General features: G+C 70.5%; 60 protein-coding genes and 2 tRNA genes (2 of these 62 cut by a window edge). 29 read left to right on the forward strand and 33 right to left on the reverse strand.

The features are described 5' to 3' along the window. Positions 1-88, reverse strand: partial view of an HNH endonuclease family protein gene (locus tag NDW01_RS17595; RefSeq protein WP_252821820.1) — the start only. The gene continues 542 nt to the left of window position 1, outside the view; the window shows 88 of its 630 coding nt (coding positions 1-88); it begins with the start codon at positions 86-88; its stop codon lies off the left edge, out of view. A 528-nt stretch (positions 89-616) separates the two neighbouring features. Between NDW01_RS17595 and NDW01_RS17600 the strand changes: the two genes are divergently transcribed. The 3 genes from NDW01_RS17600 to NDW01_RS17610 all read left to right on the forward strand — a co-directional run bounded on the left by NDW01_RS17600 (position 617) and on the right by NDW01_RS17610 (position 1,632). Next, positions 617-736: a DLW-39 family protein gene (locus NDW01_RS17600; protein ID WP_252785262.1), complete on the forward strand. Its 120-nt coding sequence runs from the start codon at positions 617-619 to the stop codon at positions 734-736. A 42-nt stretch (positions 737-778) separates the two neighbouring features. Further along, the gene (locus NDW01_RS17605; protein WP_252821822.1) at positions 779-1,510 is read left to right on the forward strand and encodes an HAD family hydrolase; all 732 of its coding nucleotides are present in this window, start codon (positions 779-781) and stop codon (positions 1,508-1,510) included. A gap of 46 nt (positions 1,511-1,556) precedes the next feature. Then, a tRNA-Ala gene (locus NDW01_RS17610) sits at positions 1,557-1,632 on the forward strand. Positions 1,633-2,053: 421 nt separating this feature from the next. Here the strand turns inward: NDW01_RS17610 and NDW01_RS17615 are convergent. Continuing rightward, the gene (locus NDW01_RS17615; RefSeq protein ID WP_252821824.1) at positions 2,054-2,641 is read right to left on the reverse strand and encodes a GNAT family N-acetyltransferase; all 588 of its coding nucleotides are present in this window, start codon (positions 2,639-2,641) and stop codon (positions 2,054-2,056) included. A gap of 402 nt (positions 2,642-3,043) precedes the next feature. Continuing rightward, a complete protein-coding gene (locus NDW01_RS17620; RefSeq protein WP_252821826.1) occupies positions 3,044-3,439 on the reverse strand; it encodes a hypothetical protein in 396 nt (131 codons plus the stop codon). 778 nt (positions 3,440-4,217) lie between these two features. On the opposite strand from NDW01_RS17620, the gene NDW01_RS17625 reads away from it, so the two are divergent. The 3 genes from NDW01_RS17625 to NDW01_RS17635 all read left to right on the forward strand — a co-directional run bounded on the left by NDW01_RS17625 (position 4,218) and on the right by NDW01_RS17635 (position 6,109). Then, the gene (locus tag NDW01_RS17625; RefSeq protein WP_252821828.1) at positions 4,218-4,685 is read left to right on the forward strand and encodes a hypothetical protein; all 468 of its coding nucleotides are present in this window, start codon (positions 4,218-4,220) and stop codon (positions 4,683-4,685) included. 218 nt (positions 4,686-4,903) lie between these two features. Next, positions 4,904-5,047 (forward strand): hypothetical protein, encoded by a 144-nt coding sequence (locus tag NDW01_RS17630; RefSeq protein WP_252821830.1) that lies wholly within the window; start codon positions 4,904-4,906, stop codon positions 5,045-5,047. A gap of 468 nt (positions 5,048-5,515) precedes the next feature. After that, the gene (locus tag NDW01_RS17635; RefSeq protein WP_252821832.1) at positions 5,516-6,109 is read left to right on the forward strand and encodes a hypothetical protein; all 594 of its coding nucleotides are present in this window, start codon (positions 5,516-5,518) and stop codon (positions 6,107-6,109) included. A 101-nt stretch (positions 6,110-6,210) separates the two neighbouring features. Here the strand turns inward: NDW01_RS17635 and NDW01_RS17640 are convergent, their stop codons facing one another. Both NDW01_RS17640 and NDW01_RS43845 read right to left on the reverse strand, forming a co-directional pair. After that, on the reverse strand, positions 6,211-7,005 hold the full coding sequence (locus NDW01_RS17640) for an alpha/beta fold hydrolase (RefSeq protein ID WP_252821834.1): 795 nt from the start codon (positions 7,003-7,005) through the stop codon (positions 6,211-6,213). 35 nt (positions 7,006-7,040) lie between these two features. After that, a complete protein-coding gene (locus NDW01_RS43845; RefSeq protein WP_252821837.1) occupies positions 7,041-7,535 on the reverse strand; it encodes a cell division protein SepF in 495 nt (164 codons plus the stop codon). Positions 7,536-7,884: 349 nt separating this feature from the next. Between NDW01_RS43845 and NDW01_RS17650 the strand changes: the two genes are divergently transcribed. From NDW01_RS17650 to NDW01_RS17670, 5 genes are read left to right on the forward strand one after another with little or no spacing between them, the layout of a single operon-like run. Next, on the forward strand, positions 7,885-8,364 hold the full coding sequence (locus NDW01_RS17650) for a hypothetical protein (RefSeq protein ID WP_252821839.1): 480 nt from the start codon (positions 7,885-7,887) through the stop codon (positions 8,362-8,364). Continuing rightward, positions 8,364-9,749 carry a hypothetical protein gene (locus NDW01_RS17655; RefSeq protein WP_252821841.1) on the forward strand — a complete coding sequence of 462 codons (1,386 nt, stop codon included), beginning with the start codon at positions 8,364-8,366 and terminating at the stop codon, positions 9,747-9,749. Before NDW01_RS17650 ends, NDW01_RS17655 begins: the two co-directional genes overlap by 1 nt. Continuing rightward, positions 9,746-11,155 (forward strand): vWA domain-containing protein, encoded by a 1,410-nt coding sequence (locus tag NDW01_RS17660; protein WP_252821844.1) that lies wholly within the window; start codon positions 9,746-9,748, stop codon positions 11,153-11,155. The genes NDW01_RS17655 and NDW01_RS17660 overlap by 4 nt, the downstream gene beginning before the upstream one ends. A 10-nt stretch (positions 11,156-11,165) precedes the next feature. Beyond that, on the forward strand, positions 11,166-12,284 hold the full coding sequence (locus tag NDW01_RS17665) for an ATP-binding protein (RefSeq protein WP_252821846.1): 1,119 nt from the start codon (positions 11,166-11,168) through the stop codon (positions 12,282-12,284). Continuing rightward, on the forward strand, positions 12,281-15,097 hold the full coding sequence (locus NDW01_RS17670) for a DUF5682 family protein (protein WP_252821847.1): 2,817 nt from the start codon (positions 12,281-12,283) through the stop codon (positions 15,095-15,097). The genes NDW01_RS17665 and NDW01_RS17670 overlap by 4 nt, the downstream gene beginning before the upstream one ends. Here NDW01_RS17670 and NDW01_RS17675 read toward each other — a convergent pair. The 3 genes from NDW01_RS17675 to NDW01_RS17685 form a co-directional block, all read right to left on the reverse strand. Next, entirely contained in the window at positions 15,064-15,825 is a 762-nt protein-coding gene (locus tag NDW01_RS17675) for a polysaccharide deacetylase family protein (protein ID WP_252821849.1), read from the reverse strand. The genes NDW01_RS17670 and NDW01_RS17675 overlap by 34 nt on opposite strands. Beyond that, complete coding sequence (locus tag NDW01_RS43850) at positions 15,822-16,988, reverse strand: MGDG synthase family glycosyltransferase (protein ID WP_252821852.1); 1,167 nt, start codon at positions 16,986-16,988, stop codon at positions 15,822-15,824. Before NDW01_RS43850 ends, NDW01_RS17675 begins: the two co-directional genes overlap by 4 nt. Before the next feature lie 192 nt (positions 16,989-17,180). Next, entirely contained in the window at positions 17,181-17,585 is a 405-nt protein-coding gene (locus NDW01_RS17685) for a hypothetical protein (RefSeq protein WP_252821853.1), read from the reverse strand. A gap of 194 nt (positions 17,586-17,779) precedes the next feature. Between NDW01_RS17685 and NDW01_RS17690 the strand changes: the two genes are divergently transcribed. Continuing rightward, the gene (locus NDW01_RS17690) at positions 17,780-18,376 is read left to right on the forward strand and encodes an HD domain-containing protein (RefSeq protein WP_252821855.1); all 597 of its coding nucleotides are present in this window, start codon (positions 17,780-17,782) and stop codon (positions 18,374-18,376) included. A gap of 100 nt (positions 18,377-18,476) precedes the next feature. On the opposite strand, the gene NDW01_RS17695 is transcribed toward NDW01_RS17690, so the two are convergent. The 3 genes from NDW01_RS17695 to NDW01_RS17705 form a co-directional block, all read right to left on the reverse strand. Then, positions 18,477-19,127, reverse strand: a complete 651-nt coding sequence (locus NDW01_RS17695) for a class I SAM-dependent methyltransferase (RefSeq protein ID WP_252821857.1) — start codon at positions 19,125-19,127, stop codon at positions 18,477-18,479. Between the two features lie 53 nt (positions 19,128-19,180). Next, positions 19,181-19,576, reverse strand: a complete 396-nt coding sequence (locus NDW01_RS17700) for a VOC family protein (RefSeq protein ID WP_252821859.1) — start codon at positions 19,574-19,576, stop codon at positions 19,181-19,183. Positions 19,577-19,664: 88 nt separating this feature from the next. Further along, positions 19,665-20,111: a nuclear transport factor 2 family protein gene (locus tag NDW01_RS17705; protein WP_252821861.1), complete on the reverse strand. Its 447-nt coding sequence runs from the start codon at positions 20,109-20,111 to the stop codon at positions 19,665-19,667. Between the two features lie 135 nt (positions 20,112-20,246). On the opposite strand from NDW01_RS17705, the gene NDW01_RS17710 reads away from it, so the two are divergent. Continuing rightward, positions 20,247-21,056, forward strand: coding sequence for a TetR/AcrR family transcriptional regulator (locus NDW01_RS17710; protein WP_252821863.1), 810 nt, complete (start codon positions 20,247-20,249; stop codon positions 21,054-21,056). A gap of 77 nt (positions 21,057-21,133) precedes the next feature. Here NDW01_RS17710 and NDW01_RS17715 read toward each other — a convergent pair whose 3' ends face one another. Continuing rightward, positions 21,134-21,397, reverse strand: a complete 264-nt coding sequence (locus NDW01_RS17715) for a hypothetical protein (RefSeq protein ID WP_252821865.1) — start codon at positions 21,395-21,397, stop codon at positions 21,134-21,136. A 199-nt stretch (positions 21,398-21,596) separates the two neighbouring features. Here NDW01_RS17715 and NDW01_RS17720 point away from each other — a divergent pair, with 199 nt between their 5' ends. From NDW01_RS17720 to NDW01_RS17730, 3 genes are all read left to right on the forward strand, one after another. Further along, positions 21,597-22,520 carry a DUF5919 domain-containing protein gene (locus NDW01_RS17720; RefSeq protein ID WP_252821867.1) on the forward strand — a complete coding sequence of 308 codons (924 nt, stop codon included), beginning with the start codon at positions 21,597-21,599 and terminating at the stop codon, positions 22,518-22,520. After that, a complete protein-coding gene (locus NDW01_RS17725; protein WP_252821869.1) occupies positions 22,517-23,329 on the forward strand; it encodes an inositol monophosphatase family protein in 813 nt (270 codons plus the stop codon). The genes NDW01_RS17720 and NDW01_RS17725 overlap by 4 nt, the downstream gene beginning before the upstream one ends. A 356-nt stretch (positions 23,330-23,685) precedes the next feature. Continuing rightward, positions 23,686-23,994 (forward strand): hypothetical protein, encoded by a 309-nt coding sequence (locus NDW01_RS17730; RefSeq protein WP_252821872.1) that lies wholly within the window; start codon positions 23,686-23,688, stop codon positions 23,992-23,994. A gap of 23 nt (positions 23,995-24,017) precedes the next feature. Here NDW01_RS17730 and NDW01_RS17735 read toward each other — a convergent pair whose 3' ends face one another. Further along, complete coding sequence (locus tag NDW01_RS17735; RefSeq protein WP_252821874.1) at positions 24,018-24,686, reverse strand: helix-turn-helix domain-containing protein; 669 nt, start codon at positions 24,684-24,686, stop codon at positions 24,018-24,020. A gap of 94 nt (positions 24,687-24,780) precedes the next feature. On the opposite strand from NDW01_RS17735, the gene NDW01_RS17740 reads away from it, so the two are divergent. Continuing rightward, on the forward strand, positions 24,781-25,665 hold the full coding sequence (locus NDW01_RS17740; RefSeq protein ID WP_252821876.1) for an aldo/keto reductase: 885 nt from the start codon (positions 24,781-24,783) through the stop codon (positions 25,663-25,665). A 65-nt stretch (positions 25,666-25,730) separates the two neighbouring features. Here the strand turns inward: NDW01_RS17740 and NDW01_RS17745 are convergent, their stop codons facing one another. Beyond that, positions 25,731-25,934 (reverse strand): aldo/keto reductase, encoded by a 204-nt coding sequence (locus NDW01_RS17745; protein ID WP_308211730.1) that lies wholly within the window; start codon positions 25,932-25,934, stop codon positions 25,731-25,733. Between the two features lie 14 nt (positions 25,935-25,948). Here NDW01_RS17745 and NDW01_RS17750 point away from each other — a divergent pair, with 14 nt between their 5' ends. Further along, positions 25,949-26,458, forward strand: a complete 510-nt coding sequence (locus tag NDW01_RS17750) for a hypothetical protein (protein WP_252821878.1) — start codon at positions 25,949-25,951, stop codon at positions 26,456-26,458. A 133-nt stretch (positions 26,459-26,591) separates the two neighbouring features. Here NDW01_RS17750 and NDW01_RS17755 read toward each other — a convergent pair whose 3' ends face one another. Then, positions 26,592-27,335 (reverse strand): SDR family oxidoreductase, encoded by a 744-nt coding sequence (locus tag NDW01_RS17755; protein ID WP_252821880.1) that lies wholly within the window; start codon positions 27,333-27,335, stop codon positions 26,592-26,594. Positions 27,336-27,406: 71 nt separating this feature from the next. On the opposite strand from NDW01_RS17755, the gene NDW01_RS17760 reads away from it, so the two are divergent. From NDW01_RS17760 to NDW01_RS17770, 3 genes are all read left to right on the forward strand, one after another. Then, entirely contained in the window at positions 27,407-28,297 is an 891-nt protein-coding gene (locus tag NDW01_RS17760) for a LysR family transcriptional regulator (protein ID WP_252821884.1), read from the forward strand. 477 nt (positions 28,298-28,774) lie between these two features. Beyond that, positions 28,775-29,188, forward strand: a complete 414-nt coding sequence (locus NDW01_RS17765; RefSeq protein ID WP_252821886.1) for a hypothetical protein — start codon at positions 28,775-28,777, stop codon at positions 29,186-29,188. Between the two features lie 152 nt (positions 29,189-29,340). Next, positions 29,341-30,231, forward strand: a complete 891-nt coding sequence (locus tag NDW01_RS17770; RefSeq protein ID WP_252821888.1) for a glycoside hydrolase family protein — start codon at positions 29,341-29,343, stop codon at positions 30,229-30,231. Here the strand turns inward: NDW01_RS17770 and NDW01_RS17775 are convergent. The 5 genes from NDW01_RS17775 to NDW01_RS17795 form a co-directional block, all read right to left on the reverse strand. After that, positions 30,218-31,132 (reverse strand): sulfotransferase family protein, encoded by a 915-nt coding sequence (locus NDW01_RS17775; protein WP_252821890.1) that lies wholly within the window; start codon positions 31,130-31,132, stop codon positions 30,218-30,220. The genes NDW01_RS17770 and NDW01_RS17775 overlap by 14 nt on opposite strands. Positions 31,133-31,255: 123 nt before the next feature. Beyond that, complete coding sequence (locus NDW01_RS17780; protein WP_252821892.1) at positions 31,256-32,008, reverse strand: sulfite exporter TauE/SafE family protein; 753 nt, start codon at positions 32,006-32,008, stop codon at positions 31,256-31,258. A 108-nt stretch (positions 32,009-32,116) separates the two neighbouring features. Further along, positions 32,117-32,818, reverse strand: a complete 702-nt coding sequence (locus NDW01_RS17785; RefSeq protein ID WP_252821894.1) for a GntR family transcriptional regulator — start codon at positions 32,816-32,818, stop codon at positions 32,117-32,119. Between the two features lie 161 nt (positions 32,819-32,979). After that, positions 32,980-33,807, reverse strand: coding sequence for a PfkB family carbohydrate kinase (locus NDW01_RS17790; protein ID WP_252821896.1), 828 nt, complete (start codon positions 33,805-33,807; stop codon positions 32,980-32,982). A gap of 19 nt (positions 33,808-33,826) precedes the next feature. Further along, positions 33,827-34,840 carry an SIS domain-containing protein gene (locus NDW01_RS17795; RefSeq protein ID WP_252821898.1) on the reverse strand — a complete coding sequence of 338 codons (1,014 nt, stop codon included), beginning with the start codon at positions 34,838-34,840 and terminating at the stop codon, positions 33,827-33,829. A gap of 529 nt (positions 34,841-35,369) precedes the next feature. Here NDW01_RS17795 and NDW01_RS17800 point away from each other — a divergent pair. Next, positions 35,370-36,866: an APC family permease gene (locus NDW01_RS17800; RefSeq protein WP_252821900.1), complete on the forward strand. Its 1,497-nt coding sequence runs from the start codon at positions 35,370-35,372 to the stop codon at positions 36,864-36,866. 141 nt (positions 36,867-37,007) lie between these two features. On the opposite strand, the gene NDW01_RS17805 is transcribed toward NDW01_RS17800, so the two are convergent. The 4 genes from NDW01_RS17805 to NDW01_RS17820 all read right to left on the reverse strand — a co-directional run bounded on the left by NDW01_RS17805 (position 37,008) and on the right by NDW01_RS17820 (position 39,521). Beyond that, complete coding sequence (locus NDW01_RS17805; RefSeq protein WP_252821902.1) at positions 37,008-37,388, reverse strand: group I truncated hemoglobin; 381 nt, start codon at positions 37,386-37,388, stop codon at positions 37,008-37,010. A 301-nt stretch (positions 37,389-37,689) separates the two neighbouring features. After that, complete coding sequence (locus NDW01_RS17810; protein WP_252785221.1) at positions 37,690-37,848, reverse strand: hydrophobic protein; 159 nt, start codon at positions 37,846-37,848, stop codon at positions 37,690-37,692. A gap of 150 nt (positions 37,849-37,998) precedes the next feature. Further along, entirely contained in the window at positions 37,999-38,727 is a 729-nt protein-coding gene (locus tag NDW01_RS17815) for an acyltransferase (protein ID WP_252821904.1), read from the reverse strand. A gap of 215 nt (positions 38,728-38,942) precedes the next feature. Further along, complete coding sequence (locus NDW01_RS17820; protein WP_252821905.1) at positions 38,943-39,521, reverse strand: hypothetical protein; 579 nt, start codon at positions 39,519-39,521, stop codon at positions 38,943-38,945. Between the two features lie 249 nt (positions 39,522-39,770). Here NDW01_RS17820 and NDW01_RS17825 point away from each other — a divergent pair, with 249 nt between their 5' ends. Beyond that, entirely contained in the window at positions 39,771-40,289 is a 519-nt protein-coding gene (locus NDW01_RS17825; RefSeq protein ID WP_252821908.1) for a peptidylprolyl isomerase, read from the forward strand. A gap of 32 nt (positions 40,290-40,321) precedes the next feature. After that, positions 40,322-41,203, forward strand: a complete 882-nt coding sequence (locus tag NDW01_RS17830) for a rhomboid family intramembrane serine protease (protein ID WP_252821909.1) — start codon at positions 40,322-40,324, stop codon at positions 41,201-41,203. 281 nt (positions 41,204-41,484) lie between these two features. Here the strand turns inward: NDW01_RS17830 and NDW01_RS17835 are convergent, their stop codons facing one another. Further along, positions 41,485-41,742 (reverse strand): cell division protein CrgA, encoded by a 258-nt coding sequence (locus tag NDW01_RS17835; protein WP_252821911.1) that lies wholly within the window; start codon positions 41,740-41,742, stop codon positions 41,485-41,487. A gap of 119 nt (positions 41,743-41,861) precedes the next feature. Here NDW01_RS17835 and NDW01_RS17840 point away from each other — a divergent pair, with 119 nt between their 5' ends. The 3 genes from NDW01_RS17840 to NDW01_RS17850 are packed head-to-tail and all read left to right on the forward strand — an operon-like array spanning position 41,862 to position 43,481. Then, the gene (locus NDW01_RS17840) at positions 41,862-42,641 is read left to right on the forward strand and encodes a DUF881 domain-containing protein (protein ID WP_252821914.1); all 780 of its coding nucleotides are present in this window, start codon (positions 41,862-41,864) and stop codon (positions 42,639-42,641) included. Beyond that, the gene (locus NDW01_RS17845) at positions 42,622-43,275 is read left to right on the forward strand and encodes a class E sortase (protein ID WP_252821917.1); all 654 of its coding nucleotides are present in this window, start codon (positions 42,622-42,624) and stop codon (positions 43,273-43,275) included. Before NDW01_RS17840 ends, NDW01_RS17845 begins: the two co-directional genes overlap by 20 nt. Then, positions 43,275-43,481 (forward strand): hypothetical protein, encoded by a 207-nt coding sequence (locus tag NDW01_RS17850; protein ID WP_252821919.1) that lies wholly within the window; start codon positions 43,275-43,277, stop codon positions 43,479-43,481. Before NDW01_RS17845 ends, NDW01_RS17850 begins: the two co-directional genes overlap by 1 nt. Before the next feature lie 235 nt (positions 43,482-43,716). Here the strand turns inward: NDW01_RS17850 and pknB are convergent, their stop codons facing one another. The 7 genes from pknB to NDW01_RS17885 are packed head-to-tail and all read right to left on the reverse strand — an operon-like array spanning position 43,717 to position 52,712. Continuing rightward, on the reverse strand, positions 43,717-45,504 hold the full coding sequence (pknB, locus tag NDW01_RS17855) for a Stk1 family PASTA domain-containing Ser/Thr kinase (protein ID WP_252821920.1): 1,788 nt from the start codon (positions 45,502-45,504) through the stop codon (positions 43,717-43,719). 42 nt (positions 45,505-45,546) lie between these two features. Then, complete coding sequence (locus NDW01_RS17860) at positions 45,547-46,968, reverse strand: serine/threonine-protein kinase (protein ID WP_252821923.1); 1,422 nt, start codon at positions 46,966-46,968, stop codon at positions 45,547-45,549. A gap of 2 nt (positions 46,969-46,970) precedes the next feature. After that, entirely contained in the window at positions 46,971-48,419 is a 1,449-nt protein-coding gene (locus tag NDW01_RS17865) for a peptidoglycan D,D-transpeptidase FtsI family protein (protein WP_252821925.1), read from the reverse strand. Continuing rightward, positions 48,416-49,915, reverse strand: a complete 1,500-nt coding sequence (locus tag NDW01_RS17870; protein WP_252821927.1) for an FtsW/RodA/SpoVE family cell cycle protein — start codon at positions 49,913-49,915, stop codon at positions 48,416-48,418. Before NDW01_RS17870 ends, NDW01_RS17865 begins: the two co-directional genes overlap by 4 nt. After that, the gene (locus NDW01_RS17875) at positions 49,915-51,477 is read right to left on the reverse strand and encodes a PP2C family protein-serine/threonine phosphatase (protein ID WP_252821929.1); all 1,563 of its coding nucleotides are present in this window, start codon (positions 51,475-51,477) and stop codon (positions 49,915-49,917) included. Before NDW01_RS17875 ends, NDW01_RS17870 begins: the two co-directional genes overlap by 1 nt. Beyond that, positions 51,474-51,959, reverse strand: a complete 486-nt coding sequence (locus NDW01_RS17880; protein ID WP_252785207.1) for an FHA domain-containing protein FhaB/FipA — start codon at positions 51,957-51,959, stop codon at positions 51,474-51,476. The genes NDW01_RS17875 and NDW01_RS17880 overlap by 4 nt, the downstream gene beginning before the upstream one ends. A gap of 12 nt (positions 51,960-51,971) precedes the next feature. Beyond that, positions 51,972-52,712: an FhaA domain-containing protein gene (locus NDW01_RS17885; protein ID WP_252785206.1), complete on the reverse strand. Its 741-nt coding sequence runs from the start codon at positions 52,710-52,712 to the stop codon at positions 51,972-51,974. Positions 52,713-52,819: 107 nt separating this feature from the next. Here NDW01_RS17885 and NDW01_RS17890 point away from each other — a divergent pair. Further along, positions 52,820-52,902: transfer RNA gene (locus NDW01_RS17890), tRNA-Leu, on the forward strand. A 663-nt stretch (positions 52,903-53,565) separates the two neighbouring features. Beyond that, positions 53,566-54,144, forward strand: a complete 579-nt coding sequence (locus NDW01_RS17895) for a DUF308 domain-containing protein (protein ID WP_252821931.1) — start codon at positions 53,566-53,568, stop codon at positions 54,142-54,144. Between the two features lie 11 nt (positions 54,145-54,155). Here NDW01_RS17895 and NDW01_RS17900 read toward each other — a convergent pair whose 3' ends face one another. Further along, on the reverse strand, positions 54,156-54,483 hold the 3' portion of the coding sequence (locus NDW01_RS17900) for a TetR/AcrR family transcriptional regulator (RefSeq protein WP_252821933.1). It continues 269 nt past the right edge of the window; the window shows 328 of its 597 coding nt (coding positions 270-597); its start codon lies off the right edge, out of view; its stop codon occupies positions 54,156-54,158.

Below are 54,483 nucleotides of genomic sequence, written 5' to 3' on the forward strand. Positions count from 1 at the left end.
GCGGCGCGGCGGAGGCGGGGGTCGCGAGTACGACGGTCAGGAGGGGCAGGGCGGGCAGGAGGGCGGTGACGGCGATCGCGCGTCTCACGGGCAATCTCCTCTCGGGGGGCTTCCCACGCGCGAGAGTCGCTCGCCCGGGCCACGCCGGAGCGATCACTGAGTGAATCGAGTATGGCGTTATGCCGGGGATGCGGTAACAAGGTGGCCTTACGCTGCTTTGCGCGCTCTGTCACCGTCCCGGCGTCCGGGCTCGGGCGGGAAGCGGGCGAGGTCGGCGGCTTGTCCACAGGGGGGTGTGGATAAGCCGGCGCCCAGGTGGTGGCACTGCCGTCTCGCAGCGGGCTGGAAGCGGCCGGTTATCCACAGGACGTGGAGAACCGGCGTCCGCCGCGGGCCCGTCACCCTCTGCGCTCAGAGCCGGAGACGCCGATGTTCTGCAGGTTGGAGGCCTCTACCGGGTATACGGGAATTCAGAGGCGAATGACCGCCTCGACGTTTGAAGAACCATGGATTCCAGATGTTCCGCGACCCACAGGGGGAAGCGGCACGGACGTACCTGGGTGGTTGCTAGGCTGCGGTAACGCAGTGCTAGTCGAGGTTTGAAGGGGTTCCCATCGTGAAGAAGCTCATCGTTCTCGCGCTGGTCGCCCTCGGTGGTTTCGCGGTTTGGCGCCGGCTTCAGCAGGACCGGGCCGAGCTGGACCTGTGGACCGAGGCGACGTCGTCCGACAGCTGAGAGATGTCTTGACCGTGCCGGCGAGGGCAGACGGGGGTGGGCGTGGACGACGAGGTTCGGATCACGCTCGCCTGTCTCGACCTCGCCGGTACGACCGTCGCCGATGACGGAATAGGCGAGCGCGCCTTCACCGAGGCTCTCGTCACCCAGGGCATCGTCTCCGGCACCGACACCTACGCCCGGGCCATGGGCCGCGTACACGCCGCCCGAGGCAGGTCCAAACTCGACATCTTCCGCGACGTCTTCGCCGACGAGGACCGCGCCCAGGCCGCCAACCACGCCTTCGAGCAGGCGTACGACTCCATCATCGACCGTGTCGGCCTCTCCCCGATCCCCGGAGCCGAGGCCGCCATCGACGCACTCGCCGCCTCCGGCGTGCGCATCTGCCTGATGACCGGATTCGGCAGCCGGACGCTCGGCCACATCATCGACACCCTCGGCTGGTGGAAACGTGCCGACCTGCTCCTCTGCCCCGCCGACGCGGGCGGTCGCGGCCGCCCGTACCCCGACATGATCCTCACCGCGGCCCTCCACGTGCAGGTCGACGACGTCCGCCACATCGCCGTGTGCGGCGACACCGAGAGCGACATGCACAGCGGCCGTCGTTCGGGCGCCTCCATCGTCGCGGGCACCCTCACCGGCGCCCACGACCGCAGCCGCCTCGAGGCCGCCGGCGCGACCCACATCCTCAGCAGCGTCACCGAACTCCCCACGCTCGTCCAGGGCCCCGACCGACCGTCCATCACGCCGTACGACGATCAACCGGCCCCGTGACGAGCGGACAGCCCCCATCCCCCGGTAGGCTGTAGGGCGATCTCCAGGGGCCATAGCTCAGTTGGCAGAGCGCCTGCTTTGCAAGCAGGAAGTCCGGGGTTCGAATCCCCGTGGCTCCACCAGCACAAACGCCCCCGCCTGAGCATCGGGCGGGGGCTTTCGGGCCATTAGCGGGCCATCGTCGTCACCCTTCCGTAGCTCCGCCTTGATCCGCGCGTCGAGCGCATCGGCGATCCGGTGGTCTCCGTGCCGTGGCGCATGCTGGTAGATCCGCAGCGCGGTCACTGTCCTGCCCCACCCGAGCCGTGGTCCGCCAGGCTCGCACCACTCTGCGCGGGAAGGGTGTTGCCCGTATGGCGCAGGTGATGGAAACGGACATTCGCAGGCCTGGCCCGCTTCCCCTGCGAGATGGGAGCGACGGCAGAGGGATGACCCGGCAGGCGCTGCTGTGGCGTCGACACCGACGTGTTCACTGATCCAGCCGCTGTTCCCCGCTTCAGTGGCTGGTCCAGGGGGAGGAGTAACCGAGGCCGCGTTCGACTCTCACCCAGGGGATGCGTCGCTCAGCCTTCGTTCCCAGAACACCTCGTCACGCCAGGACCCATTGATGTAGATGTGGGCACTGGCGATTCCCCACGGTGTGAACCCGTTACTCCTCAGCACCCGGTGCGATGACAGGTTCTCCATCTGGGTATGCGCCTCCGCCCGGTTCAATCCGAGGTCTTCGGTCATCACCCGCAGGGCCAGGCCGACCGCGCGGCTTGCGTGCCCTTGCCCCTGGAACCTGGACGCGACCCAGTAGCTGAGAAAGCCCTTCTGGATGGGGCCGCGCACGATGGTGCTGACCGTTACCTGTCCGATGACGACATCGTCGGCCATGATGACACCTGGCCACCTCTCGCCCTTGCGCTGGTCTTCGAGTAGCTGTTCGATGCGGTCGACCTGACCGGGCGTTGTGTGGAATCCATCCGGCCGGGCCGGTAGCCAACGGGCGAACTCATCGGCGTCGCGAGCAAGATGGTCTGCGATCACTGAGGCATCTGCTACGTCGATGAGTCGAATCGAGGTGGATGGCAGCGTCACTGGGAAGGCTCCTCGCTCAGGCAGACAATGGTCGAACTGATTGGTCAAGGTCAGGTGCACCTTCGGCCTGTGGTGCAGCACCGCCCTCCGGAACTGGTGCATCAGCGCCTGACAGCAACCGTGACGGCAACACCAGCGGACGACGCCAGATGATCACCATCACGGACGGGCTCGTAGACGTCGGTTCGAGCTTGATCACCCGGACCAGATGGCAGCCGCCGTATCGCTCGCTGCCGGCTCGCCAGGTCCGGCGTGACGGCCCAGGGCCCTCGTCGAGGGGCCGGGGCGTTCCGTCCGGAGACTCACCCCTGCCTGGGTCCGCCGAGGGTTTCGGCACCTGCGCCGCGACTGCCCTGCCCGGCCGGCGCATCGATCGGCAAGACCGACACCAGGAAGCGGCGGAAGAGAATCCATGATGCCACGCCCACGCCGGACGGATTGAAGATCAACCTAGTCCCCAGTGACTCCGAAGAAGGCGATCTCGTCCGGCATGTCTTCGCGGTAGAGAACCACGTAGCATCCGTAGCCACGATCCTCGATGACATCCCACTTCGCATCAGCCGCACGGTCATAGTCCGCGCGGGTCGGACGCTCCGACCCGAACACCTCGCGCGTGACCTCTGGACTCAGCGGGGCGGCCTGAAGAATATCCGGCTCCTCACCAGCCGGCGAGACACCGTTCATGTCCAGGACCGAGTGAGTCATCAACTCCTGAATGACAGGATCTTCCCAGAGTTGGTCCACCGACTTAGGCCGACGGCGCTCGGGAAAACCTCCCCTGCCGTCATAGGCCCAGTAGTATTCCCCTTTACGGAATGCCTCCGCCTGCGCCTTTCGCAGCGCCACTGAAGCATCCTCGTGGTAACGCGCCATGTAGTCCCATGCCGACCCGCCCAAAACGAACCTCCCGGATGCGCTCATCAACCAGCCCGAATCAAGCTAGCGGTAACGTGAGACACTTCGGCCTTCACGCCGAGGATGGTCTCCGGCGGGGGCACTTTCGACTCCGGGATGCGGGCACACCGGGCACAGGTTGATCGGTGGCTGGGGTGGAAGCCTGGTCATCCCGCCTGCCGTCGTCCCAGGACAAGCCCGCTCCCCGGAAGGGGAGGCGAAGGCGAACCGGATGACCAAGGCGGGAGATGACTGCGCGAGACGCGAAGGCGGGCCGTTTCGCTTCGCCCGTGGTACCGTGCCTCCCGAGCAGTCACAGGAAGTGATCAATGGATCGCCGATCGCCGGGCGTTGTACGCGCCCGGCTTCCCCGTCGATCGCGCAGGTATCCGTACACGATCCCCGGACTTTCTCCATCGGTCCACAGGCAGATCCAGGACATTGAACTAGACGCTGGTCTCGCCCTCGGCCAAACAGCGGAAGCATATCTGCGATTTAGGCGCTTTGTGCTTAGGCGGTGGCATCCTAGCTGGCACGATCTGCAAGCAGGAAGTCCGGGGTTCGGATCCCCGTGGCTCCACCAGCATCAACGCCCCCGCGACAGGCGTTCGCGTGGCAGACGAGGTCGCATCCGGCCGTGGCGTCGCCGCTGATCTTGCCCTGCGGTCACCGCTCACCGTTCGGATCGCTGTCTTCTGCGGTCCGGCGATCGATGTGATCCACTGTCGGCATGGGTGGTGCGCTCACGAGCCTGGTCGCGGTGGCCGGGACTTTGCTCGGCTCGGCTCTGACCTATGTCTTCCAGCGGCGAACGGCGGGACGTGCCGAGCAGTTCGCGCGAGATGAGCGCCTGCGACGAGATCGTGTGTCGGCGTACAGCGCGTTCGCCGAGGCGGTCATGGAATACCGGCACCAAGAGTTGCAGGTCTGGCTGCACCGTCGCGGGGAACTCACCCATCCTCTTCCCGAGCGTTTCGAGGTGGAGCAGGGACGCCTGCGCTCGCTGGCGTTGCGGGCGAGATATCGCGTCCAGCTCCTGGCCGAAGCCCCTCGGCTGGTCGAGCTGGCCGACCAGTCCCTCGACGCGGTGGCCGAGATTCACCGTGCCAAGGACGCCACCGAGCTGATGGAGCACGGTGAGCGCACAGAGCAACGAGTCGAACGCTTCGTACGAGAGGCGGCCGGCGAGGTTCGTTGAGCCGGTGGCGTTCTCGGCGCGAAGAACTCAGCCGCGGGCGGCGTGGCGGTTTCCGAACCATTGATAGCGCGTTTCCGCGGTTATCGTTGATCAAGCGGACTCGGGAAGGTGGAGACGTGTGGCGAGTGGGCAATCCTGTTCGGGCGCTGATCCGGCTCGACGATCGAGTCCTGGGACGTTGGCTCGACCGCCCGCGCCGGCCGCTGAGTCTCCGGACCATGATCGTCCTTACCGGCGTCTTTGCGGCCGTGGCGGTGCTCGGCGTTGTGATCACCGGGAACGTCGGCGGACCGATCGGCGTGTTGTTCGCCATCGCCGCAGGCTGGTACCAGCGGGCCCGTGACGTTCGCCGATCCCGGTGAGCTCAAGCGTCCGGTGCCGCGCGTCAGCTCCATCGCCGCGCCCGTCCACCTCGACGCCGCCTAGGTGCGCGGAAGCCGGGCAGTTCGCCATTCCGTCAGGCTGAAGGCGGAGTCCTGCGGTGGGGCCTCGGATTCGGCGATGACTCGGCCGCCGTCAATTGAGCTCTGCAATGGCGCGAGCGACCAGGGATAACTTCGGCATAACGGGTCTTGTGCCAGGTATCCGGTCAGCTTACGCTCTGGCCTGCAGAGGCCGTTGTCCGCCTAAGGGGAGGGGGCGGCCCGCGGATTCGCGGTGGCCTTGTTCGGTTTTCGGGCGGAAGAAGGGCGGGGGCCCCTTCTGCCTTCGTAATGACGCGCCGGAGGCGTCGGCGGACGACGCCCTGGTGTGGCACCACCACGGGGGAAAGGACACCACAGTATATGAATGTCATTCCAGCGCGCCGTGCCGCGGGTATCACGGTCGCCGTGAGTGCCGGCCTGGCTCTGGCGGCCTGCGGGTCGAACAACGACAAAGGACACGACAAGGACTCGACCGCACCGCAGAGCTCCAAGGCCGCGGCGCCCGCTCCGGCCTCGAGCGACAAGCTGGACCTCACGCTCGCCGGAACGGTGAACGACCACGTCACCCGCTACAACAACGCTCCCAAGTGCACGTGGGACTGGAACGACCTGTTCAACAAATGGGTCTACAACGTGTCCTTCCCCATCACCATCAAGGGGCAGGAGGGGACGTTCGGCGTGCTCGTCAACGACGCCGACCTCCAGGGCGGTAACTACGAGATCGCCAAGGAGAACGTCTCCGTCGACGGCCCCGACTCCAGCAAGCTGCACTGGGGCGGAGCCTTCGGCAGCAGCGGGTCGAGCGGCACCGTCACGATCAACCCGGACCACTCCGGCACCATCGACGGGGCCATCAAGGCCCGCACCGGGCCCAACCTCAAGGGCGACGGCACGCTCCTGCAGGTCAAGGGCTCGTGGAGTTGCGCGCAGTTCCACGACACATACGGCCACCCGCCCCTCACCGCTCCGCCGAGCCCGACCGCCACGCCCTCGTCCTGAATTCCGCCGTCATGCTCCCCGTCGTCCGCCGCAGGACGGCGGGAAGCATAACGGCCCTCCCCTAGGGCATTCGCCGAGCCGTCGGCGGTCCGGATGGCCGGTCAGGCTCCGAGCTCTCGCAGGAATTCCGTGATGGCGGCTCGCACCGGCTCCGGCTTCTCCAGATGGACGTCGTGACCGGCTCCCGGCACCGTGACCACGTGCGTACTCGGCCTGTCGCGTGCGATCTCCCGCGCGGCGCCGGCGGGGAACATGCCGGACTCGGCGAGGACGACGAGGGCCGGACACCTCACCATCCTCCATTCCGGCCAGAACGAACGCCGGGACAGTTCCGCCACGGACCGGACCATGAACCCGGGCTCGAAGCGCGGCCACCAGCCGTCCCGCCGTTCCGCGAGGCCGGCCGCCCAGCTCGTACCTACCGGGCCGCCGCCGAAGAACCCGACCGCCGCCTCTCGCGATCGGAACGGCACAGGCCAGGACGCGAGCCGGTTCTCGATGTCCTCCGGAAGGCCGGGTGCCGCGTCGCCGGGAGCGGCCTCGATCATCACCAGCGCACGGACGAGGTCGGGTCGGGCGGCGGCCGCGAGCATGGCGGTGTGACCGCCCAGCGACTGGCCCACCAGAAGGGCACGGCCCAGCCGCAGAGCATCGATGACGGCGACGACGTCGGAGACGTACGCAGCTCGGGACACGTCAGCGGGACACCGCTCGCTCGCGCCGTGCGCGCGCTGGTCGAAGACCACCACGCGGTGGGCCTCCCGGAGCCAGGCCGCGGTCTCGTCCCACTCACCGGAGTGGCCGGCCAGCCCGTGCAGCAGTACGACCGGCGTACCCGAACCGCCGTGATCACGGACCAGGAGACGGACCCCGTCGTTGACGGCCGTGCGTTCCACCGGATCCATCGGGGGCCTCGGTGACGGCACGGCGGTCAGGCGGGTTCGGGGGCCGTCTTCTCCTGCTGGAGCGCGGCCGCGCTCGGCCTGGCCAGTCCGGCGGGGACCAGCAGGAAGACCTTCGAGCCGAGGCGTTCCATGTCGCCGCCCCGTGCGCAGATGAGGCCGGCCGAGAAGTCCACGAGCTGCCTCGCCTCCTCGTCCGTCATCTCCGTGAGGTCCATGACGACCGGAACCCCCTCACGGAAGTAGTGCCCCACATGGAGCACCTCGTTGTAGTCGCGGGGCCGAAGCCTCTTCACGACGCCGGTCGTCGTGCCCGGCCCGGCGGGCACGGAGGGGATCAGGAGGAAGACCTTCGGGCCGAGGCGCTGCATGTCGCCGCCCCGCCCGCAGATGAGGCCGGCGGCGAAGTCGACGAGTTGCCTTCCCTCGTCGTCCGTCATCTCCGTGAGGTCCATCACCACCAGAACGCCCTGGCGGAAGTAGTGCCCCACGTACCGGACGTCGTTGTAGTCGCGAGGGCGCACTGTCTCGACTATCACGCCCCCAGTCTTCCGTAGCCGCCACGAACATCAAGGTTCCCGGGCGTACGCGCGGTCGTGGCGGAACGTGCGGATCGAGGATGCTCGCCCGGCATTCTGGCATCGGTCACCGACACTTCCGCAGCCGTCATCGAGGGTGCCGAGAAATGTCGGCGGGGTCGGTCATGCTCTCTCGCGGGTTCCCCGAGAAGAGAGGCTTCCCCATGTCGAACCCTGTCGCCGATGGGCGCGAAGGCGCACGTACGGGACGGTCCGCGGACTCGTTCAGCCGGTTCTGGGACGGGGCACCGGTCACCGATCGGCCGTGCCGGGCGCGGGGTGAAGGGCGCCGGTGATGACGGACTGGGAACGCCGGAGCGTGGTGCGGGTGGTCCCGCCCGTGCGGCCGCGGAAACTGGCGAAGGTCCCCTTCGTGGAGCTCGCGGAGGGGCGGCTGCAGGGCGTGGTGTCCAGCGGGTCGGACATCGCCCGGGTGTACGTCTCCTCCATCGCCGCGGGCACCCACACGTACAGCTGCGGTACGAACAACAACCGGCCCTGCGGCGGGCTGACCGGTTCTCCGTGCAAGCATCTGCAGGCCCTCGTCAGCGAGGCGGCGCTGCAGTACGGCCTCGACCGCGTCGCTCGCTACCTGCGGGTGGACGTCGGCGAGGGCGAGGATCTGATCAGCCGGCTGGACGGGGCGCCGGAGCGCGCGCCGGCGGCCGGGGTGTTCAGCCGGTTCCTTCGCCACCTGGCCTATCTGGAGCTTCCGGACACGACGGAGCCGATCGCCGAGATGCAGTGGTTCCCGGCCACGAGGGCGGTGCGGTGATGCTCGGAGTTCAGCTCGCGGCGCTGCTCGACGGCCCGGTCCCGGGTGTGGCGGAGACCCTCGACCTGGTGGACGGGTTCGACGACGTCCTGGTGCACGGCCTGGCCAGGGTGGCCGAAGAGCAGGCGGGACGGCTCACCGCCATGGCGGGGGCACTGCGCGACACACCGCTCGGCCCGGCTGTGGCCGAGGCGGTGGAGAAGGTCACGGCGGGGTCGATCGGGGACGCGGAGCTGGCGCTGCTCGCGGGCGCCCGTACGACGCTGCTCGGCGCGGTGCACGATGCCCGGCTCGGCCGGTTCGACGCCGCGCTCGGCCGGACGAGGACCCCGTGGGAGCCGCCACCGGCCGCGCCGCCGGTCGACGGTCCGCTCGGCGCGGGACGGTCATGGTTGCAGGAGCTGGCCATCACCGGGTGGCGGGGCGTCGACCACGACCTCGTCTCCTCCGCCGACCAGGCCGTCTCGGCGTTGCTGGGCGAGCCGCGCCTGCGCGGGGCCGCGGTGCTGCTCGACGGGCTGGCCGCGGAGCTACGGGCCTCGTTCCCGGTGGTGATGATGGACCGGGTGCCCGCCCGGCGCTGGGCCGATCTGTGGGCGCGGGCGCTGCTGCTCCTCCAGCCGGGTACGGGCGGGGCGGTGGCCGCCGGGGTCGTGTCCGGGCGGCTGCTCCCGCTCGGGGTGGACGTCCACGAGCACGGTACGGCGCTGCAGATTCAGGTGCACGGCGTGCTCGAACCCACCGACGGTTCGTCCGCCCGTCTCGTACGGGCGAGCGTGGCGGCGGCGAAGGTCGACACGATCGTCGGGCCGGCGCTGTGGCGGTTGCTGGACGCGCATCCGGTGCTGCTCAAGGCGCTGGCCGAGCACCGGAGCGTCGACCTGGCGGAGCTGCCCGTCACGGCGGGCGGCGACCTGATCTGGCGGGACGACCAGGTGACTCTGGGGGAGCCGGCGGACCCGTTCGCGACGGCGCGGCTCCGCCTCACCGACGCGCACGCTCCGGCGGTCCCTCCTCTGGAGCGCCATCCGGTGCGCATCGCCGAACCCGTCCTGGTGGAGGGGTACACGATCGACGGCGACGTCCTGACCCTCGATGGGCATGCTCTCGCGCTCGACCTGGAGCGGCTGCCCGACTGCGGGCCGCTGACGCCGGAGCTGGTGGCGGCCTCGTCGGCCTGCATCGGGCTGGTCCGGTGGGAGGCCGGCCGGTGGGCGCTGCAGCCGCTCGCCGTGCAGGCGACGGTCAAGCGCAAGCCGGTGGAGGCGCACGGTGGTGACTGGGCGCTCGGCCCGACCGATCCGAAGGTCATCAAGGCCGAGGCCCGGGCCGGTGACGCCGTGGCCGTGCTGCGCGAGCGCGCGGGAAGGCTGCTGCGGCGATGAGCGACCCCACGGCGGACCTGAGCGACCCCACGGCGGACACGAGTCACCCCACGGCGGACCTGAGCGATCCCAGGGCGGACACGAGTCACCCCACGGCGGACCTGAGCGATCCCAGGGCGGGCACGGCCGCCGCCGCCTCCGCAGCGGTGGAGGAGAACCGGCGGCAGGTGCTCTACTGGCGGCTGCTGGCGCGGATGTTCGACCACGACGAGCAGCCGGCCCTCGAGGCGGCGAGCGTGGCGATCGTCGAGGACATCGGGCTGCCGCCCGCGCTGCTCGACCCGTCCGTGTCGTTGGACAACCTCGTCCAGCGTTTCCCGGATCTGCGGGCGGAGCTGGACGGGCTGCTGACCCCCGGCGACGACGACCAGCGGGTACGCCGCGCCGCGCTGGTCTCCAAGCTGCTGCTCAACGTGCTGTCGACCGGGTCCGGCAGCGTCACCGCGACCCGGCTTGCCGACTGGCAGCGGGACGCGGGGTGGCTGAAGAGGGCGCTCGGCGCCGAGGGCGCGTGCGAGCTGGCCGGCGTGCTGTCGGCGCTCGAAGGCGACCTCGTGAGCCGGATGCGGTTGCGCGAGGTGCTGGCCGACCCGGCGCTGGCGCGGCAGCTCACGCCGAGCATGTCACTGATCGAGCAGCTCCTGCGCGACAAGGCGAACCTGTCGGGCGTCGCGCTGGCGAACGCCAAGGCGCTGATCCGCCGCTACGTCGATGAGGTCGCCGAGGTCCTGCGCACCCAGGTCCAGCAGACCAGCGCCGGGACGATCGACCGGTCGGTGCCGCCGAAGCGCGTGTTCCGCAACCTCGACCTCGACCGGACGATCTGGAAGAACCTCACCAACTGGGACCCGGAGGAAGAACGGCTGTACGTCGACCGGCTCTTCTACCGGCAGACCGCCAAGCGCACGACGCCCGCCCGCCTCATCGTGGTGGTCGACCAGTCCGGGTCGATGGTCGACTCGATGGTGAACTGCACGATCCTGGCGTCCATCTTCGCGGGCCTGCCGAAGGTCGACGTCCACCTGATCGCGTACGACACGCGGGCGCTCGACCTGACGCCCTGGGTGCACGACCCGTTCGAGGTGCTGCTGCGGACGCAGCTCGGCGGCGGCAACGACGGGCCGGTCGCGATGGCGATGGCCCGCCCCAAGATCACCGATCCGGCCAACACGGTGATGGTGTGGATCTCCGACTTCTACGAGTTCGACCGGTCACAGCCGCTGTTCGACGGCATTCAGGCGGTGCACCGGTCCGGGGTGAAGTTCATCCCGGTCGGCTCGGTGAACAGCTCCGGGCACCAGAGCGTGAACCCCTGGTTCCGGCAGCGCTTCAAGGATCTCGGCACGCCCGTGATCTCAGGCCACATCCGCAAGCTCGTCTTCGAGCTGAAGAACTTCCTGGACTAAGAGGAGAACGATGACCGACGAGATGCTGCGCGCCCCGGCCGAGGTCAAGTACGCCGAGGAGCTCGACTGGCTGGAGTCGATCGACGACGGACCCAAGCCGTTCTCCTGGCGGCTCAGCCCGCGGATGGTCCGGCTGTTCATCCTGGGCTCCGAGCGGGCCGACGGGCTGGACCGGGAGATCCCGCAGAAGTGGTTCGGCGACCGGAGTTTCGTCGAGCGGAGCATCGTGACGCTCGCCTCGGACCGCGGCCTGCTGCTGATCGGCGATCCCGGCACCGGGAAGAGCTGGCTCGCCGAGCTGCTGTCGGCGGCCATCTGCCGTAACTCGACGCTGGTCGTCCAGGGGACGGCGGGCACCACCGAGGACCACATCAAGTACTCGTGGAACGTCTCGATGGTGATCGCGAAGGGGCAGTCGCGCGAGTCGATGATCCCCTCTCCGATCATGACGGCGATGGAGCAGGGGATGATCGGGCGGTTCGAGGAGCTGACCCGGTCGACCAGCGACGTACAGGACGCCCTCATCTCGATCCTGTCCGAGAAGTACGTCTCCATCCCCGAGCTCGACGACGACAACATCGTCTTCGCTCAGCCCGGATTCTCGATCATCGCCACCGCCAACAGCCGCGACCGGGGCGTCAACGACCTGTCGTCCGCCCTCAAGCGGCGGTTCAACTTCGTCCGCATCCCGGTGGTGACGAACAAACGGAGCGAGGCCGAGATCGTGCGGTTCCGCACGGCCGAGCTGATGCGGCGGCACCGCATCGACCTGGAGGTGCCGCCCACGCTGCTGGACATCCTGCTGCAGAGCTTCGCCGACCTGCGCGCGGCGGCGGCCTCGGCCACCAGCGACGACGAGAAGCTGGAGTCGGCGCTGTCCACGGCGGAGCAGATCGGTGTGCTGGAGGACGCCGTCCTGCACAGCCAGTTCTTCGGCGACCGTACGCTCCGGGCGGAGACGCTCGCCGGTTCGCTGGTGGGCTCGCTCGCCCGCCGCAGCCCGGAGGACCTGGCGATCCTGAACAAGTTCTGGCACGGGGTGATCGAGCCGCGCAGCAAGCAGGACGACGGCGCGCCGTGGCAGGCGTTCCTGGAGGGCGGCCGGCAGGCCCTGGAAACGCTGTCATGACCGAGATCACGGAAGCGCTGCCAGGGCCGTTCGGGGCGCTCCGCTCGCAGTTGCTGGACGCGGCGGCGGCGTTCGCCGGGGCCGGAGAGGGCGCCGGCGGCGCGGATCCGGTGTCCGGCATCCTGGCCGGCATGGTCGACGACGTCGACCGGGCGCTGCGCGAGGAGCTGGAGATCTTCCCGGTCTGCCACCACTCGCCGGCGTCGGCGCTGGCCATGGCGCGGCGGCTGCGCGAGAAGCGGCCCGCCGTCATCTACCTCGAACTCTGCGAGGACCTGCGGCCGCTGCTCGACGAGCTGCGCAACTGCCGGCTGCCCGTCGCGCTGCAGGCGTTCGCCACCGAGCTGGAGGACTTCCCGGCGGAATGGTCGCCGCTCAGCGTGGTGGCGCCCGTCACCGAGGCGTCGGCCGAGTACCAGGCGATCGCGTACGCCCTCGACACGCCCGGCGTCGAGCTGGTGCTGGTCGACCGCTCGACGGACCACGTCTTCCAGTGGGAGCCCCGTACCCCGCCCGAGCCCGAGCCCGCGGCGGACGGCGGCGAGGGCGCGGCGCTGCACGGTGACGCGGTCGGCATCGAGATCGGCGACCTGCGGCCGAGGTTCGCCGAGCTCGAGGCGCACCTGCTGCACCACGGCAAGGTCCGGCACTGGTCCGAGTGGTGGGACCAGTACGTCGAGCAGCCGCTGGTGGGCGCCGACCATGACACGTACCGCCAGGTCATGGTGTTGATCGGCAGTCTCTTCCGGCGGCTGCGCCCGGAGCGGGACGCCCGGAACGACCGGGACGAGGACCGCGAACGCTACATGTGGACCCGCATGCGCGAGCACCTCGCCGCCTCCGGGGCCGACCCGGCGCGGTGCCTGTACGTCTGCGGCGCGTTCCACGCGGCCAGCCGCGTCGAGCAGTTCGGCCTGCGCGCCGACGCGCCGTACGAGATCACCCCGCGTACGGCGACCCGCTGGCAGTACGGCCTGATCCCCTCCAGCCACTCCGCCATCGAGGCGCAGTTCGGCCTGGCGCCCGGGTCGGTGTCGATCGCCGCGGCCACGTGGTCGAAGGCGCTGCAGGGCAGCGGCGTCACGCCGTACCGGCTGAAGGGGCAGGAGGGGGCGAAGCCGAAGGCCGTACGGGCCCGGCGGGCTCCCGATCCGGGCGGGCCGGTCGCGGACCGGCTGTCCGGGTTCCTGTCCCGGCCGCCCGCCCCGAACGGTCTGGACGAGGACGAGCTGCTGGGCTGGTGCGTCGACATCGTCCGGCTGGCCCGGCGCAACGGCTACCTCGCGAGCACGGCCGACGCGATCGCGGTGTACGAGACGTCGGTCCTGCTGGCGGGCCTGCGCGGCCGGGGCCGCCCCACGCCGTACGACTTCCAGGACGCGGCGGTCACCTGCATCGAGAAGGACACCGTTCCGGGCCGCCGGGACGTGCGCCGGCTGTGCGAGATCCTGCTCGGCGGCGACCGTGTCGGGCAGGTCGGCTACGAGTCGCTCCCGCCGCTGGCCCGTGACGTGCTCGACCGGCTGGAGCCGCTGGGGCTCGACCTCGCCAAGCGCACGATCCAGCGCGCCCTGCTCGACCTCGACGCGAACCCGGAGCTGCGGCCCTGCTCCGACCTGCTGTGGGTGCTGCGCCGCCTGCTGCCGGACAACGCCGTACGCCCCATCATGGGGTCGCGGCGGCTCGGCGAACGCCCCATCCAGGAGAGCTGGGACCTGGACCTCGGCCGCCACCAGCGGTCGATCGTCGAGCTCGGGTACGAAGGCGTCACGATCGAGCAGGTCCTCGAACACCGGCTGCGCCGGACGGTCGCGGATCCGAAGGCGACCGCCGCGGCGGCGCTGGCGGCCGTGGAGGACGCCATCCTCTATCTCGGCGGCGGCCGGATCGCCGACGACCTCGGGAACCGCGCGGTCGAGCTCCTCGCCGCCGAACGCACCGTGGACGACGCGCCCGACGTGCTGCGCCGGATCCGCCGGCTGCTCGCGTACTACCGCACCACCCGGGCCGACCTGCCGAAATGGTGTGAACGCTTCGTCACCGCCGGATACGCGCACTACTGCACGCTGCTGCCGACCGCGTTCCTGGACGAGGACACCGGCGTCCGGCAGGTGGCGGCCATGCTGGGCTTCCTGTTCAGCATGGAGAGCCTCGCGCTGTCGCTCGGCTGCGATCACTCCCAGCTCGAACTCGCCGTACGCCAGTCGCACCCGGAGGCGCCGGCCAGGATCGCGCTGCTGTGGGCGGCCCGGTCGCAGCTCGGGCTGCTGCCGGTGGCCGAGCTGCGCGCGCGGTACGACGAGCTGCTGGCCAACCCGCTCGTCGTCCCGTCGATCCCGCTGTACCTCAGCGGGTTCGTCCAGGCGCTCGAGCCGGTTCCGTCCCTGGCTCCCGTCGTCGTCGAGGTGATGTCGAAGGCGTTCGCCCGGTTGCCCGATCCCGTCCTGCTCCCCTGGCTCCCGAAGCTGATCACCACGCTGCGGGACGAGGCGGCCGAGCTGGTGCCGGTCCTCGTACGGGAGGCAGGCCGGATGCTCCCGGCCTCCCTGCCCGCCGTCGACGCCTGGGTTCCGCCGTGGTCGGCGCGGCGGCCGGCCGCGCCGGCATCGGCTCCGGTTCCGGCGTCGGCCCGTGCGGTGGCGGACCTCGTGGCCGCTCACCCGGCGGCGTGCGACGCCGTGGCCGGACTGCTCGGTCACGACGCCGGATGGCGGCCGGCCGCCGGCGGGGGCGGCGACGACCGGGTCACCGGCCTGCTGGCCGCCCACGGCGACACCGCTCACGCCGTGGCGGCGCTCCTCGGGAGAGCGTGATCGCGTAGCGGGCCCACCGCCAGGCCCTGCTCCCGTACCTCCTCCAGGAGCGGAGGCAGCGCGCCGAGCGTGTTCCGCCACGACTCCGGTGCCGACGTGCAGTCGGAGTCGTGGAGGAGCACGGTCGCTCCCCCGTCGAGATCGCGGGTGACGGTCGCGAGGACGGACGCCGGGGTGGCCGCCCGCGTCCAGTCGCGGCCCCAGTTCGTCCAGAGCACCGGCGTGAGGCCGAGCCGGCGCGCCGCCCGCAAGGCGGACGAGCTCAGCACCCCGTACGGCGGCCGGTACCAGCGCGGCAGCGTCCCCGTGACATCGACGATCGTCTCCACGGCCCTGGCCAGGTCGTCGTACGTGGCGGCGGGCCCGCGCAGCAGCATGCAGCGGTGCTCCCAGCCGTGCACCGCGATCTCGTGTCCGGCGTCGACCAGTTCCCTCCCCACGTCCGGCGCCTCGACGAGCATCCGGCCGAGGAGGAAGAACGTCGCCGTCACCTCGTACTCGCGCAACGCGGCGAGGAACGCCGGGGTCGAGCGCGGGTCCGGCCCGTCGTCGAACGTGAGCGCCACATGACCCGGGTCGCCGACGCCGGCCAGGTTCGGCAGCAGGCGGCGGCGCAGGGGACCGATCGACGTGATCGCCGGTGCCGCGTGCGCCGCGGCCAGGACTCCGGCCGCGGCCAGGGTGGCCCGCGGGCCCGGCAGGGCCCGGCGGAGACGGAGGACGCTCATCGGGACGCCTCCGCCGCCACGGTGAGCTCAGGCGCGCCCGCCGGCCCCCGGCCCGCGGCCACCGTCGCGCTCCGCCCGGCCGCGAGAGCGGTGACGATCGACGCCGGGTCCGCCGCGACCGCGCCGTCCACCGTCCGGGGGCCGGTCAGTGCCGTGAACAACGCCTCGGGGAGCCCGTCCGCGTGGCGTGCCCACGGTGCCCAGCCGGCCTCCTCCAGAACGGCGGCGTTCGCCCGGCCGTGGCCGGGGAGGCAGCGGTAACTGAGCACGGGCAGTCCGGACGCCAGCGCCTCGAGGGAGCTGAGACCACCGGCGTTCTGCACCACGACGTCACAGGCGCGCATCAACGCGGGCATGTCGTCCACCCAGCCCAGGGCGATGCCCGTCCCGGACCGGGTGAGCTTCTCGCGCAGCGCCGTGTTACGGCCGCACACCACCAGCGGAGTCACCAGCCCGGTCGCGGCGACGTCGGACACGGTGGCCGCGACGTCGCCGCTGCCCCAGGACCCTGCGGTGATCAGAGCCAGCCGTTCGCCGTCCGGCAGGCCGAAGTGCAGCCGCGCCATCTGTCGCTCGATGACGGACGATGGCGGCCTGAACCCGGGGCGGACGGCCGGCGCGCACACCCGTACGTCCGCGGCGCCGAGCCGATGGGCCTCGGCCGCCGTCAGCGGGTGCAGCGCGAGATGCACGTCCACCCCCTCGGCCACCCAGAGCGGGTGCACGGACAGGTCGGTGAGGTACGTGACGACCGGCGCCCGCAGCACGCCGCGCCTCCGCAACCGGCCCAGCGCCTGGCTCGCGAGCGGGTAGGTCGAGACGATGGCGGCCGATTCCGGAGCGGCCGTACGGGTGATGCGACGCGCGGCGAGGCCGCTCAGGGCCCGCACCGCCGCCGCGAGGTTCCGCCGCCGGTCGAGGGCGGTGAACAGCCGTTCCCAGCTCTCCGGCGCGGCGCGCAACTGCACGGCGTAGGTCTGCCGGAGCAGCCGTCCGAGCGAGGCGGGGAGCAGGTCCAGGAAGTCATGGCGGTCGACGGAGAACCCGGCCGCGCGGAGCCGCCGGGCCAGCTCGTCCGCCGCGCCGTCATGGCCGGCGCCGACACTCGCCGAAACGATCGTGACGTGGCGGCCGCCACCGGAGCGGATGAGGGAGGTGTTCACTGCGCGATGCCTGCCTATGTCGTGGTGGTGTCCCGGCCTCGCCGGCCGGATCTCAGGGGAGGGACGTCAGAGGCGCCGGGCGTACGACCGGCGGGGAGGGATGGTCAGGACCGCCGGGGAGGGGCGGTCAGGACCGGCGGGGAGAGGAGGTCAGGACCGGCGGGGGCGGTCAGGACCCGCGGGGAGAGGAGGTCAGGACCGGCGGCCGCCCCGGATGCGGAGGCGTCCGCACGCGTCGCCGCGGTGGCTGACGCGAACGGTCGTGAACCGGCCGTGCGCGACGGCCAGCCAGCAGAACCCGCCGACCAGGAGGACGTCGGCCGGGCACCGGCGCGTCCAGCCCGCGAACAGCACGTCGGGGAGGGCCGTGGCGGCCGGAAGCCGGCCCCAGGCGACGGCGCACGGGCCGCCCGGGGAGACGCCGCGCCGGGCGCCCCGCAGGGTCTCCGGCGCCACCGGCGTCTCGACGACGACGTCGACCAGCGTCTCCGCGTCGTACACCTCCAACGCGGGTCGTCCCGCCGAGCTCCGGCCGAGCCGGACCGTCCACGGGGTGCCGGTCAGCCGGCTGTCGACGGGCGTCGCGCTGGTGGCCATGGGGGTGGATCTCCTTCCGCGCCCGGTCCTCCGGGCACGGATCCAGCGTCGCGGCCGGAGCCCGCGAGGTCAGTAGCGCGACCACCCGATCATGGGTGGCACCAGTTGCACCCCCGCACCTCATGCCTGCTCCAGTCAGGCCCCTGACCTGGTCGAACGGAGGCGGCCGAGGCGTGCGTCGTTAGACTCTCGGCGTGATCATCCCGACGGACGAAGAGATCCGCGCGCTGCACGAGAGGCACGCGCCCACGGAGGCGGCCTTCGAACTCGTGTACACGCACTGCGAGATCGTGTGCGGGATCGCCGAGCAGCTCCTGGCCGATGGTGACCCCGGCGTCGACGCGGGCCTCGTACGCGCCGGCGCCCTGCTGCACGACATCGGCGTCTACCGCCTGTACGACGACGCGGGACGGATCGACCACGCGGACTACATCCGGCACGGTGTGCTCGGCCACGAGCTGCTGAGGGACGAAGGGTTCCCCGAGGTGCTGTGCCGCTTCTGCTCCTGCCACACCGGGGTGGGCATCACCCGGGACGACGTACGGAACCAGGGGCTCCCCCTCCCCGCCGCCGACTACGTGGCGGAGTCACGGGAGGAGGAGCTCGTCATGTACGCCGACAAGTTCCACACCAAGAGCGACCCGCCGGCCTTCCTCTCGGCCGCCTCCTACGCCGCCCGGCTCCGCCGGTTCGGGGAGGACAAGGTCGCGCGCTTCGAGGCGATGAGCGAGCGCTACGGAACGCCCGACCTCGCGCCGCTCACCGCCGCGTACGGGCACACCGCCGCGTGACGGGTCAGGGGGACCACGCCGCGTAACGAGGTCGCGCGCACGGCAGCGCGCCAGGCGGACGGCGCCCTCAGGGCGTCGGTGCGCTCGGGCGGCCGGGGCGTCAGGCGGGCTGCGCGGGTTTGCGGACGAGGAGGTGGCCCTGCAGGAACCTCTCGTTGTCGCGTGGCTCCCGGCGCATCCGGGCCAGCTCCACCAGCCCGGCCTCGCGCGCCAGGGCCGCGACGTGGTCGATGGACAGCCGGTAGGCCGTGGTCACCTTGTGGTCGAAGGGCACGGCCGGGTCCGGCGAGTCGTCGTCGGTCGTGAAGAACCCGAGCAGCAGGTGACCGCCCGGGGCCAGCACCCGGCCGAACTCCGCGAACACCGTGGGCAGCTCCTCCGGCCGCATGTGGATGACGGAGTACCAGGCGAGCACCCCGTCCACCGAGCCGTCCGCCAGGTCCAGGGCGGTCATCGACCCTTCCTCGAACCGCAGGCCGGGGTGGTCCCGGCGCGCCAGCTCGATCATCGTGGGCGAGAGATCGATTCCGAAGGCGGAGGCGCCGAGCGAGTGCAGGTGGGCGGTCAGCCGACCGGGGCCGCACCCGAGGTCCGCGACCTGCCCGCCGCCGGCCCGTACGAGCTCGGCGAAGGCTCCGATCATCGCGCGGTCCAGTGGAGAGTCGTCGAGGACGTTGCGGAAGGTATCGGCGTACAGGACGGCGACGGAGTCGTACGCCGTCCGGGTCGTGTCCAGGGAGGGTTCGATCATGGTGGACGACCCTAACCTCCGGCGGGCGCCCGTACGGCCGTATGGAGCGGTGGTCAGGATTCCGCGATGACGACGAGGTAGCCGTCGGGGTCGCGGAGCCAGATCTCGCGGTGGCCGGCGTTCGGATTGACGTGGACGTCCGTGACGACCTGTGCGTCCACGGCCCGGACGCGCCGGACCGCGGCGTCGAACTCGGCCGTGGCGAACCACAACGCGACGCCGTTGCCGACCGGCCGATCGGGGTCCGCGAGCGGGCCGTGGTGGTGCCCGACCTCGAGCCGGTGCAGCTGCATGACCAGGTGGCCGTCCACCAGCAACTGCTCGTACTCGGAGCCGCCGTGGCCGCTGGTCGCGCCGAGTACCCGGCCGTACCAGCGGCTGGAGCGCTCGACGTCCACCACGGAGATCATCGGCTGGGGTCGCATGCCCGTGATCGTCTGCTGCGTCATGATCCGACCATGCCGGTACGGCCGCGGTCCGGGCTTGGACGAATGGGAGAAGGCCGGGCGCCGCGGCGAGGGACTCGGCGCGCGGGTGCTACTCGGCGGGATTCCGGCTGAGGACCTCGGTGATCTCGTCACGGAACTCGGCGCCGGCGAGGTTGTCGCCGTAGTCGCGCGAGTGGACGATCAGGCCGTCCCTGACCCGGACCACCATGATGTACGAGAAGACGAACGACCGGCCTGAGCGGGTCATCGTCCCGTGCAGGTCGTACTCGGCGACGATCACCTCCGGGTCCTCGGTCTGCCGGAGCACGACCGAGTCGACCTTGGTGAAGCGGCGTGCCGGGGCGACCGCCTTGAACCGGGCTCGATGTCCCTCGCGGCCCTCGAACCGCTTCGGGACTCCCGGCGGCGCGAACGGCAGCTCGATGACGGAATCCGGCGCGTAGAGGTCGGCGAGGTCGTCCCAGGCGTTGTCGGCGGAGGCGCGGAGGAAGCGCTCGACGGTCTCTCGGGGCGTGGCGGTGGTCGCTGTGGGCACGGAAGACTCCTTCCTTCTTCGAGGAACGTCTAAAATCGGAGTGGTCGCTCCGATTGGAGACGTTACGGAACAGCTACTCCGGTTGTCAACGGGCGCGGCGCCGGGTGCCGACGCGTCGGCGGGAAGAGGTGGGGCATGTCGGGAGGCGGCGACCGTACGGCCGGTGAGCGGCGGGCGGATGCCCGGCGTAACCGCGCTCGCGTGCTGTCGGTCGCCGAGGAGTCCTTCGCGGCCGGCGGGCTCGCGGTGCCCCTCGGCGAGATCGCCCGGCGGGCCGGAGTCGGGCCCGGAACGGTCTACCGGCACTTCGCGAGCAAGGAGGCGTTGTTCGAGGCGGTGGTGAGCGACCGGATCGCCCGGCTCGTCGACGACACCTGCGCCCTCGCCGTCGGCGAAGAGCCCGGCACGGCGTTCTTCGCGGCGTTCGACATGATCGTCCGTCAGGTCGCGGTCAACAAGGCGCTCTGCGATGCGCTCACGGCCGGATCGGGACGGGTGATGACCGTGGCGCCGCACCTCGGGGAGCGGTTCCGCGCGGCCCTGGCCGCGCTGCTCGACCGGGCACAGCGGGCCGGCGCCGTCCGTGCCGACGTGACCGTGGACGACGTTCAGCGCCTGGTGCACGGCTGCGTGCGGATGGAGTCCGAAGGGCCGACGGGGCGGCCGACCGCGATCGTCTGCGACGGGCTCCGGCCCACGGCCTCCGATCGGCTCACCGGACTCCCGCCCGTAACGGAACACCCGGCCGATGCGCGTAACGAAACTCGACCGATGGCGTCCGTCGGGTCACGGCACGGTGCGACGGCGCCCCGGTGCGCCGAGTGCGGCGGGCCGATCGTGACCGCGCGCACCGGAAGGCCCGCGCGGTTCTGCGGGGCGGCCTGCCGGCAGAAGGCGCACCGCCGCCGCGCGCGGAACACCGACCGGCCGCCGCGGACCGGCTGAGCGGCTGCGGGCCGACGGATCCGCCGTGCCCGCCGGAACGGGCGTCGGCGGCGGACGCCATGGGACGTGGCACGGGCTCAGCCGGTATGCGCGCGGAGGCATCCCATGATGCGTTCGGCGGCGCGTTCCGGGCTGGCCGCCGGGAACCGATCTCCGGAGTTCGTGCACCATTCGAAGAATTCACCGCAGGGACTGACAGAGATCCACAATCGGGGATCGGCCGGGCCGCCGACCGAAAGGGCCGGTCGCGCGTCGCTCATCACGGACGGCAGTCCGAGCCTGGCCAGTTCCCGGCACAAGGCCACCAGAAGCCGCATTTTCTCGCTGTGATCGGCGCTCACCGCCGCTGCCCTCCAACGCCCCCGGGAACAGGTCCCTCACCCTCCGGCCATAGCATCCTTCGTGCGAGTGTTTCGTCTCGATACCATCAAAGGCGCTTTTTCGACACCAATGTCTTGCCTCTGTCTCGAATTCGTCTCGTCGTACGGATATAGGGTGGCTAACCTGGACCTGCACTGACGGCGGTGAAGGGGCGGAATCATGACGCGGCGACCGATCCTGCTCCACGTTCTCGTCCAGCAGCGGCAATTAATGCGATATGGCATGTTCCGTGCCGCCTACGAGAGTGCGGCGAAGAAAGTCGATCGCGAACTCGTCGGCACGGCTCCGAGCCGCGCCCAACTGCACCGCTGGATCTCCGGTGGGCTGAAACGCCTGCCGCACACCGATCACTGCCGCGTCCTGCAGAGGATGTTCCCGGGCTGGACGGCCGACCAGCTGTTCGCGCCGTGCCCGGAGGACCTCCTGCCCGTCGATCCGGCGCGTCCGGCGGACGGTCCGGCGGCCTCGATGTCCCCGGGGGTGCGGCGTGCGATCGCGCCGCCCGGCCGGGCACCGTTCGACACGCCGCACGCGCCCGGCCCGCCCCTGTCCGATGTCGCCGCCGTCTTCACGACCCGGGCGGAGTTCACCTGCGCCATGCCGCCGCAGGCGATGTTCGACGACGCGGAGGAGATCAGGGCGGCGGGGCTCTCGCTGAACCTCCTGTGCCAGCAGTACCCGGACCAGCGGCTGCGGCGGCTGGTGGCGAACGGCGCCCGGCTCGAGTGCCTCTTCCTCGACCCGGACGGTGACGCCATCAGGGCGCGTGAGCGGGAGGAGGGCTACACCGACCACTTCCTGTCCACGCTGACGAAGCTCAACATCGAGGTGCTGTCCCGCGTCCGCGACCACCTGCCGGCCGAGGCGCGGGACCGGTTGTCGCTCGCGGTGTACGACGAGACGATCCGATTCGGCATCGTCCTGATCGACGGCACGACCTGCGTGATGCAGCCGTATCTGCCGCAGGCGCGCGGCGTGGACTCGCCGACCTTCCTGCTCCGCCGTGACCCGGAAGGAGCGGGGTTGTATAACACTTTTGAGCAGATCTATCACGAATTGTCGGAACGGAGCCGCCCGGTATGACGACGTCCGTCGGAGCGCTGCTCCCCGTCGCTCTGGACGCCGTCGCGATCGCCACCGACCTGATCCGCTCCCGGGCGCCCGGCCTGCTCACCGCCAAGGGCGACCGGGACATGGCCACCGAGCTCGACTACGCCGTCGAGCGCGCCGTACGGGCGCACCTGCGCGAACGTACGCCCGGCGTGCCGATCCTGGGCGAAGAGGAAGGCGTGACCGGCGACGCCGGCGGGGAGCTGCTGTGGGCGCTCGACCCGATCGACGGCACGGCCAACTTCGTCCACGGGCTCCCGCTGTGCGGCGTCTCCCTCGGCCTGCTCCGCCGCGGTCGCGCGGTCCTCGGAGTGATCGAGCTGCCGTTCCTCGGCGCCCGCTATTCGGCCGTCGAACACGGCGGCGCCCATCTCGGCGAGCGGCGCATCACGGCGAGTTCGACCGGCAGGCTGCGAGACGCGATCGTCGCCGTCGGCGACTATGCCGTCGGGGCGGGCGCGGAGGAGAAGAACCGCCTGCGCCTGGCGCTGACCGCCGCGCTCGCCGCCGAGGTGCAGCGCGTACGGATGCTGGGCTCCTCGGCCATCGACCTGGCCTGGGTCGCCGAAGGCCGGCTGGACGTCAGCCTGAGCATGTCCAACAAACCGTGGGACACCGCGGCCGGGGTCGCCATCGCCCGGGAGGCCGGCGCCGTGGTGTTGGACAAGGACGGCGGCGAGCACACGGCCGACTCGGCGGCCACGATCGCGGCGGCACCGGGCGTCGCCGACCAGATCAGCGCGCTGATCGGACGCACTGTGGACGGCCTGGCACTCGCCTGACGGGTCCGGCCTGCGATCCGGGTCCGCGCCGCGGACGCGGGATTCGCCCCTCACTTCGCCACCGGGCCGGTACGGTCGGCGGCCCGCCGGTCGCCGGGAACGATCCCATTCCGTGGCGCGGGGGTCACGGTGTGAATTCGCCGGCCTATTAGGGAGTCGGGTTAGGGAACGGTTGCCTGACGGGAGGCGCCACGAAGCGATCGAAAGATCGCTACCCTGCTCCCGTGAGTGGTCGACATCGGGACAAAACGGGCATAAAAAATATCGTCACCGCTTGGCTACGGCGGGGTCCGAACCGCCGCGAACACGGTCGCAAGGCCCTGCTCGTCGGTGGAATCCTCATCGTCGGAGCCGCGGTGATCGTGATCGGCATGGTCACCTCCTCGCCCGGCAAGCGAGGAGACGACGAGGCGGCCGGTGGGCTCTCGCCCTCACCGTCCGCGTCACGCGGAACGCCGCGGGTCAGGTCCGCGCTCCGTGAGCAGACCCCGCCGCCGGCCCTGCGGCCGGTGCCGGCGCAGACCACCCCCTCGAACGGCGTCCGGCCGTCCCCAACGCGGATCGGCACCCCGACGTCACCCGCCGCCAGCCCGTCCATGTCTTCGAGCAACTGCCCGCCCGGGCTCCGCAAGTCACCGGAGAAGTGCAACCGCGTCCACCGCTGACCCGGCGCGTCACCCGCGTTCGGTCAGGACGTCAGGCCCAGCGCACCGGCCTGCACACCCGCCTGGAAGCGGGACTCCGCCTCGAGCAGCCGCATCAGCTCGGCCACCCGTCGCCGGTAGGTCCGCAGGGAGAGCCCCAGCCGCCGGGCGGCGACCTCGTCGGTGAGCCCCTCCCCGAGCGCCCGCAGTATTCTCCGGCCCTCCACGTCCACCTGCGGCGGTTCACGGCGGAGGTACGCGGTCAACTCCGCAGCCGCCTCCCACGTCGCCTCGAACAGCGCGTACACACCGTCGATCAAGGCCGGCGACGTCGTGACGGTGAACTCACGGTCGCCCGCGACCTCGGTGCCCGCGAGGATCATGACCCGCCGGTCGATGACGATCGTCTCGTGCCGCAACAGCCCGGTGCCGCAGATCCGGACCTGGGCACCCAGTGACCCGAGCTCCAGCAGATGGTTCCGCTGCTCCTCATCCGTCAGCGCGGCGGGGGTGTAGAGCTTGCGGATCACCGGGCCGACGGCTCGGTGGCGGATCCGGCCGGCCATGGCAGCTCGCGTCGCCGGCCGCGACCAGGTGTTCACGTCCGTGGCGGCACAGACGAACTCCGACTCCGCTCCTTCGAACAGGTGTCCGGCGCGCGCGGCGAGCTCCTGTTCACCGTGAATGGTGATGACCTGCTGGGGGGTGCTCACGCCATCCAGTCTGACCAGCCGCCCGCGCGGCGGCAAATGGCAGCTTGCTGCCAGCCGCTCGCGCGCCCGGCGCCTCCGGACCAGAGTCGAAGGCATGACGACGAACGTGACGGCCGCCGACGGCGGCGACTTCCTCCTCGGCGGCGACCTGCGGATCAACCGGCTCGGCTTCGGCGCGATGCGGCTGCCCGTGGGCACCTGGGACGGGCCCACGCGCAGTCCGGAGAACGGCATCGCGGTGCTGCGCCGCGCCGTGGAGCTCGGCGTGAACCACATCGACACGGCCGGTTTCTACGGACGCGACGACGTCCACGCCCACGAACTGATCCGCGAGGCCCTCTCCCCGTACGCCCCCGGCCTGGTGATCGCCACGAAGGTCGGGCCGCTGTGGGGTCCGGACGGTTACCCGAGCGGGGAGGCGACGCCCGACCAACTGCGCGGCCTGGTGGAGGACGACCTGCGGCGGCTCGGCCTCGACCGTCTCGTCCTGGTCTACCTGCGGGTCGGCGGCAGGGGCGGCCCCGGCGGGCAGTCGATCGCCGAGCGGTTCGCGGTCCTGGCCGGGTTGCGGGAGGAGGGGCTGATCCGGCACCTCGGCGTCAGCAACGTCGACGCGGCCCAACTGGCCGAGGCCCGCGCGATCGCCCCGGTCGCCGCGGTGCAGAACCACTTCCACGTGCAGTACGGCGACGACTCCGGGCTGCTCGCCCAGTGCGCGGACCTCGGCATCGCGTTCGTGCCTTTCTTCCCGCTCGGCGGCGGGAACCGACCGCTCGACCGGGACCGTCTCGCGACGGTCGGCGCCCGCCACCACGCCACGCCCGAGCAGGTCGCCCTCGCCTGGCTGCTGGCGTCCTCTCCCGTCATGCTCGCCATCCCCGGCACCGGCTCGCTGGACCATCTGGAGGACAACATCGCCGCCGCCCGCCTCCACCTCACCGAAGAGGACCTGGCAGACCTGACCCTCCGAACGGCGTAGCGACGGCCGAAACGCCGCCCCAGGTGTGCCGCCCGAGCGGCACACCTGAACGCGTCCGACCCGGCCTAGCCGATCTTGTCGAGATCGGCGAGATCATCGTCGGACAGCGAGAGTCCCGCGCCGGCGACGTTCTCGCGCAGGTGCGTCGTCGATGAGGTGCCGGGAATCAGCAGGATGTTCGGCGATTGGTGCAGCAACCAGGCCAGGGCGACCGACAACGGCGTCGCGTCCAGTCGGGAGGCCACGGCCGAGAGCGCCGAGGACTGCAGCGGGCTGGAAGCACGTGCGTTATTCGGTCCCGCCCGGGTTCGAGGGCCAGGCGGTGTGGGCCCGCGAGCACGGTGAGGCTCTGGTCATCACCGCCCAGACCGAGCACGGTCTGAGCGAGATCTGGCGGCACTTCCTGTCGCGGACGGGCCATCCGGTGATTCTGGACGAGCACTACCCCGACCACCCCGGCGGGGGGAACGAGCCCCGCCCGGCCCGCATCCGGCCCTGCGGCCAGGCCGAGGAGGCGTTCGTCGTGCTCGGGGAGGGGGCCAAGCGGTGGCTGGTGGAGGCCGCCGCGGCTGGGGTCCCCCGCATTACCGCCAAGATGGCCCGCGCGGTCGAGCCGGCGGATGCTTTCGGCGCCGACGTGGTCGACGAAGCCCTCGGGCTGGCGGCGATCTGGGGCCGGTTCGCTGAAGGCGACCTGACCGCCCTGTGCGACCAGTCCTTCCGGTTCACCGAGGCCAAGAACGGCGACGGCGTCACCCCACTGGGCGCCCCCGTCAACCAGACCGAGCAGTAGCTGCGATAACCGGCCCGCGCGCCAAACAGGCGACCAGGGGCTCATGCCGGTCGCGGTCGAAGTCCTTGGCGCGAGGGCGCGATAACCGATAATTGGATCGGTCAGCCGAATACGCGGGCCTGCATACGAGCGATCACCACGGCACCACGCCGTCGTCGTCGAAGAACCCTCCGGTCGGGCCGTCCGCGCCCAGGGTGGCCAGTCGCACCACGATCGCGGCGCCGTCGTCGGCCGAGCGGGTGACGGGGAGGCCGAGGTGCCGGGTGAAGTCCGTCGCGCAGGGACCAGGAGTACAGGCGTTGATCAGGATTCCCTGCTCCCGAAGGTCCTTGGCGTACTGCACGGTCAAGGAGTTGAGCGCCGTCTTCGAGGGCGGGTACGCCGCGTGCCCCGCCAACCGGGACATGTAGTGATCCGGATCGGTCATGTAGGCGAGGGACCCGATACCGCTGGACACGTTGACGATGCGGGCCGCCGCCGAGCGCGACAGCAGCGGCAGCATGGCGTTGGTCACCGCGATCACACCGAAGAAGTTGGTCTCGAACACCCGCCTGACCAGGTTGAGGTCGGCGGTCGCCGGCTCCGTCGGTCCGGGGCTGCCGGAGATTCCGGCGTTGTTGACCAGCACGTCGAGCCGGCCAAAGCGTTCGTCGATCTGTCTGGCAGCCGACTCGATCGTCGCCGCGTCGGTGACGTCGAGCATGAGGGCGCGTACATCACCGCCGCCGGACCTGAGCGCCTCGGCAGCCTCCTCGCCACGCTCAAGGTCCCTGGAGCCGAGAAGGACCGTCGCGCCGCGATCCGCGAGCTGGCGGGCGACGGCACGCCCAACTCCTCTGTTCGCTCCCGTGATCAGGGCGATCGTCTCGTCAGTCATGGGGATGACCTCACCACCGGGGGCCGCATCAGGACAATGCCCGGCTGAGTCTCAGCCGATACCCTCACGGTATGGATCGACTGCAGACCCGCGAACTCGCGTACTTCGTGGCGGTCGCCGAAGAACTGCACTTCGGCCGGGCGGCCGAGCGTCTCGGCATCGCGCAGCCGCCGCTGTCCCGGGCCATCAGCCGGCTCGAACGCCGGATGGGCGTGCCCCTGCTGGAACGCAACAGCCGAAAGGTCACGCTCACCCCGGCCGGCGAGGTGTTCCTCACCGAGAGCCGCCGGGCCCTGGATGCGGTCGACGCGGCCGTGAGACGCGCCCAGCGCGCGGGACGGCCCGCCTCGCGGCTGGTCCTGGTGATGAAACCCGGCGGTGACTGCGGCCTGCTGCCCGACATCCTGGCCGCCTACGAGACCGACCCGGACGCGGTCCCGGTCGACATCGTCCTGTGCTCGGCCCACGAGCGCGCCGGGATGATCCGCGACGGCCGCGCCGACGTCGGCCTGCTGCACCGCTCGAACACCGACCTGACCGGGCTCGACATCGAGGAACTCCTGACCGAGGACCAGGTCGTCGTCCTCCCCCACAGCCACCACCTGGCCGACCGGGTAAGCGTATGTCTTGCCGACCTGGCCGGCGAGACAATGCCCCACTGGTCGGCCGATCCCCCCAACACCCCGAACAGGCTGTCCGTACGAGACGTCGGCCAACTCATGCAGCTCATCGCACTCGGCCGCGCGATCGCCGTGGTGCCCGCATCCGTACGCGGCCAACTCCGCGACGACCTGGCCTGCGTACCCGTCACCGACGCCCAGCCCACCACCCTCATCCTCGCCTGGCCACAAGGACACCGAGCATCCGCACTCGCGGCATTCGTCCGCACCGCGACCACCGTCGCGGCCCACCGGCAGCAGACTCCCAGCCGGGTCGAGCGGAGGAGGCTTCACGCAACCTAGCCATCGACCTGAACCAGCGCAGCCATGCTGCCCTGGACACCACGGCCACCGAGTCGGCCGCCCAGCCCATCACCCGGGTCCCCGCGACACGGAACCGCCGTCCTGACCGAACCTGGACCGCACTTTCGCTGTCCGACCACCGCCACTTCCGTGACCGCCTACCTTCACAAGACAGACCGCCTACCACCACTTCTGGATGGCCGTCAGCACACGTCGAGGTCGCCCGTACGTATCACCAGAAATGCGACCACTCCGCGGCCCTCACGTGGCTGCGGCGTGCGTACGCGATCTGCAACGACTCGGTGCACTACTCGCCCGGTGCCCGGGAGATGATGTCCAACATCGTTGACAAGGGCGGCCCGATGATCGACCGCGAGGCGCGTTCATTCGCTCAGGTGCTCGGTCTTCCGGTGTGACCGAAGGGGTGCACAGTGCACCCCTCATCTCCGAGCACAGTGCGCACCTCCGCTCGTCGGGGTGCGCTGCGAGCGTGTGCCGCGTCCGGCCGCGCCGGCGCACCTGGCGGGCGCGGCGGATTCGACCACGACTCTGCACCCGGACGCGGTGGCCTTCGACGACTATGACGCGAGGTTCGCGGTCGGTGTGCGGGTACCCGACGTGGTGACGAGGTTCGAGGACGCCGGCGACGACTTCACTTTCTGGGCGTTCTCCGGCGAGTCCTGGGCCCGCGTCGACGTGGTCGACGGCCCGGTCCCGCATCGGGTCCGGCAACACGGTCCGCGTGCGCTGTGGACCGAGATCGAGGCCGCCTATCGTTGGTGGGAGGAGGCGGGGCGTCCGGAGACCGGCCGGTTCGGACTCGCCGTCACCGCCGACCGTCAGTACATCTATCTCGACTCGCCCGACGCCCCTGTGTGCTCCGGGAGGTAATTCGGGTTTCTCTACCCGGATACTCTGGTATCGAGAGGACGGGGCCGACCAAGGAGTGGGCTCCCATGCGTCGTCGAGGACGGTGTACGGATCATCGTCGCGTTCGCGCAGGTGCGGCCTCCGCGTCCGGTGCGGCCGTCAAGGAGGAGTCCATGGCGTTTCCCCTGCCGTCGTACGAGCGGTCCCGTGTCGTCGTTCCGCCGCCCGGGGACACTCCGGGTCACTGGGCGGGCGCGCCCAGCGCCTGCGTCGTGGACGGCGAGATCTACCTGGCGTACCGCCTGCGGCGCCCCGTCGGGGAGGGCCGGGGCTACGCCGTCGTGGTCGCCCACGCGGTCGACGGCGAGCGGCCGGAGACCCTGGCCGTCATCGACAGCGACCGGATGTCGGCCGAGTCGCTCGAACGCCCCGCCCTGGTCATGACCCCCGAGGGCACCTGGCGGCTGTACCTCAGCTGCGCGACGCCGGGGACCAAGCACTGGCGGGTCGAGGTGATCGAGGCGGCCGACCCGCGCTCCTTCGACCCGTCGACGGCCGAGGTGGTGCTGCCCGGCAGCGACGTCATCGGGGTGAAGGATCCGGTGATCCTCCGGCAGGGCGACAAGTGGCACCTGTGGGCGTCCTGCCACCCGCTCGCCGACCCGGACGAGGCCGACCGGATGGTGACCGACTACGCGACCAGCGCCGACGGCCTGGACTGGACCTGGCACGGCACGGTCCTGACGGGCCGTCCCGGGCGGTGGGACGCGCGCGGCGTACGGATCTCGTCCGTGGTGACGGACGGCGGCAGGACCGTCGCCTGCTACGACGGCCGGGCCAGCGCCGCGGAGAACTATGAGGAGCGCACCGGCATCGCCACCGGTGACGGGTTCGGCATGTTCGAGCAGCAGGGCACCGGTCCGGCCGCCGTCTCGCCGCACGCCGGCGGGGGCCTGCGCTATCTGACGGCTCTCCCCCTCGGCCGCGGGGAGTGGCGGCTCTACTACGAGGCGACCCGCGCGGACGGCGCGCACGAACTGCGCACCGAGCTCATCGCGGCTTGAGCCAGTCCCCGTAGTCCTCGCCCGTCACCTCTTCGAGCAGCCGGATGTCCTCGGCGAAGCACGGGATCAGCCGCCGGCGGTCGTCCCAGGTCAGCGGCTGCCGGGGGCGTCGTTCGCGGTGCAGCGCGGCGAGCAGCGGGCCGCGGGCCAGGCGGCGTACGGGCAGGGGCAGGTCCCGGCCGATGCGGGCGCCGGCGCGCAGCACCTGCCGCAGGGCACGGGTGACCGGGGAGTCGGCCACGTGGTTGGTGACGTTCTCGCGGGGGATCGAATCGATCACCCCGGTCCGTACGCCGAGGAACGCGCAGATCCGGTCGAGGGTCGCCGCGGGCTCCTCGTGGATCCGCCGGTACCTCACGACCAGCACCTGCTCGCGCGGGAACAGCTTGTACAGGTGCTGGAACTGCTCGCCGTAGCGCCCCAGGTCGACGTATCGCCAGAACGCCGCCCAGCCCGCCGCGATCCGCTCGGGCTCGGCGGCGCACGCGTCGACGACGTTCCCGATCGGTTCGAGGCCCGCCGACCACAGGTGCGTCCAGTTGGAGTGCGCGCGCTCCACCGGGTCCCGCAGGACGGCGACCATCTTCACGTCGGGGATCAGCGCGCGGATGCGGAGCTGCGCGTCCCGGTCGTGGAGGTAGAACGGCGTGCTCTCGCCGCACAGTGTCCCCTCCGGGGCGGGGTCGAACAGCGCCTCATAGTCCGCTCGGCGCCAGACGTGCTCCCGGTAGGTCTGGGCGTCACCGGGGCCACCGCGGGTGGGCGGCGGTCCGTCCGTGAGGAAGAACTTCGGCTCCTTGACCGGGGACATGAACAGCTCGGGGTGGCGCGCCAGCGCGGCGTGCAGGGCCGTGGTGCCGGCCTTCGGAGCACCGATCAGCAGAAAGTCCGGAAGGGCCATCCATCCTCCCCAGCCAGGTGTCCAGCGGTGGACTTATCATTCCATACCTACCTAAAAAGCAGGGAAACACCTGTTATCGGGGCCGTCGCGGTTCTGGAAGGGAATGCGCGATCGTCGGCGCGGTCAGCCGTAGCTGTCGATGCCGAGTTTGACGGCGACGGCCACGCCGCAGACCGCAACGATGACGCGCAACGCCTCGCCGGGGAGCCGGCGTACGAACGCGGGGCCGATCCAGCCGCCGACGAGGAAACCCACCGCCAGGGGAAGGACGGCGTCCCACCGTACGGGGCCGAACAGCGCGAATCCGACGGCGGCGACGCCGTTGGCCAGGCCCGCCAGGACGTTCTTCACCGCGTTGATCCGGACCAAGGGCAGGTCGATCATCGCGGACAGCACGGCCAGCGTGAGGATGCCGCCGGCCGCGCCGAAGTACCCGGTGTAGACCGCGACCGTGAACAGCGCCACGCGGAGCAGCCGGCTGCCCTCACCCGTGGAACGTTCCGCGAGCCGCCGGGCCCTCGGCTGCAGGAGCAGGATGAGGGACGCCCCCGCGATCAGCCACGGTGCGATCAGCTCGAACGTTCCCGACGGCGTCACCAGCAGCAGCACCGCCCCGGTCGCGCCGCCCAGCGCGGTCAGCAGGCCCAGCCGCAGGACACGGGAGCGCTGGCCGGTGAGCTCTCGCTGCGAACCGGCCGCCGCGCCCAACGCCGTGAAGACGAGCGCGACCGTGTTGGTCACGTTCGCGCTGAGAGCGGGCAGCCCGAGAGCCAGGAGTGCCGGGTAGGACACCACCGACGCGAGACTCACCACGGTGCTGACCACCCCGGCCAGAACACCGACTCCGAAGAGGACCGGGAGGTGGGCCGTGATCATCCCCTACCAGTAGCACACCGGGATTCACCGGACGAGCCGGGCATCCGGCCAGGGCGCTCGACGCCGCCGACCGGCCCGCGGACTCACATGCCGGTGTGCTTCCACCCTTCAACGGCGGAGCACGTTGAAGGCGAAGGCGTCGCCTCGGTGGTAGTCCTGGGCGTACAGCACGGGACGGCCCGACGTGGTGATCACGGTCTCGGAGATCAGCAGCCACGGGCCGACGCCGCCGAGGGAGTAGCGCTCGCACACGTCCGGAGGCAGGTCGACCGCCTGGAGCCGGGCCACCGACGACACCGGCGGGTACCCCTGGGCGGCGAGCAGGTCGTTCAGCGAGCCGGTCCAGTTGACGTGCCTGATCGGACCGGGGATGTACTCGCGCGGCACCGTGTCGACGCTGTAGATGAGAGGGTCGTCGCCGGTGAACCGGAGCCGTTCGAGCCGGATCACGGTCTCCCCGGCCGAGAGCTCGAGCGCCTCCGCCTCCGCCTCGCTCGGCTCGTTCTCGGTGACCGACAGGACGACGCTGCGGGTGTCGTACCCCATCGCTTCGAGCATCGTGCTCACCGACTCGAAGCGGGTGATCGGCCGCTCCACGGACAGAGCGCTCAGCGACGACAGGAAGCGGCCGCGCCCGCGCTCGACGACGATCAGTCCTTCCTGCTCGAGGAGCTTCAGCGCCTCGCGGGCGGTGCTCCGGCCGACGTCGCAGAGCTCCGCGATCTCCGACTCGGTGGGCAGCCGGTCGCCGGGGCGCAGGTTCCGTGACCGGAACAGGTCCACGAGCCGATCACGCACCTGAACCGACATCGGCCGTTTGTCCGGCATGTGGCTTGTTCCTGTTCAACGAAGAGTTCCGGAGGGCCAAGAGTCTAGGCGGGTGACCCGGCCGGGGTCGCGGTCACCGGCCGGGGTCGCGGTCACCGGCCGATCTCCCGGCCCTCCGGCTGCGGAGGTCGATCGGCGCCGGGTCAGCCGACCGGTGCCGCGTCCTGGGGCCAGGCGCCCACGTGGGCGCACGTGCGCGCGGCGGTACGGGCACCGGCCCGCATGGCCTGCGCCACGTCGGCGCCGGTCGCCCGCGCCGCGAGGAATCCGGCGATGTAGCTGTCACCCGCGCCGGTCGTGTCGACCACGGTGACGGGCTCGGCCGGCGTCCGCCACCAGTCACGGCCGTCGTAGGCGAGGCTGCCGGCCGCACCGCAGGTGACCACCGCGAGGCGGGCGCCGCCGCGGACGGCCTCCTCGGCGTACGCACGGGCGCGCCCTTCGTCCTCGCCCGCCGAGCAGAAGGCGACGTCCAGGTGGTCGAACCCCGGGCTGACCGCGCAATCCTGGCTCACGATGGGACCGCTGCCGTACAGCCGGCGGCGGACCTCACCCGCGGCGGGCAGCATCCCGATGTGCACCACGGCACAGCGCGCGAGCGCGGCGAGCTCCCGTTCGTCGGGGACGTAGTCGGCGGTCACCGCGAAGTCCTCGAACTCGAAGGTCCGGTCGCCCGTCGCGTCCACGCGGATCCGGGACACCGAGGTGTGCCCCGGCAGCGTGACCAGTCCGTCGGTCCGTACGCCCTGGGCCTCCAGGGCCGTCCGCACCCGCGCCCCCGCCGTGTCGGCGCCGATGGCACCGGAGTACCGGCAGGCGTGGCCGAGGCGCCGCAGCTGTACGGCCACGTTGAGGGCGTTGCCGCCCACGTAGCTGCGCGACTCCGCGCCGACGTACTCGTCGATGGTGTTGTCGCCGACCGCGGCGAACAACGGCGGCCCGTCCGCCGGGGTGTCGTCCTGTCCGGACACGCCCGTCACCTCGGCCGTCTCAGTACGACACGCGCCGGTAGTAGCGGCGGGTCGTCAGCGGGTGGTCGCGCTTGACCTCCAGGTGGGCGCTCACGCGCTCGAAGATCGTCGCCAGGATCACCGGCGAGATCAGGGCGCGGACCCGCGGGGAGATGCCGGGCAGCGCGAACTCGGCCGTGTCGAACACCGAGAGCTTGTCAGTGTACTGGGGGACGAAGGCCTCGACCCGCTCGGCGAGGGGCCGGGTCTCGTCCTCCCCCTTGAACACGATGACGCTCACGCCCTGCTCGACCAGTTCGAGCGTGCCGTGGAAGAAGTCGGAGGCGTGTACGGGACGGGTGCGGATCCACTGCATCTCCTCCAGGATGCACATCCCGTAGTAGAAGGCCTCCGGCCAGGTCGCCCCGGAGCCGGTGATGATGTGGTACGGCTCGTCCTGGATCTGGGCGGCGAACCTCTCGGCGCGCTCTTCGAAGCCGCGCTTGACCTCCAGCAGCAGCTCGGGCAGCCGCTTCAGCTCTCCGACGACCTCGGCGTAGTCGTCGATCTCACCGCGTTCCCCCATCACCGCCAGCGCGATGATCAGCGACTGGAGGTAGAAGGACTCACACGAGGTGTCGTCCTCGGCGAAGTTCGTGAAGGTGTGGTCGGCGCGCTCGGCGAGGGGGCTGTCGGCGTGTCCGGTCAGCGTGATGACCGTGGCGCCCCGCTCCTGGCAGTAGGCCAGGGCCTCGATGCTCTCCTTGGTCGTCCCGGACAGAGACGGGATGACGACGATCGAGTCGCGTCCCAGGTGCGGAGAGCCGGTGACGACGAGCTCGGCGGGCATCTCCACGTACACCGGGAAGGTCGAGCGCGTCTGCAGCAGGCGGGCGGCCGGGAGCATCAGGATGCCGGCGCCGCCGGAGCCGGCGAAGAACAGGTTGCGGGCGCCCTTGTTGAGGCACTCGGCGATGGTGCGGTGGAGGTCGTCGGCGAGGGCTACCGCGCCGGACTGAATGCGGAGGAACCGCTCTTCGTCGAAGTTCAGCATGGAGGCTCCTTTGCGGACCGGGGGCGGTCGCACGGCGGACGCCGCTGCCCCGAGGCGTTGTCTGATCTGTACAGCACTTGTCTGACGACTACGGACTATGTCTGATCGGTCTGGGGATGTCAACGCTCTCACTGTCGGGAACCGCGTCCCCTGGGCGTCCTCCGTCAGAGAAGCTGCGCTCGATCTCTGCGGAGCGATCGGGTGGGTGCCTGGTGAACTGCTGGAAAGTGCCTCTTGACGATGGCGGAGGACTCCGGCCACAGTAAGGCGGCAGACATCAGATCGATGTTGTCAGACATCAGTCTTGGTAGGGGTCATCGGCCGCGATGGCGCACACTGTGAGCCGGTGCCTCTACGGACTGAGCAATGCGCGGCCGAGGACCGGACATCGGGTGGCCGTGCGTGGCGGATTCGGGGGGTTCGCCCGCACGGTGCTCCAGGTGCTCGCCGCCCCCACGTCCCACCGGCCGCGGGGAGCGAGGGTTCTTCGGCTCGTCGTCCCCCGATCTCAGTCAAGAAGGTGCCAACGATGACCACGGAGCAGTCCGGCGCCAGACACACGCCGACGGCGCACCAGACCGGTACCCCGCCCGCCCGGGGACTCCGCCGGAACCTCAGCCTCTGGCAGGTCCTCGGCGTCTCGATCGGCGTCATGGGCCTGACCCTGTCGGCCAACATCAACCCGCAGGGCGCGGAACCCGCCGCCGGCCGCGCCATCCCGCTCACCTTCGCGATCGCCACGGTCGGCGTTCTGCTGCTGTCGCACAGCTTCGTCCGGCTGAGCCAGCACTTCAACACGTCCGGATCGGTCTTCGGGTTCGTCGGCGCGACCCTCGGCGCCCGCGTGGGCACCATCGCGGGCTGGTGCCTGCTCGGCACCTACCTGCTCTTCGGGACGAGCAGCGCCTACTCGGCCGCCATCTTCTCCTCGTCGCTCCTGAAGTCCCTGGGCCTGGCCACCGAGCCGCCGGGCCGGCTGCCCTACCTCGTCGCCCTGATCGTCGTGGTCGTCGCCGCGGCCGTCGCCATCACCCCGGCCAAGCGGGGTGCGGATCTGCTTCTGGTGTTCGAACTCGCCACCGTCGTGCTGATCGTCATCGTCAGCGTGGTCGTGCTGTTCAAGATCAGCAGCGGGGGCGGTCCCCAGGGGCAGACGTTCACCCTGTCGGTCTTCCAGCCGGCGAAGGGAACGGGCGGCTCGTCGCTGTTCCTCGGTGCGGTGTTCGGCTTCCTCGCCTTCGCCGGGTTCGAAGGAGCGGCCACCCTCGGTGAGGAGGCCCGCGAGCCGCGCCGCAGCATCCCCCGGGCCATCCTCGGCACCGTGCTCATCGGCGGCGTCTTCTACGTGTTCACCAGCGCCGTCGAGGTCATGGGCTTCGGCACCCGGCCGGCCGACCTCGACCGTTTCCACGCCAGCGGCTCGCTCTTCGGGGACCTGGGCGGCACCTACCTGGCCTCCTGGGTCGGTGACCTGGTCACGGTGGGGACCATGGTCTCGGCGTTCGGCGGTGCGCTCGGCTGCGTCGTCGGCGCGGCGCGGCTGTCGTTCTCCCTGGCCCGGTCGGCGACGGCCAAGACGGGCTTCATGACCCGGATCTCCCCGCGCTTCGGCACGCCGGTCGGAGCCACGATCACGGTGTCGGCCGTGATGGTCGCGTCCGTGGTGGTCTTCGGCTGGATCCTCCGGCAGCCCGTGCAGTCGGTGTGGGGCTGGATCGGCACCGTCGGCACGTTCATCGTCCTGGTCGTCTACCTGCTGGCCACGGTCGGCGCGGCGCGGATGCTGTCCCGGACCTCGACCGTGTCCCGGTGGGAGATCGTGATTCCGATCGCCGCGATCGTCGTGCTCGGCTACACGCTCTACCGGAACGTCGTGCCCTACCCCTCCGGAGCCGCGCGCTGGCTGCCCGTGGCCAGCGGTGTCTGGATCCTCATCGCGCTGGTCGCCGTGGTCTGCTTCCCGGCCGTGATGCGGCGCATCGGGGAACGCCTCACCGCCGACGAGGGCCTCGACACCCGGGGATAGCACGTCTCGGCCGGATACGGGCGCTCGGCCGGATACGGGCGCTCGGCCGGCACGGATCGCCCGGGACCCCGCCACCTCGTGCGGCAGGGCCCCGGGCGATCGAGAGGGCCGGCGGTCGCCGATCCGTACCGGGATGCGGCCTCAGCTCGTGACCTTGGCGGAGACGATGTCCGGGGCGAGGGTGGCGACCACTCCGATGATCTGCTCGACCAGTGGGGTCGGCACTCCGGCGCCGGTCAACGCGTCCGTCAGGTGCCCGGCGACCAGGTCGAAGTGCTCCTGCTCGATGCCGCGTCCCTGGTGCACCTGCCGCATGGGCGCGCCCGCGTAGACCTGCGGCCCGCCCAGGGCCGCCCCGAAGAACTCCACCTGGCGGCCCTTGAGCCGGGGCATGGAGACGCCTGCGAAGAAGCCGGTCAGCTTCGGATCCGCCAGCACCCGTACGTAGAAGTCGTCGACCACGGCGACGAGCGCCTCCTCGCCGCCGATCCTGTCGTAGATGGTCTGCTCCGTGGTGCTCATCGCGCCGCCTTCCTGGCCCGTCCGTCGGAATCGAGGAGAAGGCCAGCGTCGGATCCGCCCATTACGATCGGCGCCGCGGGCGGTAACCAAGAGGTGACGCTCGGCGCACCGGCGCGCGGCGCGACTGTGAAACCGGGCGGCGCGGCTGTGAGAGCGGGCGGCGCGGCTGTGAGAGCGGGCGGCGCGGCTGTGAAACCGGACGGTGAGAGCGGGCGGAGCGGCTGTGAGGTCGATGGATCACGTTCTGAGTCGCGGTCGCCCCGCCCCCCGCAGGCCGGTGACGGCCGTCACCGGCCACCGGTCACCAGCGGTACCAGCGCCGGCCCTCTCCCGCGCGGAACAGGAAACCGAGCAGCCAGAGGACCAGAACGACGAGGGCGATCCACCAGAGGACGTGGACGGCGAATCCCAACCCGCCGAGGAGAAGGGCGAGTACGAGCACCACCAGGAGCAGCGCCATGGTGGCCACCACCTTCCGGGACCTTTTACGGCTTCTAACCGGCTCCATTCCCGATAAGAGCGCTTGACCCTGCTTTGACGCGGTAATAAGGACCAGCCCCTCAGGCGGCATCATGGTGTCCGCCCCGGTCGGGGCGGCGGTCAGCGGCGGTCAGCTCGCCAGTTCGCCCGGTCCCGAGATCGGTGGCAACTCGGCCAGCGCCGCGAGGGTGGCCTCGTCCAGCGGCGTCTCCGGGAACGGCGGCCGCCAGCCGGTCTCCGGGTCGTAGCGCCGTACCACTTTGGCGGGCACGCCCGCGATGACGCTGTGGTCGGGGAACTCCCCGCGCACCACCGCCCCACCGGCGACGACGACGTTCCGTCCCAGGCGGGTGCCGGGCAGGATGATGGCACCGGCGCCGAGCCAGCACCCGTCGCCGATGATGACCGGGTCGTTGACCGGCCACTGCCGGCCGACCGGGACGTCGGGGTCGGCGTAGCCGTGGTTCTGGTCGGTGATGTAGACGTACGGGCCGGTGAAGACGTCGTTGCCGATCTCGATCGACTGGTGACCGACGATGTGGCTGCCGCGGCCGATCGAACAGGCCTTCCCGATCGTGACGATGGGATCGGGGCCCAGATCCAGGCCGGGGACGAAGCCGGCCGAGATCGTGACGTGTACCCCGACGAGCGTGTCGTCGCCGATGTGGATCCAGGGTTCGCCGAACAGCGCCCCGGTGGGGAATCCGATGCAGACGCCTTTTCCCAGATGGCCGAATCGCCGTCCGGCCGGGGTGCTCGGTGTTATCTCGCCATGCCGGCGGACCCACTCCCAGCCCCGGTGCAGAGCCACCGCCACCACCCTGCGGGTCGCGGAACCGATCGACGACCTTAGCGACATGCCGGAAACGGTACGGCATGGGATGTCCGTTTGATCCCTTGATATGGCATCCGCTGTCGGCCAGACCGCGTCGCGTCCCGTCAGAATGGCCGTACCGGCCGAAAAGAATGGCCGGGCCATGCCGCACCGAATGACCGCCTCTTCCGGGTGCCGAGACCGGGGTGCGGAACGGGGGGGGGCCCGGCCATCTGGCGGGGCCCACCGCCGATCGAACGTCAGGACGTGCGAGCACGGTCGCTGCCGCTGTCGCTGTCCGACACCGAGGAGAGGCGCTCGGACGGCGCGGACGTCGGCTCCTCGGCCTGCCTGCGCGCGACGTTGCGGCGGGTCGCGATCGCTCCGGCGGCACCGAGGGCGCCGCCGGCCAGGAGCAGCGTGGTGGCCATGCCACGGCGCCGCCGAGGCTGCGGCGGCTCCAGCCGCTTGGCCGTCCGGCGCATCATCGCGCCGACCCGGGGGGCGAGCTCCTTCTCGATGTACGCGCCGGCGCGGTCCAGCCGCGGCGCGCCCCAGACGCGGGCGTGGTACACGCCCGTGGAGGCCATGTCGCGGGCCTGACCCGCCGTGGGGCCGAGCCGGTCCGCGGTCCGCTGGGCCGCCGTCTGGGCGGTCTGCGCCGCGGTCTGCGCACCCTGTGCGGTCCGCTGAGCGGTCCGCTGAGCCGACATCATGGCGCGCTTCTGCGCCCGGCTGAGCTCGGAGAGGCGCAGCTGCCGCGCGCTGCGCATCGCGCGCTTCTGCGCCCGGGTCAGCTGTGAGCCGCTCAGCTTGACCTGCGGCTTCTTACTGGTCATCGATCGTAGGGACATCTATACCCCTCCGTTATGTGCGGTCTCGACCAACCTCTTCCCCCGGTAGGCGATGTCAATCACCGGACCGGTGAGGGCACCGTTCGTCCGTTCGGCGACGGACTGTTCGGACGTTCGGTGACGGTACGGGCGGGGCGTTCGGGGAACACGTCGAGGCCAGTAGCGTTGGCTACCTCAGTGACGTATCCGAACACGCCCGACACGGGCACACTCCGAAACGAGGAGGCGGTCTTCATGGCCGGAGAACTCATCGCGACCCTCAACACCAATCTGGGGCCCATCGTCATCCGTCTGTTCCCGGACAAGGCGCCCAAGACCGTCGAGAACTTCGTCGGTCTCGCCGAGGGGACGATCGAGTGGAGGCACCCTGCGACCGGTCAGCGGTCGAGGACCCCGCTCTACAACGGCACGATCTTCCACCGGGTCATCGACGGCTTCATGATCCAGGGCGGGGACCCGCTCGGCCAGGGCATCGGCGGCCCGGGTTACGAGTTCGAGGACGAGATCGACCCGCAGCTGCGTTTCGACCGGCCGTACCTCCTGGCGATGGCCAACGCCGGGCCCGGCACGAACGGCTCGCAGTTCTTCGTGACGGTCGTCCCCACGCCGCACCTGAACGGCCGCCACACGATCTTCGGCGAGGTCGTGCAGGGCAGCGAGGTCGTCGACGCGATCGCCAAGACCGAGACCGGCCGCAATGACCGCCCGGTCAAGGACGTCGTCCTGGAATCGGTGACGATCGAGCGTCGTTAGACGGATAACCGGCCACAGACGAGAAGGCGACGATGAGCACCGATCCGGCGCAGGCCCCGGCCCCCGAGGCCTCGATGTGCTACCGGCATCCGGGCCGGGAGACCTACGTCCGGTGTACGCGGTGCGACCGGCCGATCTGCCCGGACTGCATGCGCGTGGCCTCGGTCGGGCACCAGTGCCCCGAGTGCGTCCACGACGGCAACCGGACGGTGCGCGAGCCGCGTACGGTGTTCGGCGGCCGGGTGCGCGGCCGCCCGGCGGTCACGCTGACGCTCATCGGCCTGAACGTCCTCGCCTACCTGGGGGAGCTGGTCTCGCCGACGTTCGTCGACCGGTTCGAGATGCTGGGCGGCATGCCCGCGCGCGGCCGGCTCCCCGGGATCGGTGTCGCCGACGGCGAGTGGTATCGCCTGATCACCGGCGCGTTCCTGCATGTGCCGATGAACGCGGGCGGGCTCGGCATCACCCACATCCTGTTCAACATGTGGGCGCTGTGGGTGCTCGGCCCGCAGTTGGAGCAGGTGCTGGGCCGCGTGCGGTTCACCGTGCTCTATGTTCTGTCGGCGATCGGCGGGAACGTCCTGCTCTACCTGGTGGCCCCGCTGCAGCCGGCCGTGGGGGCCTCCGGGGCGATCTTCGGGCTGTTCGCGGCGTTCTTCGTCGTCGGCCGCCGGCTCGGCGTCGACACGCGCGGCATCGTCTTCCTCATCGTGATCAACCTGGTCTTCACGTTCACCTTCTCCGGGATCTCCTGGGAAGGGCACGTCGGCGGGCTGGTCACCGGTGCGGTGCTCGCGGTCGCGTTCGCCTACGCTCCGCGTCGTCGGCAGAAGGCCGTCCAGGTCGCCGCGTCGGCGGTCGTCGCGGCCCTGCTCGTCGTCCTCACCGCCGTGGCCACCGCGCTCGCGTCCTGACACGTCCACGCGACGCCGCGCACGTCCGCGATGCCGACCCGCGGCGCACCGCCCCGGCCGGCATCGCCGACGGCCGGAAGCACCGCCTTGCCGGCGTCAGCGAGAGCCGGGAGCACGGTTTCGCCGGCGTCAGTGACAGCCGGGCGCACCGCTCCGCCGGTGACGCGCGGGCGGCCACGGACGTGTCCGCCCGCGGAGCGCGGCACGAGAGAAGGCTGGGGACGGCTCCTGTGGATAACCCCCAGCGCGGTCCACAGGCTGTGGATAACCGTGTGGGGAAGTCAACGCCAGCGCGTCGACAGCACCACGCCGATCACGATCACGCCGAAACCGATGAGGAGGTTCCAGTTGCTCAGCGTGGTGATCAGCGGCACCGTGGCGCCGACGCTCGCCGTGATGTAGTAGACGGCGATCCAGGCCAGGCCGACCAGCCAGCAGCCCACCATCGTCGGCACCAGCCACCGCGGGCTGACCGAGACCTTCTGCGAGCGCTGCGGCGGAGTGTAGACGGCCTTCTTGCGTACCTTCGACTTGGGCACGGGGTCTCTCCTCGGGCGGAACGCGGCCGCACGCCGGGTCCGCGCATGGGTCAATTTGTCAGTTAGCGTAGTCGCTGGTGAGCAGCGTACGACCTTATTGGGGGCGGTGGGGTGTCGCGATGCGGGCAAAACCCGGCAATGGCGGGATGAGCGGCGCCCGCCGGCCGTGGCGGTACGCGATCCCGGCTCTCACGATCTTCGCCGGCACCCTGTTCGCCGCCAGCGCGAGCACCGCTCACGGTACGGACCTGCGCGGCGGCGGCCGTACGAAGGTCACCGAGCTCATCGCCCAGGAACAGCGGCAGTACCAGGGCTCGCAGGCGGACTACCGCCACCTGCGGCGGCAGGTCGAGGGTCTCGTACGGGCGGCCGCGCAGCGCGACGCACGCGTCAAGGCCGCGCAGGAGGCCGCCGACCGCCTCGCGACCCGTGCGGGGCTCGCCCAGCTGACCGGACGTGGCCTGCGCGTCACCCTCGACGACGCGCCCACCGGGCGGCGGATCCCCGGCGACCCCGGCCCGGACGACCTCGTCGTTCACCAGCAGGACGTCCAGGCCGTCGTCAACGCACTGTGGACCGGCGGTGCAACGGGCGTGCAAATCATGGACCAACGCTTGATCTCCACCAGCGCCGTACGTTGTGTCGGCAATACGCTCATCCTCCAGGGCGTCGTCTACTCGCCGCCGTTCCGGATCACCGCGACCGGAGATCCGGGCCGGCTGCGAGCGGCGCTGGACGCCTCGCCGGACATTCAGGTCTACCGGCAGTACGTCGCCGAATACGGACTCGGGTACACCGTGAGAACCCTCAAGAAGACGACCTTGCCCGCCTACACGGGCAACGTGCAGCCCAAGTACGCCACCGCGCTGGAGCCCGACGGTGCGAACACTCATCCGTAGCCTCGGCGAGCTGTGCATCACCGCCGGAGTCGTCCTGCTGCTGTTCGTCGCGTACGAGCTGTGGGGCACGGGCGCGTACACCCAGGCCGAGCAGCACAAGCTCAGTGGCGAGCTCACCCACGACTGGGCCGCCCCACCGCCGCGGAAGGCCACGGGTGCCGTGACCACCGAGCGCGTCCGGCTCGGCCACGGCCTCGCGCTGATCCGGATCCCCCGGCTGGGCAAGGGGTTCCACTACGTGATCATCGAGGGCGTGTCCGTCGCGGACCTGCGCAAGGGACCCGGCCACTACCCCGGCACCGCGATGCCGGGCGAGATCGGCAACTTCGTCGTCTCCGGGCACCGGACGACGTACCTGGCGCCGTTCAACCGCCTCAACGAACTGCACGCCGGCGACAAGATCCTCATCGACACCCGGACCCGGCAGTACACCTACAAGGTCACCGGCAAGAAGGTCGTGTCGCCCACCGACGTCAGCGTCGTGGCCCCGGTGCCGGAACACCCGACCAAGGACCCCACCGATCGGCTGATCACGCTCACCACCTGCCATCCGAAGTACTCCGCCGCCGAGCGGCTCATCGTGTTCGGGCGGATGGTCGGCTCGATCCCCCGGGTGAACGGAGCGACCTCCTGATGTACTCCTGGCTGTGGCGGCACCTGCCCGGTGACACGGTGACGCGCGTCTACATCGCCGTCGTGGGCCTGCTCGTGGTCGGCGTCCTGCTCTGGTACGTCGTCTTCCCCTGGTTCGAGCCCCAGGTGCAGTTCGATCACGGAACGGTGGACGACGGCGGCACGTCGGCTACGGCACCCCCCACCCCGGCCGCAAAACATCGGTAAAAAGTTTCTGGGCGAAGCGTGTAACGCCCTGGGGGGTCAATACGGATCAACGAGTGAGGGCTTCCGCCGTTGCCCCCGAGCGGCGGAAGCCCTCCCTCATGTCCGCACCCCCTCCGGTGCGCCACGCCCCCCGGCCCGGTTCCCGCGAAGAGCGCCCCCGCGTAGGACGAGGCCTCCCACGAACGACGAGGCCTCCTCGCCCGGGGAAGGGCGAGGAGGCCTCGGTCGGTTCGCGTCAGAAGCCCGGCCAGCCACCTTTACCGGGCTGCGACGGACTCGTGCTCGGCTGGTCGGGTGGCGGCTGCTGCGTCTGCTGCCTGGTGACCATCAGGGTCACCGTGCTCCCGCGGTTCGCCGTCTCGCCCTGACCGGGGTTCTGGTCGACGACCGTGCCGGGCGCCTCGCCGTTCTGGGCGTCGACGTAGGTCACCCGGACGCCGAAGCCGTTGCTGCGCAGGTCGGCCTTTGCGTCGGAGACCTGCTTGCCGACCTCCGAGGGCACCGTCGTCTTGCCCGGGCCGTCGGAGATGGTCAGGTTGATCTCGGTGCCCTCCGCCACCTTCGAGCCGGAGTCCGGATCGGAGTTGATCACGTATCCCTTGGGCACGGACGAGCTGTTCTGCTTGTCCGTGTTGCCGACCTTGAGGTTGGCGTTCTCGATGGCGTTCTTGGCGTCGTCCTCGCTCAGCCCCCGGACCCTGGGCACCGTGACCTTCGGCTTTCCGGTCGAGACGACCAGGGTGACCTCGGTGGTGGCCACCTGTGCCTTGTCGATCTTGGTGTTCTCGGTCGGGGAGACGCTGATGACCTTGCCGCTGTCGACGCTGTCACTCGACTTCTTCTTCGTCGTGATCTTTGTGAAGCCGAGATCCGTCAGCTGCTGTTTCGCGGAGTCCTGGTCGTTGCCGACGATGCCGGTCGGGATCGCGACGGTGTTGGGGTCCTTCGAGGCCCCGCCGCCCTTGAACATGAAGAACAGCGCCGTCACCGCGCCCACGGCGAGCAGCGCGACCACGACGCCCAGTGCGATCTTCTTTCCGCGGCCCTCGGGCTCCTCCGGCTCGGCGTAGTGCACCGGCGGCAGGTCGTAGCCCATCGTCGCGGGCCGGGTCCCCTGAGTCGGCGGCCCGCCCTGCATGACCTGCGTGCCGCCGTTCATCGCCATGGTCGGGGCGGCGACCGGCATGCCCTGCAGCGCGCGCTGGATGTCGGCGCGCATCTCCGCGGCGCTCTGGTACCGGTAGTTGGGGTCCTTCGTCAGCGCCTTCAGGACGATCGCGTCGGCCCAGCGCGGGATCGACGGATCGATCTGCGACGGCGCCGGCGGCTCCTCCCGCACGTGCTGGTAGGCGATGGCCACCGGAGAGTCGCCCTGGAACGGCGGACGGCCGGTGAGCAGCTCGAACAGCACGCAGCCGGTGGAGTACAGGTCGCTGCGGGCGTCGACCCGCTCGCCCCGCGCCTGCTCCGGCGAGAGGTACTGCGCGGTGCCGATAACCTGGGCGGTCGCGGTCATCGTGGCGGCGGAGTCGGCCAGCGCACGGGCGATGCCGAAGTCCATCACCTTGACCTCGCCGCCGGTGGTCAGCATCACGTTCGCGGGCTTGATGTCCCGGTGCACGATCCCGCCGCGGTGGCTGTAGTCCAGCGCGCGCAGGATTCCGTCGGTCATCTCCATCGCCCGCTCGGGCGACAGCCTGTGCTCGTCGCGCAGGACGTCGCGGAGCGTGCGCCCCTCGACGTACTCCATGACGATGTAGGGGATCGGGCTGCCGTCGATGAGGTCCTCGCCGGTGTCGTACACCGCGATCACCGACGGGTGGTTCAGCGAGGCGGCGGATTGCGCCTCCCGGCGGAACCGCGCCTGGAACGTCGGGTCACGGGCCAGGTCGGCCCGCAGCGTCTTGATCGCGACTATTCGATCAAGCCTGAGATCCCGAGCTCGGTAGACCTCGGCCATGCCACCACGCCCGATGACACCATCGAGCTCATAGCGACCACCGAGTAGCCGAGGCTGAGTCATGTCTCGCACTTTCCCTCGTCGTCTACACCGTGCTCTCCGAACCTACTCGCCTGAAGGGGGGCTCTCAGGCGGTGACTGTTCCGGAGAGGTCGGCGGTGAGTCCACCGCCGGTGTGGTAGGCGTCGTTGTCGGGGTACTCCTCGTCTTGGTCGGTTTCGTGGTCGGCGTCGAGCTCGTCACCGAACTCGGCGTCGGGCTGGGACTGGTCCGTTCGAAGGTCGAACCCGAGGGTACGGGCCGATTGCTCGGCACGCCAAGACGAGGCCGCTTGACGTGCTTCGTCGGGGCGGTGCCGCCGGCGGGCTGAACCCGGTTGCCGTCCACGAGCTTAGTGTGGCCGGGGCCCTTCCACAGCGCTGTGACGGTGAACACGCCAGCACCGAGAACGACGACGAGAGCGGCGCCCACGAGCACGTACCGGCTGACCCGCTGCCGACGGCGGCGTGCGGCGGCCCTGGGCGACAGACCGTCCCCGGACCCGTCCGCGCCCTCGGCGACGACACCGCCCAGGGCGATGCCGGCCGCGGCGAAACCGACGGTCGCGTCGCCGGCCCGCGAGGACTCCGGCAGGTCGTCCCCGGCGGCGAGCGGGGCCTCGACCGTCCATCCGTACGCGAGCGCGGTCTCCTCGGCGACGGCGGCGTCGCCGACGCCCAGCGAGTGGCGGATGGCGTACGCGCCCTCGGCGATCTCCGCTGCCGACCGCGGACGGTCGTCCGGGTGCTTGGCCAGCATGGTCGAGACGAGCCCTCGGACGGCCGGGGACACCGACGACGGCAGCGGCGGCGGATCCTCCCGTACGTGCTTGAGGGCGAGGGCGACCGGGGTGTCGGCGATGAACGGCGGCCCCCCGGCCAGGCATTCGTACGCGACGACGCCCAGGGAGTACAGGTCCGCGGCCGGGGTGACCTTCTTGCCGGTCGCCTGCTCCGGCGAGACGTACTGTGCGGTGCCCATGACCATCCCGGTCTGCGTCATGGAACTGTCGCCGCTGCGCGCGATGCCGAAATCGGTGATCTTGACGGTGCCGTCACCGGTCACCATCAGGTTGCCGGGCTTGATGTCCCGGTGGATGATGCCCGCCGAGTGGGCGACGTGCAGCGCCCGTGCGGCCTGCCCGACGAGGTCCAGCGTCGCGTCGACCGACAGCCGCCCGTCGCGGGCGAGGATCTGCGACAGCGTCTCGCCCGACACCAGCTCCATGACGAGGTAGGCGAGGTCGTCCTGCTCGCCGTAGTCGAAGACCTGGGCGATGCCGCTGTGCTGCAGCGCCGCGGCGAACCGCGCCTCGGCGCGGAACCGCCCACGGAACGTCTCGTCGCCGAGGTACTGCTGTTTGAGCAGCTTGACCGCCACCGGACGGCCCAGGAGCCGGTCGGTGGCCTTCCAGACCTCGCCCATCCCACCGATGGCAAGACGTTCGTCGAGCACATACCGGTTGTTCAGGACGTCTGGCGTGGTCATGGTCAGTGCACCGCCTGAACGATGCGCCAGGCGATCGGGGCCGAGAACTTCGCACCGCTCGAACCCGCCGGGCCCTCGGTGACGACCGCGAAGGCGACCTTGGGGTTGTCCCTCGGGGCGAAGCCGACGAACCAGTCCTCGTTGATCCCGCCGATGCCGGTCTCGGCGGTGCCGGTCTTGCCGGCGATGTCCCGCCCGGCGAGGACGGCCGACGCCGTACCGTGGTCGACGACCGCGCGCATCATCTCCTGGATCTGGCCGGCCGTGTCGGCGCTGATCGGCTGCCCGATCTGCTTCGGCTCGGCGGTCACCAGCTCGGACTGGTCCTGGGCGACGACCCGCTTGACGAGGTACGGCTTCATCATCTTGCCGCCGTTGGCGACGGTCTGCGCGACCATCGCCATCTGGAGCGGCGAGGCGGTCACGACCTCCTGGCCGATGCCGCTGCGGGCCAGGGAGTCACCGCCGAGCGGCTTGGTCGGGTAGACGCTGGTGGCGCTGGACACGCCGTTCTCGATCTCGGTCGGCTTGTTGAAGCCGAACTTGGCCGCCATGTTCTCGAGCGTCTGCTGCTTCAGCGTCAGCGCGAGGCGGCCGAACGTCGAGTTGCAGGACGCCGCGAACGAGTCGATCAGGGGCGGGGAGCCGTTGCACTTGGCCTCGTCGCCGTCGGAGTTGTGCAGCTCCTGGCCCGACTCGGGGAGCAGGAGGCGGTTCGCGTCGGTCGGGGTGTCCTTGTTGTACTGCCCGCTCTCGATGGCCGCCGCCGAGTCGATGATCTTGAAGGACGAGCCCGGCGCGAACGTCTCCCGCGTCGCGTAGTTCAGCATCGGGGCCGGCTTCTGCTTGTTCAGCGACTCGAAGACCTTGTTCGCCTTCTCCCCGTCGTGCACGGCGACGTCGTTCGTGTCGTACGACGGGAAGGAGGCCATCGCGAGGATGGCGCCCGTCTTGACGTCGATGGCGACCGCGCCGCCGCGCCGGATCGTCTGGTTCTTGATGCCGCTGTAGGCCGCCTGCTGGGCGTCCGGGTCGATCGTCGTCTGCACGGTGGCGCCGGCGGCCTTCTTGCCGACCAGCATGTCGAACCAGTTGTGCAGGGCCAGCCGCTTGTCGGTGCCGTCGAGCAGGCCGTTCTCGGCCGACTCGAGGCCCGTGCGGCTGAACACGCTGACGTACCCGGTGATCGGCGAGTAGAGCGTGCCCTGGTTGTAGTGCCGCTGGTACTCCTTGCCGTCCTTGCCGCCGATCTTCTCGGAGTAGGCCAGCGTGACCTTCCCGGCCATGATCGGGCCGCGGTTGTGCTCCCACTGCTGCGCGAACTGTCGGGAGTTCAGAGGGTCGGTCTGCAGCTTGTCCGCCTGCGACCCCTGAATGTAGTTCACGTTGATGATCAGGATGACCAGCAGGAGCATGCCGGCCACCGCGACCTTGCGGAGCGGCTTGTTCACTGGGTCCTCACCACCTGGGTCATTCCCTCGTCCTGGATCGGCTGTGGCGCGGGTCGCCGCGCGGTGTCACTGATGCGGATCAGAAGGGCGATCAAGATCCAGTTGGCGAGCAGCGACGATCCGCCCTGGGCGAGGAACGGCGTCGTCAGACCGGTCAGCGGGATGAGCCGCGTCACCCCGCCGACGATGACGAAGACCTGCAGCGCGAAGACGAACGACACACCGCCGGCGAACAGCTTGGCGAAGTTGTCCTTCGTGGCCAGCGCCGCCTTCATGCCCCGCTGCACGATCAGCGCGTACACGATGAGGATCACCATCGCGCCGGTCAGCCCGAGCTCCTCACCGAACGAGGTGAAGATGAAGTCGCTGAAGGAGTACGGCGTGCGCCACGGCTCGCCCTGCCCCAGGCCGGTGCCGAGCACCCCGCCCTGCCCGAGCGAGAACAGGCCGCGCATCAACTGGCCGCTGTCGGCGATGTACGTGCCGCCCTTCGCGTGGCATGCCGCCACGGTCTGGATCTGATTGATGATCTTGTTGCCGACCTGGCAGCCGCCGTCGAAGTACGACTTGGGGTCCAGCCAGATGTTGATCCGCTGCTGCACGTGCGGGATGAACGGCGTGAGCGCGCTGGCGAACGCCAGCAGCAGCCCGCCGATCGCCACCCACATGAACCGCTCGGTCGCGATGTACAACATGCTCACGAACAGCCCGAAGAACAGGATCGCCGTACCGAAGTCGTTCTCCAGCGCGAGGACGCCCAGGGTCAGCACCCAGATCACCAGGATCGGGCCCAGGTCCCGCGCCCGCGGGAGGTTCAGCGGCCCGATCTTCTTGCCGACGATCGACAGCGCCTGCCGCTTGTTGACGAGATAACCGGCGAAGAAGGCGACCAGCGCCAGCTTGGAGAACTCGCTCGGCTGGATGGAGAACGGACCGAGCCGGATCCAGATCTTGGCGCCGAGGCTGCCACTGATCGACGAGGGCAGGAAACCCGGCAGCGCCAGGAAGAACAGCCCGACCGCGCCGATCGTGTACATGTACCGCTGCAGGACCTTGATCTCCCGCAGCAGCACGATCACCGCCGCGAACGCCGCGATGCTGAGCGCCGTCCACATCAGCTGGTTCGGCGCGGAGGCCCAGAGGCCTGTGGGGTTCTTGCCCTGCGCGCGGGCCAGCTGGACGTCGCGGCTCGTCCCCAGGTCGAGCCGGTAGATCATGGCCAGCCCGATGCCGTTGAGGAAGACGGCCAGCGGCAGCAGCAGCGGGTCGGCGTACGGGGCGAAACGCGCGACGACGACGTACGAGATCGCGACCAGCACGCCCAGCCCGGCCCCGTAGCCGTACATCCCGGTGGGCAGGCTCCCGTCTCGCGCCAGGCCCACCTGTGCGAAACCCGCGATGGTGATCACCATCGCGAAGATCAGCATGGCGAGCTGAGCGCTCCGCCGGGGGCGGGTCGCGATCTGAACCTCGGGTTCGGCGGCTGCGGAAGTCATCAGTGGGTGGTGTTCGCCTTTACGGGGGGACAGCCGGACTTGCCCGGCTTCCTCTTGCACGTGTCGGCCTGGTCGCGGAGCTCCTGCACCTTGGCACGGGCCTGCGTGACGTCCGCCACGGAGATGCCCCTGTGCACGGTGTCCTTGGTCTGCTTGGGCAGTGAGCTCACCTGCACCGGCGGGTTCGATGGCTCGACGACCGTCTCGTCGCAGCCGATGGAGTTCTTCTGGCCCTTGCCCTTCCAGATCGTCACGACACCCTGCGGGTTGTCGGCGACGACGATGTGGCACACCTGCTTGCGCAGCGTGTTGACGGTGGTACGGGCCTTGCCCAGGCTGCCCAGGCCGTCGATCGTGTGAGTCACCGAGTCACGGGCCGAGGGCGCCAGGTCGGCGACCTTCAACGCCGGGCTCGGCCGTTCCTTCAGGTGGGACAGCTTGAGGCCCAGGAGGTTCTGGTTCATCCCCTGGTAGATGACGACCTGGCCGCCGTCCGCCGCGACGTAGTACTGCCCCTGGATGGTGCTCCAGGCGACGTACCCCCCGCCGCCGGCCGCCAGCAGGACGACCGCGCCGGCCACCGCCACCAGCCAGGGCCAGCGACGACGCCGCCGCCCCACCGCCTCCTGCGGCAGCGTGTCCTCCGGCTGCCGCGCGATCGCGGGCATGTCGGCCACGGTCACGGGCGCGGGCTGCTGCTGCTCCCGCAGCGCGGCCGCCCGCTGAGCCGGCGTCTCCGCGGCCATCGCGCCGGGCGGCGTGTCCGCCTCGCCACGGCCCCGGCCCGCGTGGTGCGCGGCACCCGCGGTGATCGGAACCGACGGCGGGCCGGGCTGCTGCTCCAGCTCCACCACGTCGGCCACCACACAGGTGATGTTGTCCGGGCCGCCACCGCGGTTGGCCAGATCGATGAGCTGGCGTACGGCCTGGTCCGGCTCTGCCGCCGTGCTCAGCGCGTGGTGGATGGTCTCCGCGGTCACCACCGTGCTCAGCCCGTCGGAGCACAGCAGGTAGCGATCGCCGAGCTGCGCCTCGCGCAGCGAGATGTCCGGATCGACCTCACCCCGGCCGTCGAGCGCCCGCAGCAGGAGAGAGCGTTGCGGGTGTGAAGCGGCCTCGTCCAGGCTGATCCGACCCTCGTCGACGAGCGACTGGACCAGTGTGTGATCATGGGTGATCTGGAACAGCTCGCCGTTCCGGAGAAGGTACGCGCGGGAGTCGCCGATGTGGACGAGGGCGACCTGCGGGCCGTTCCACAACATCGCGGTGAGCGTGCAGCCCATGCCCTGCAGGGACGGATCACCCTCGACGATGCTGTGCAGCGTCTCGTTGGCCCGGTGCACCGCCTGCTCCAGCGCGCCGACGAGCTCGTGCGCGGGGAAGTCCCGGTCCAGTGGCTTCAGGGTCTCGATCGCGGCGGCACTGGCGATCTCACCGCCGACGTGGCCGCCCATGCCGTCGGCCACCGCGAGCAGCCGGGAGCCCGCGTACGCCGAGTCCTCGTTGCCCTCGCGCAGCATGCCGACGTCCGACCGGGCGGCGAAGCGAATTCCGATGGTCATTTGCGCAGCTCTATGACGGTCTTCCCGATGCGGATCGGTACGCCGACGGGGACGGGTTCCGGCCTGCTCACCTTGGCGCGCCCGAGAAAGGTGCCGTTCGTCGAACCGAGATCCTCCACGAACCACTGACCGTTCTGCGAGAAGAGCCGGGCATGCCGTCCCGAAGAGTAGTCGTCTCCGAGAGGCAGCGTGACGTCATTCGACCGACCCATCGTTATCTCCGTGCCCACCAGGTCCATCGTCGTGCCGGCGCGGGCTCCTTCGGTGATCACCAGCTTGGTCGGTTCCGCACGCCTGACGCGCGGCGCCGCGGCCTGCCGGGGCGGCCGGGCGGGCTGGGCGGCCTGCCGGGGCCGCTGGGCCTTCGCGGCGGCCTTCGAACCCCACAGGTCGGCACGGATGACGCCTGCGGCCGCGATGACGAACAGCCACAGCACGGCCAGGAACGCCACCTTCATGAGCGTCAGGGTGATTTGGTTCATCGGAGTTCGGAGCTACTCCCTATCGCGGCGGAACACCAGGGTTGTCCGGCCGAGCGTCACCCGCGCGCCGTCATTCAGCGTCACGCGGCGGATCGGCTGGCCGTTCACGAAAGTGCCGTTGGTCGACCCTAGATCAACCGCAACCACCTCCGGACCCTCGACTCTGATCTCGGCATGGTGCCGGGAAACGCCCGGATCGACAAGCCGAAGATCACAATCGGTGCCCCGGCCGAGCAACGTCACCGGAGTGGTCAGATCGTACGTGTGGCTCGGCTGACCCTCCGTGCTGACCAGCAACCGCGGCCGGCCGCCCGCGAACCCACGCGGCGGAGGCGGCATGTCGCTCATCGGCTGGCGGATCTCGCCGCCCTCGACCGTCGAGCCGCGGATGACGCCGGACCGGATCCGGAACATCCCGGTACGCAGGTCATCGGCGTTCTCGAACCGCACCCGCACCGGCCCCACGAAGGAGTAACCCTGCTCCTTCGCGTGCTCACGGGCGAGATTGGCCAGCTCTTGGCTCAGGCTGTCGGCGTAGACCTCGAGCCGCTCGCCGTCCGGATGTGAGATCTCGACGACGAAGTCGTTCGGCACCAGCGTGCGACCCTGCGCCACGATCGCGGCGCGCTCGTCCATCTCGCGCTGGATGGCGCTGGCCACCTCGACGGGCTGAAGCTCCGACTTGAAAGCCCGAGCGAAGGCACCCTCGACCATGCCCTCGAGCCGTCGCTCGAAGCGCTGTAGGACACCCACGTGCACCTCCCCTCTCCACTGAGAGACGATCGTATCTGTGAGTAGGTTCGCCCCGAGCAACCGATTCGGACCTCCGCTGGAATGGTGCTAACCTTTGGACGCGCCCGGGGCGGGTGGCGGAACGGCAGACGCGCACGGTTCAGGTCCGTGTGTCCGAAAGGACGTGAGGGTTCAAATCCCTCCTCGCCCACTCGGTGTTGGGGTCGGCTGGTCGGAAGCTTCGCTTCCTTCCCGTCGACCCCTCGTCGTGTTTTCGGGGGGACGACCCCCCGGGCCCCCCGAGGTGGGGGGCTTCGCCCCCCCACGCCCCCTCGGTGGCCGGGGTTCGTGATGGGTGCGGGTTCTCCCGGGTCGGGGTTTGGCCCTTCGCCCGCTGTGCGGGCTGGGGCCGGGTGGGGGCTTCGCCTCCTGCGTGGGCTGGGGTTCGGCCCTTCGCCCGCTGTGCGGGCTGGGGCCGGGTGGGGGCTTCGCCTCCTGCGTGGGCTGGGGTTCGGTCCTTCGCCCGTTGTGCGGGCTGCGGTCGCGTGGGAGCTTCGCCGCCTCCGCCCTGCTTCGGGTGGGGCTGGTCTTCCACGGGTGGCTGTTCGCCCGCTGCGCGGGTTTGAGTCGCGTGGGCTCTCGGTGCGGGCTCTGGGCGGCCTCTGCCGCCTCGGGCGAAGACATCGGCCTTGAGGGGCCGGCTCTCGTCTCCAGGTGATCGCCCTCGGGATCTTTTGGTGGGTCGGTGATCGGCCTCGGCTCTTGGCGTAAGCGCGAGGTAGAACGTTCGGTCTTGACGGTTCATGGGGAGCGCTGTCATCGTTGGGCGGGATAGAACGTTCGGTCTACTTGTCGATCGTCCGAAAGGATCCTCGTGACCACCGTTGCCTCGTCCGCTGCCCCCGGGATCGCGCCGGCTCTGCGCCGGTTGTATCTCGTCCGGTTCGGGTTCGCCATCGTCTGGGCCGTCCTGCTGTTCGCCACCAAGTCTGACCTCGGTCCGGTCAGCGTCACCCTGCTCGTTCTGTATCCCCTGTTCGACGCCGCCGCGGCGGTCGTGGACGCTCGTTCGTCTCGCGCCACCGGGCCGGCACGCGGGCTGTACGTGAACATCGCGATCAGCCTGCTCGCCGCGATCGGCGTGGCCGTCGCCTGTGCGTCCGGTGTGCCGGCCGTCCTGCGCGTGTGGGGCGCCTGGGCGATCGTCTCCGGGCTCGTGCAGCTGGTCGTGGGCGCCACGCGCCGCAGGATGGGCGGTCAGTGGCCGATGATCCTCAGCGGTGCGATCTCCGTGCTCGCCGGCGGTTCGTTCATCACGTCGGCCTCCGCGCAGAACCCGTCACTGGCCGGCATCGCCGGCTACGCGGTGCCGGGTGGCATCTTCTTTCTCATCTCGGCGCTGCGTCTCGGGCGCACCGCCAAGGCGCCCCGAGATGGACACCAGGCGGCGTGATCGGCGAAGGCTCAGGCGGTCCCCTTGGGGCCGGTGCGGTGCTGCAGGATTCCGTCGACTCCCTGGAGGAACGTGTCGCAGACCTCCGCCGGGTCGGCGAGGCAGCCCTCGGCCATCGCGCCGTCTCGCAGCATGACGAAATGCCGGCCCGCGGGCTCGGGGGGCGTCTCCCCGACCTGCGCGAGCAGATCGGTGATGGTGCGCAGGAACCACTCCCGGTGAGCGAGGACGGCCTTGTGTACGGGATGTTCGGGATCCGGGTACTCCGCCACGGCGTTGAGGAAGGCGCATCCGCGGAACCCGGCCGACCGGATGCCGTCGGCGATCGATTCGGCGATG

Source organism: Actinoallomurus soli (assembly GCF_024055715.1).
In the GTDB taxonomy this organism is placed as follows: Bacteria; Actinomycetota; Actinomycetes; order Streptosporangiales; family Streptosporangiaceae; genus Actinoallomurus; species Actinoallomurus soli.

Bases quoted from the DNA above. Each gene is read 5' to 3' on its own strand.
- NDW01_RS17665 (WP_252821846.1), top strand. From the start codon at position 11,166: ATGACCGACGAGATGCTGCGCGCCCCGGCCGAGGTCAAGTACGCCGAG.
- NDW01_RS17775 (WP_252821890.1), bottom strand. From the start codon at position 31,132: ATGGCCCTTCCGGACTTTCTGCTGATCGGTGCTCCGAAGGCCGGCACC.
- NDW01_RS17875 (WP_252821929.1), bottom strand. From the start codon at position 51,477: ATGACCATCGGAATTCGCTTCGCCGCCCGGTCGGACGTCGGCATGCTG.
- NDW01_RS17700 (WP_252821859.1), bottom strand. From the start codon at position 19,576: ATGACGCAGCAGACGATCACGGGCATGCGACCCCAGCCGATGATCTCC.
- NDW01_RS17740 (WP_252821876.1), top strand. From the start codon at position 24,781: ATGACGACGAACGTGACGGCCGCCGACGGCGGCGACTTCCTCCTCGGC.
- NDW01_RS17755 (WP_252821880.1), bottom strand. From the start codon at position 27,335: ATGACTGACGAGACGATCGCCCTGATCACGGGAGCGAACAGAGGAGTT.
- NDW01_RS17720 (WP_252821867.1), top strand. From the start codon at position 21,597: ATGACGCGGCGACCGATCCTGCTCCACGTTCTCGTCCAGCAGCGGCAA.
- NDW01_RS17670 (WP_252821847.1), top strand. From the start codon at position 12,281: ATGACCGAGATCACGGAAGCGCTGCCAGGGCCGTTCGGGGCGCTCCGC.
- NDW01_RS17880 (WP_252785207.1), bottom strand. From the start codon at position 51,959: ATGAACCAAATCACCCTGACGCTCATGAAGGTGGCGTTCCTGGCCGTG.
- NDW01_RS17625 (WP_252821828.1), top strand. From the start codon at position 4,218: ATGGGTGGTGCGCTCACGAGCCTGGTCGCGGTGGCCGGGACTTTGCTC.
- NDW01_RS17785 (WP_252821894.1), bottom strand. From the start codon at position 32,818: ATGTCGGTTCAGGTGCGTGATCGGCTCGTGGACCTGTTCCGGTCACGG.
- NDW01_RS17685 (WP_252821853.1), bottom strand. From the start codon at position 17,585: ATGGCCACCAGCGCGACGCCCGTCGACAGCCGGCTGACCGGCACCCCG.
- NDW01_RS17810 (WP_252785221.1), bottom strand. From the start codon at position 37,848: ATGGCGCTGCTCCTGGTGGTGCTCGTACTCGCCCTTCTCCTCGGCGGG.
- NDW01_RS17660 (WP_252821844.1), top strand. From the start codon at position 9,746: ATGAGCGACCCCACGGCGGACCTGAGCGACCCCACGGCGGACACGAGT.
- NDW01_RS17870 (WP_252821927.1), bottom strand. From the start codon at position 49,915: ATGACTTCCGCAGCCGCCGAACCCGAGGTTCAGATCGCGACCCGCCCC.
- NDW01_RS17850 (WP_252821919.1), top strand. From the start codon at position 43,275: ATGTACTCCTGGCTGTGGCGGCACCTGCCCGGTGACACGGTGACGCGC.
- NDW01_RS17695 (WP_252821857.1), bottom strand. From the start codon at position 19,127: ATGATCGAACCCTCCCTGGACACGACCCGGACGGCGTACGACTCCGTC.
- NDW01_RS17830 (WP_252821909.1), top strand. From the start codon at position 40,322: ATGAGCACCGATCCGGCGCAGGCCCCGGCCCCCGAGGCCTCGATGTGC.
- NDW01_RS17760 (WP_252821884.1), top strand. From the start codon at position 27,407: ATGGATCGACTGCAGACCCGCGAACTCGCGTACTTCGTGGCGGTCGCC.
- NDW01_RS17675 (WP_252821849.1), bottom strand. From the start codon at position 15,825: ATGAGCGTCCTCCGTCTCCGCCGGGCCCTGCCGGGCCCGCGGGCCACC.
- NDW01_RS17710 (WP_252821863.1), top strand. From the start codon at position 20,247: ATGTCGGGAGGCGGCGACCGTACGGCCGGTGAGCGGCGGGCGGATGCC.
- NDW01_RS17840 (WP_252821914.1), top strand. From the start codon at position 41,862: ATGCGGGCAAAACCCGGCAATGGCGGGATGAGCGGCGCCCGCCGGCCG.
- NDW01_RS17630 (WP_252821830.1), top strand. From the start codon at position 4,904: ATGATCGTCCTTACCGGCGTCTTTGCGGCCGTGGCGGTGCTCGGCGTT.
- NDW01_RS17725 (WP_252821869.1), top strand. From the start codon at position 22,517: ATGACGACGTCCGTCGGAGCGCTGCTCCCCGTCGCTCTGGACGCCGTC.
- pknB (WP_252821920.1), bottom strand. From the start codon at position 45,504: ATGACTCAGCCTCGGCTACTCGGTGGTCGCTATGAGCTCGATGGTGTC.
- NDW01_RS17820 (WP_252821905.1), bottom strand. From the start codon at position 39,521: ATGACCAGTAAGAAGCCGCAGGTCAAGCTGAGCGGCTCACAGCTGACC.
- NDW01_RS17795 (WP_252821898.1), bottom strand. From the start codon at position 34,840: ATGCTGAACTTCGACGAAGAGCGGTTCCTCCGCATTCAGTCCGGCGCG.
- NDW01_RS17655 (WP_252821841.1), top strand. From the start codon at position 8,364: ATGCTCGGAGTTCAGCTCGCGGCGCTGCTCGACGGCCCGGTCCCGGGT.
- NDW01_RS17800 (WP_252821900.1), top strand. From the start codon at position 35,370: ATGACCACGGAGCAGTCCGGCGCCAGACACACGCCGACGGCGCACCAG.
- NDW01_RS17780 (WP_252821892.1), bottom strand. From the start codon at position 32,008: ATGATCACGGCCCACCTCCCGGTCCTCTTCGGAGTCGGTGTTCTGGCC.
- NDW01_RS17770 (WP_252821888.1), top strand. From the start codon at position 29,341: ATGGCGTTTCCCCTGCCGTCGTACGAGCGGTCCCGTGTCGTCGTTCCG.
- NDW01_RS17650 (WP_252821839.1), top strand. From the start codon at position 7,885: ATGACGGACTGGGAACGCCGGAGCGTGGTGCGGGTGGTCCCGCCCGTG.
- NDW01_RS17805 (WP_252821902.1), bottom strand. From the start codon at position 37,388: ATGAGCACCACGGAGCAGACCATCTACGACAGGATCGGCGGCGAGGAG.
- NDW01_RS17825 (WP_252821908.1), top strand. From the start codon at position 39,771: ATGGCCGGAGAACTCATCGCGACCCTCAACACCAATCTGGGGCCCATC.
- NDW01_RS17860 (WP_252821923.1), bottom strand. From the start codon at position 46,968: ATGACCACGCCAGACGTCCTGAACAACCGGTATGTGCTCGACGAACGT.
- NDW01_RS17815 (WP_252821904.1), bottom strand. From the start codon at position 38,727: ATGTCGCTAAGGTCGTCGATCGGTTCCGCGACCCGCAGGGTGGTGGCG.